We start from the raw sequence: 56,339 nt of genomic DNA on the forward strand, positions 1-56,339 counted from the left end.
GAAAACACAACCCGCTACGGGGGAGACTTACCCGAAATCTGATTTATTCAACAAAGCCCGGCTGTTCATCAGAATCAGCCAGCTTATTCGTAACTTTTTTATAATCTTTAAAGGTGAGATACCCCTGCTGGCCGCAAAAGATAAGCAGCACAAACATAAAACAAGGCGTTATCCACCGTGACAGAAATGAGAACCTCATTTTTTATCCGGCCTGTAGCAAAGCAAAAATAAGCAGCGTCATACTGCGCCAATATGGAGGAAAATAGTAATAAGCTGTTGCAAAAGCGACCACCGACTTCGCCACTAACTTTCATAAAGAAAAATATTGACCGTATAAAATCCAGATGTTAGGCATGGCCTGGTGGATATTTTTACCCTGTTTGCAAATTGACCACCCCAGGGCATTACCGTACTTTCTGGTGCTGTTGCTATTCCTAATCAGAGACGGTAAGTCGTTATGTATCAGAGCCACTTTAATTTTAAAAATCCGCCATTCAGGACAATCACCCGTTTATCCGGTGATTTTCTGGTGCCTTATCATCAGGACGTGTTCAACCTGCTGAAAGAGAAAACCCAACTGGCGGGAATTATCGGGCTGTTTTGCGACGACGCGCCGCTTCTGAGCCAGTTCATTGACGCGCTGAAAGCCAGCAACAACACCGTTCTTGCCATCAACGCGTTTCCCAAACTGAGTGCCAGTAGCCTGCTGTACAAACTCAACCCGGGAACGAAAGCGATTAAAGATCGCATGCAGGCGGTGGATGCCGTCGTGCGCCAGTGGCAGGAGGGGAAAGCGAAATCCAGAGTGCTGACGATTGCCCATGCCGAAGCCATGAAAGAGAGCTGCCGTGAAGTATTGGGCACGCTGCTCACGCGCGCCCAGGAGCTGAACTTCCGGCTCTCCGTGGTCCTCACGGGCACGGCGGATCAGGCAATCCTGCTCGGGCAACCTGAACTGCGCGAATATACGCACACGCATCATCTCCTGCGCCCCCTGACCTGCCGCGAATACCTGAGCTATGTTCAGGCCCAGTGCGAAGAGCACGGCTGTGAAAATTCACCGTTAACGCCAGCCCGCGTGCGCAAAATGCACACGCTGACCAAGGGCAACATCAGCAAACTGAACGCGCTGGCGCACCTGTCAATGCTCGCCGCCTGGACAGAACGCGCGGCGCAGGTCAGCCCACGACATTTACTTCTGGCGGCGGGAGAGATCCAGCCCGCCAAAAAACACGGTAAGCGCCTGGCAACCGTGGGGCTGTTTGCGTCCGTGCTGTTTGCCGCCTGCGGCTGGTATTTGACCTCGTCCATCAGCGCGCGTCTTCCGATCCAACTGCCGGTGCCGGTCAGCTGGAAACAGCAGGCGCCAAAAGCCGACGCGCCCGTGGTGCCGGTTATCGACAACGAAATGGTTAATCAGCCGGATGCGATGCACCAGCTTTATCTGATGTGGGGGTATGACGCCTCGGCGGAAGATGCGCTTTGTGAGAACGCCGCGAAGGTGAACCTGATGTGTAAACAGGGGAACACATCGCCGGATACGCTGGCGAAAGAGGGTTATCCGTGGGTAAGTGAACTCAAAACGGGCGGGCATCTTAACTATGCGGTGGTCGCCCGCGTTGGCGACACCTCGATTGACCTGTTGATGAATAACCGCACCTGGCAGGTGAGCCGCAGCTGGTTTAACCGCCATGCGACCGGCAACTTCACCCAGTTGCACCGTCTGACGCCGGAAGGTAAGGACGCGATCGGCGCGGCCAGCGACAGTAAAGACATGGCCTGGCTGGATCGGCAATTAAGCCTGGCGCTGAGCCAGCCCGAAACCCATGCCCGGATCTGGACCGCAGAGATGATGAAACGCACCCGCGAGTTCCAGCAAAAAATAAATCTGCCCGTGGATGGCATCCCTGGAGAAGATACGCTGATGCAGTTAATGCGCGTCACCAACAGTACGCCAAGCGTACTGATCCAGGCCAGCCAGACGAAAACGGACGCGAAAACGCAGGAGAAGAAAGCCTAATGTCAACCATCTGTCTTGCGGCCCAGCGCAGCTACACCACCGGGGAAGCGGTCTGGTTTTCGTACCGCCTTCCCAGCCTGAAAACCGTGTTCGGCAACAGCCTGTTATGGATGGTTGGGCTTTGCGCCATGCTGGTTGCCGGCCTGTATGCGCATATCTACTGGAACCTGCGCCATCCGGCCCCTGAACCGGTAAAAGCCAGCGTTGCGAAACCGGAAACGCAGCTTTCCGATATGCATTACGTGTACGTGAGTAAACCGTTCCCGCATCCACATCCCGCCCCCGCGCCGATGCATGTTGATGTTCCACCGATGCAGGATCTGCCTATTAACAGCGATGATGCCGACTGGCAGCAGGCGCCCGACGGTGCAGTGCCGCACGACACCTCGCGGGATACCTTACCGGGAACCGAGGCGCACGAGCAGGATATGCCTTCCGCCAGCGCTGACCATAATGACCGTGATAACGCGTCATTAACGGAATTATTTAAGCAGGCGTTAAAAGAACAGGAACGAGATTATTCGCAAGGCAAAATTCCCGCGCCGCCGGTTGACGAAACGCAGGATAATTCTCAGGCCAGCTTAAAAAATTATGGACATAGCCGTTCTCCCTTAAGTATTAAAGAAGAACGGCTGGAGCAGGATTAGTATTTTTCAGGAAGCGTGGTGAGGTTAAGCAGTCGCCCTTTTTCGACCACAATATATTGACCTTTTTTAAGGTCGGAGAGAATTTTGATAATGGTACTACGCGCCAGGTTAGTGTATTCCTGAATGTAATCGTAAACGTTAATATCACGTTGCTGATGAACAATCAGATCATTAATCTCGTACAAAAATTCGCGAACAACGGAATAAGCACTGCGGGCAACCAGAACATCATCACGCTTGCTCAGCATGCAAATATACCAGGACAGGACTTTGGTCAGTTCTGGCCATAAGTTTTTTTCGGTCATCAGCTGGGCGAAGTCCTCCTTCCTGACTGAGCGAACAATAGTATTCGCCCTTACAAGGCCGTACATGTGGGTGGCGTTGTAATACATAGATGAGAGGCCAAAGATGCAATGTCCGGTCACGGTAAACATGCACAGTTCGTCAGATTCACGTCGAAATTCCACTTCGCCGCTGACGATAATATGAATATACCCGGTATCAGCAGTGGAGATTTTTTGCCATTTCTTTAATGTTTTTTCTTCAAAGACTGAAGTTGCTGAAATGATTTTTTCCATTTCATGATGCGGACGTAATTTTTTTGCATAGATGCTTAACATTGTTATACCCGATTTAAGATATGATTATAAAAAAACATGGCCACGGCATGGGCGCCGAACCATAAAGCCCTTCCTGGTGGAAATTTAAAAACAAGCAAAAAAAGTAAAGCTTTTAATTTATTTGCCAGAATACTTAGCAAGCTATGTGTCTATCTTAAATCCGGATAATTTTAAGTCAATTTACTAAAAGTTAATTGATTTTGTACTTAAGATTAATCTCATAGAAAATCAGACAAAAATACTCTCTATGAGGTATATAAATGGCTCAACCTTGCCCGTATTTCTCTAAAAGTGCTTCGGCAATGGCCATCGTTTCCACATCTGCTATGCCGTTCCATAATTGCGGACGAAAATGCATCTGGAAGACCATAATGATGCGTTGCTGCTGTACTGGCGTAGCGTCCTCGGGGACTTCGTAGCCGTAGCGCGACAGCAAATCGAGCAGGACAGCCGTATCGACCTGCTGATAACGTGGTCGTCCGTTGATAAAGAAGTTTACGCGTGCCGGATCGGGCCATGCGCCTATGCCCTGTTGCGCCAGTTCATGCCACGGGAACAACGGGCCAGGATCGTCTTTACGCTGCGGGGCAATATCCGAATGCGCCACCACGTTCTGCGGCTTGATGTCGTAACGGGCGATGATGTCTCTGGCGAGTGGGATCAGCGCCGCAATTTGCGTTGGTTCAAAGGGGGCGAAGGTTTTTACGCCATGCGTTTTCCGCCAGCCGCGATTTTCCAGCTCAATGCCAACGGACGTATCATTTATACGGTTAGTGCCACGCCAGAAGCTGATGCCTGCATGCCAGGCCAGTTCGCTCTCCGGCACCAGTTGCCAGATACGGGGTTTGCCGTCCGGTGCGGGGGGATTGGCGGGGATAAGATAATGTGAACTGACGTTTTTATCGGTTAACGTCGCAAGCGACGTGTCAAAATCATCTGCGGTGTAGTGGATCACCAGCACCTTTATACGCGGGTAGGCCGCCTGCGCCTGATGGCGCGTATCCAGTTCGTACGCGCCTTTATCAACAATGCCTTTTTCCTGGGCACATCCTGCCAGCAGCAATGCCAGCAGGAGGGTTGAGAGCGAACGCTTCATCGACGGGTTTTCACCGCCGTGCCGCTTACGCTCACCATCAGCATGCTGGCATCTTTCCCGACCGTTTCGTAGTCAATATCTATGCCCACCACCGCATCCGCACCCAGTGCTTTGGCCTGCTCGCCCAGCTCTTTAAACGCAATTTCGCGGGCCTTACGCAGCTCTTTTTCGTACGCGCCGGAACGTCCGCCGACGATGTCCCGAATACCGGCAAAGAAGTCGCGGAAGATATTGGCGCCCAGAATCGCTTCGCCGGTCACCACGCCGCAATACTCGGTAATCGGTTGTCCTTCCAGGGTTGGCGTTGTTGAAAACTGCATACTTTCTCTCCTTCTTTAGCGTTCAATGCGTTAGCAACAGCATTATCGGTTCGTTACGCTATGATTGAAAGGATAGTTAATAAATAAGGAAATCAACATGCGCTACTCTGCTTTAACGCTTTTAGTGCCATGCGCGCTGGTGCTCAGCGCCTGCACAACGCCGGTCACGCCAGCCTTTAAGGATATCGGAACCCGCAGCGGCCCTTGTATCGAGGGCGGCCCGGACGCCGTGGCGCAACAATTTTATGATTACCGTATTCAGCATCGCGGGAATGACATAACTGCCCTGCGCCCGTACCTGAGCGATAATCTGGCGAAACTGCTGAGCGATGCCACCCGCGATCCGCAGCATAACGCGCTGCTGTCATCCGATCCGTTCTCCAGCCGCGCCACGCTGCCGGACAGCGCTGAGGTCGCCAGCGCGTCCACCATTCCGAATACCGACGCACGCAATATTCCCCTGCGCGTGAAGGTGACCCAGGGGACGCAAACCTGGCAGGATGAGGTGCTGATGATTCGTGAAGGCCAGTGCTGGGCAGTCGACGATGTGCGCTACCTCGGTGGCAGCGTTCATGCCCCGGCTGGCACCCTTCGCCAGTCGATTGAGAACCGCTAAGGCATCCGTTAAATAAACGTTAACCCCGTAAAATGTCCGGCATTTCATGCGGAATGCCGACATTTATACTCGCCCCCCTTCCTCTTCACTATTTTGTGCTATGTTTAAGAGGAAACACGGGTTATATTTAACTTTTAACGCAGAAATATTGCATAACTATTCTGTCAACGGTACTATCTGCGGCCTCAATTGCTATAGATTGCCTGGATGAGTAAAGACTGCCCCGATGAGTATTAAACTAAACGGCATTAACTGCTTCTACGGCGCACACCAGGCGCTGTTCGACATTACGCTGAGTTGCCCGGAGGGCGAAACGCTGGTTTTGCTCGGCCCAAGTGGCGCGGGAAAAAGCTCCCTTCTGCGTGTTCTTAATCTGCTTGAAATGCCCCGTTCGGGGACGCTGGCCATCGCCGGTAACCATTTTGACTTCGCGAAAACCCCGTCTGATAAAGCGATTCGTGAACTGCGTCAAAACGTGGGCATGGTCTTTCAGCAATATAATCTCTGGCCGCATCTGACGGTGGTGCAAAACCTGATTGAAGCGCCGTGCCGCGTGCTCGGTTTAAGCAAAGACCAGGCAATGGCGCGAGCGGAAAAGCTGCTGGAACGTCTGCGTCTGAAGCCGTACAGCGATCGTTATCCTTTACATCTCTCTGGCGGTCAGCAACAGCGTGTGGCCATCGCCCGTGCGCTGATGATGGAGCCAGCGGTGCTGCTGTTTGATGAGCCAACCGCGGCGCTGGACCCGGAAATTACTGCCCAGATCGTGAGTATCATTCGTGAGCTGGCGGAAACCAACATTACCCAGGTCATCGTGACCCACGAAGTGGAAGTGGCGCGCAAAACCGCCAGCCACGTGGTTTACATGGAAAACGGGTATATCGTTGAGCAGGGTGATGCGAGCTGCTTCACCAACCCGCAAACCGATGCCTTCAAAAACTACTTATCTCACTGATGTGTTAGGGAAATTATAATGAAAAAAGTATTGATTGCCGCGCTGCTTGCTAGCGTCAGCCTTTCCGCTACCGCAGCCCAGACCATCCGTTTCGCCACTGAAGCGTCTTACCCTCCGTTTGAATCCATTGATGCGAACAACAAGATTGTTGGCTTCGACGTGGACCTGGCAAATGCCCTGTGTAAAGAGATCGACGCGACCTGTACCTTCAGCAACCAGGCGTTCGACAGCCTGATCCCAAGCCTGAAGTTCCGCCGTATCGATGCCGTGATCGCCGGGATGGACATCACTCCGGAGCGTGAGAAGCAGGTTCTGTTCACCACCCCTTACTATGACAACTCGGCGCTGTTCATTGGTCAGAAAGGTAAATATGCCTCCGTTGACCTGCTGAAAGGCAAGAAAGTCGGCGTGCAGAACGGCACCACGCACCAGAAATTCATTATGGATAAGCATCCGGAAATCACTACTGTGCCGTATGACAGCTACCAGAATGCGAAGCTGGACCTGCAAAACGGTCGTATCGATGCGGTGTTCGGGGACACGGCTGTCGTGACTGAATGGCTGAAAGCGAACGACAAGCTGGCCGCCGTGGGTGACAAGGTGACCGATAAAGACTACTTCGGTACAGGTCTGGGTATTGCCGTGCGTCAGGGCAACACCGAGTTGCAGCAGAAATTCAACGCTGCGCTGGAAAAAGTGAAGAAAGACGGCACCTACGAAACCATCTACAAAAAATGGTTCCAGAAGTAATTCCTGATGAATGAAATTTTTCCTTTAGCAAGCGCCGCCGGGATGACCGTCGGCCTTGCCGTTTGTGCACTGATTATCGGCCTGGTACTGGCGATGTTCTTTGCGGTGTGGGAGTCCGTTAAGTGGCGCCCTGTCGCATGGCTCGGTTCAGCGCTGGTGACTGTGCTGCGTGGGCTGCCGGAAATTCTGGTGGTCCTGTTTATCTATTTCGGTTCCTCACAGCTGCTGTTAACGCTGTCGGACGGCTTCACCCTTAATCTCGGCTTTGTGCAGATCCCGGTGCAGATGCAGATCGAGAACTTCGACGTCAGCCCGTTCCTGTGCGGCGTGATTGCGCTCTCCCTGCTCTATTCGGCCTATGCGTCACAAACGCTGCGCGGCGCTCTGAAAGCGGTGCCGCAGGGTCAGTGGGAATCCGGCCAGGCGTTGGGCTTGTCGAAAGCGGCGATCTTCTTCCGGCTGGTCATGCCGCAGATGTGGCGTCATGCCCTGCCAGGGCTGGGTAATCAGTGGCTGGTACTGTTGAAAGATACCGCGCTGGTGAGCCTGATCAGCGTGAACGATTTAATGCTGCAAACCAAAAGTATCGCCACCCGTACGCAGGAGCCTTTTACCTGGTACATCGTCGCGGCGGCTATCTACCTGGTGATCACGTTGCTGAGCCAGTACGTTCTGAAGCGTATTGATCTGCGCGCAACGCGTTTTGAACGGAGACCAGGCTGATGCTGGATTATTTACCCGAACTGATGAAAGGGCTGCACACCAGCCTGACGCTGACCGTCGCGTCTATCATCGTGGCGCTGATCCTGGCGCTGATCTTCACCATCGTCCTGACGCTGAAAACGCCGGTACTGGTGTGGATTGTACGTGGCTACATTACGCTCTTTACCGGTACGCCACTGCTGGTGCAGATCTTCCTGATTTACTACGGCCCGGGGCAGTTCCCGTCGCTACAGGAATATCCGGTTATCTGGCACCTGCTCTCTGAGCCATGGCTCTGCGCCCTGATTGCCCTCTCCCTGAACAGCGCGGCTTACACCACGCAGCTGTTTTACGGTGCGATCCGCGCGATCCCGGAAGGCCAGTGGCAGTCCTGCGGGGCGCTGGGCATGAGCAAGAAAGACACGCTGGCGATCCTGCTGCCCTACGCCTTTAAGCGCGCGCTCTCTTCCTATTCCAACGAAGTCGTTCTGGTGTTCAAAAGCACCTCGCTGGCCTACACCATCACCCTGATGGAAGTGATGGGCCACGGACAGCTGCTGTATGGACGCACCTACGACGTGATGGTGTTCGGTGCGGCGGGTCTGGTCTATCTGGTGGTTAACGGCCTGCTGACGCTGATGATGCGCCTGATCGAGCGTAAAGCGTTGGCGTTCGAGCGCAGAAATTAATCAGCCTAATGCATAAATCTGTTTTTACAGTGCGGGTAACCTGATGGGTTATCCGCATTTTTTTATGCTTTAAATAATATTTAATCATATTTATTGCATATAAATTCATTGAATGGCATTGTACATCCATGCCGCAGACACGGCGCATAATGACAAGACAGACGGGAGCATTACAATGAAAAAGTTAGTTCTGGCCGCATTACTCGCAACCTTCGCCGCTGGCGCATCCGCCGAAGATAAAATCAGTTTCGGCGTTTCTGCCACCTATCCGCCGTTTGAATCGCTGGATGCCAGCAACCAGATCGTGGGTTTTGATATCGACCTGGCGAAAGCGCTGTGCAAACAGATGCAGGCCGACTGCACCTTTACTAACCACGCGTTTGACAGCCTGATCCCGTCTCTGAAATTCAAAAAATATGACGCGGTGATCTCCGGCATGGACATTACGCCAGAGCGCAGCAAGCAGGTCGCGTTCACCGATCCGTACTACGCCAACTCGGCGGTGGTGATTGCGAAGAAAGGCGCTTATACCTCTTTCGATCAGCTGAAAGGCAAACGCATCGGCATGGAAAACGGCACCACGCACCAGAAATATCTCCAGGACAAACATCCTGAAGTGAAAACCGTGGCCTATGACAGCTACCAGAACGCAATTATCGACCTGAAAAATGGCCGTATCGATGGCGTATTTGGCGACACCGCGGTCGTGAATGAGTGGCTGAAAACCAACCCGCAGCTGGGTACAGCGACGGAGAAAGTGACCGATCCGCAGTACTTCGGCACTGGCCTCGGCATTGCCGTGCGTCCGGATAACAAGGCCCTGCTGGAAAAACTGAACGGCGCGCTGAAAGCGATCAAAGCGGACGGCACATACCAGAAAATCAGCGAGCAGTGGTTCCCGCAGTAATCTCTTTTTGTCGGGTGGCCTGGCCTGCGGGGGTGGTCTGTAGGCCGGGAAAGCGCAGCGCCACCCGGCAATTTCTCACAACGGCACAAAGAACCTGAACCGCGCCCCGCTCACGGACTCCATCAGCCTGATCCCGCCGCCGTGCAGCTCCAGCATTCTTTTCACGATCAACAGCCCTAACCCGCCCCGGTGCTCCCGCGCGGCCTGCGGATTTAACGCCGACGGTCGCTGGAACAGCTCGTCCCGTAACGCGCCGTCAACACCCGTTCCACTGTCAGCCACTTCAACCTGCAACCGGTCGTTCTCCTGCCACACCGCCAGACGGATGTCTCCGCCTGCTGGCGTATGGCGTATCGCGTTATCCAGCAGATTCGTCACCACCCGTTCAATCATGGAAACATCGGCGAAAACCTGCGGCAGCGGACCCGGCACGTCAATGTGCAGGTTTAACTCCCGCGTGCGGGCGGTGAGTTCAAACTTCTGTGCCACGTCGGAAATCAGTTCGGCCATGGCAAAACGCTCGCGCTGGGGTTTGATGCCGCCGTGCTCAAGACGCGCCAGCTCGAACAGCTGCTGCGACAGATGGCGCACCTTCTGCCCCTGACGCAGTGCGGTAGCGAGGTACTGCTGGTGCTCCTGCGGCGACAGCGTTGCAGATTTCAGCGACAGGGTTTCCAGATAACCCAGCAGTGAGGTCAGCGGGGTGCGTAAGTCATGCGAAATATTGGCGATAAACTCCCGGCGCTGGCGATCGCTGTCGGCCAGCCGATCCCACTGGGAGGTGATTTTGCGCGCCAGCTCAATAAAGGTGTTGCGCAGGATCGCCACTTCATCCTGACCGGCAGGCTCGAGCGGCTGGGCCGCCAGCTGCTTAATTGCGCTGATGCTGTCCTGCTCCAGCCCGGCCACGTTCAGCGTGAGCTGTTTAACCGGGCGCGTCACCCAGTACCAGAGCAGCAGCCCCGCCAGCAGACCAAACAGCGCCACCAGCAGCATCGACCACAGCGCCGTACTCCAGAGCGCCTTGTGCCAGGCCATCTCCGCCAGCGCGTTGGACTCCTCTCCCTGCAAAATAATATACAAATACCCCTTCAGCTCACCGTCCTGCCGCAGCGGGGTGGCGCTGAACACTTTCTTATTCTGGCTTCGGGGGTCGTCGCCAAACACCGGCATCACCGTCCCGCTCAGGAAACTCTGTATCGGCGCGAGGTCAATTTTTTGCCGCTGAATGTGTCCCGGCGGGGCGGCATCGGCCAGGATATCGCCATCTGGCGAGACAACATACAGTTCGACGCTCGGATTAAAGGTCATCAGCCGGTCGAACAGCGGTTTTAAGGCACTGCGATCCACCCTGCCCTGCGCATCCAGAATCGCTTCCCGCTGCACAATCTGCTGCGCCAGCCCGCCGGAGAGCCGCTGTACCATCGCGTTGCCGTACTGCATGCTGCTGTAGAGCTGCACCGCACAGGCGACGCTCGCGCAGAGCAACAATAACACCGTAAACAGCAGCGTCAGGCGCTGGCTCAGGCTAAAGCGCCGCATCATGATTCAGCTCCGCGAATTTGTAGCCTTTGCCCCAGACGGTACGCACGATCTCCGGTTCGGCGGCATCTCTCTCAATTTTGATCCGCAGGCGGTTAATGTGGGTGTTGACGGTGTGTTCGTAGCCTTCGTGCTGATACCCCCACACCTGCTCCAGCAGCGCCAGCCGCGAAAACACTTCACCAGGATGGCGGGCAAAGAAGTAAAGCAGTTCAAATTCACGCGGAGTGAGATCGACGTGTTGACCATTGAGACGCACGGTGCGCGCCAGCGGGTCGATAGTCAGGCCGTGCGCCTCAATAATGCCATCCGTCTGCGCCTGGCCCATCGCCTGCTGACGGCGGAACAGCGCCTTAATGCGGGCAATCAACTCCTGCACCGAGAAAGGTTTTGCCAGATAATCATCCGCCCCGGTCTCCAGACCGGTAATACGGTCAGTTTCACTGCTGCGGGCGCTAATAATGATAATGGGCAGGTAGCGGGTCATCTGGCGGATACGGCGACAAATCTCCAGACCATCAACATTCGGTAGCATCAGATCGAGGATCACCGCATCCCACGGCTGTTTTTCCAGAAGCGGTAATGCCTTTCCCCCGTCCGGCTCGTGGGTAATGGCGTAGCCTTCGTCTTCTAAGTTGAGGCGCAGGAGCGCCGCGATATCGTGGTCGTCTTCCACCAGCAGGATCTGCTTCATGGGTAAGCCTTTATTTGTTTCTCATGGCTTAAGCTTACCTGATTTCGAGCGGGGGAAGAGTTCACATTTTGTTGAACATTGTGCGGGGTTTATGCCGGGTGGCGGCTACGCCTTACCCGGCCTGCGCTTTGGTTAACAACGTCAACACTTCATAATGCGCGGTATGCGGGAACATGTCGAACAGCTGAACGCGTTCAATGCGGTAGCCCGGCAGGCTGGCGATGTCTTTCGCCATGGTCTGGGCGTTACAGCTGGAGTAGACGATGTACTCCGGCGCCATCTGGCTCAGGTAGTCGCAGAGCGCCTGGCCGATGCCCCGGCGCGGCGGATTCACCAGCACCAGTTCCGGCACGTTGCCCTGCCCGGTGGCGAACTGCGTGGAATCCAGCGCCTGGAAGTGCAGATTCGTTAACCCCAGCTCCGCGGCGGACTGCTTCGCGCAGGCGATAGCCTCGGCAGAAATCTCAATGCCGGTGAGCTGCATGTCTGGCGTGGCGCAGTGCAGGCCGAAGCCGCCGACGCCGCAGAACAGATCCCACATATGATGGACACGTAACGCGCGCACCCAGTCGCGCGCGGTGGCGTACAGCGCACTGGCGACGGTCGGGTTAGTCTGGAAGAAGCTTTGCGGACGGATCCACAGCGGCACGCCGTTGAAGTTCTCCGCCAGCGCATGCTGGTCAGTGAAGAAAATCTCTTGCTCCCCTTCCATGATAGCCATATGCACCGGCTGAATATTTGCGGTAATCACCTTGAGCTGCGGAAGCTGTTCCTGCAACCCCGGCAGCGCCGCGCGCAGTTGCTCCAGCTTGGTTTCCGAACGCAGCACAAAGCGCAACATCATTCCGCCGTCGATCTGGCTTTCGGTCAGCAGAAGGTACTTCAGCTCGCCGCGCCTGCGGGCAACGTTATAGGGCGTTAACCCCGCGCGGGCGATAAACGGTTTCAGCGCGCTAAACACCGGCTCAAACGAGGCGGGATACAGCGGGCAGTCGGTGAGATCTTCCGGCGTGCCGTCGCGGTGCAGCATCCCCAGCAGCGGCTTTTCAACGCTGCCGCTGACCACCATTTTGGCTTTATTGCGAAAGCCCTGCTCCGGGCCGCTGACGGGTGCGCACCACTCGCCCACCGCATGTGCTGCCAGCAGCTGTTGCAGGTCGACCATTTTGGCGGTGAGTTGTTGAGGGACCGGCTGTTCTATCCACTGACAGGATCGGCAGCGTCCGGCGTCATAGAGTGCGCACTGCATATGAAAACCTTAAGGATCACGAGGGCTGCGATTATACACATTATTGCAGGCGGAAGAACCGCCGGCTCGAGGCTGGTACAAATAGCAGGAACAGGACCAGCATATCCGGCAGTTTTTGCATCACCAGTGAATGGAAAATCTCACGTCGTGACTCACCGGGTATGCTGAACAGTTCCGGATAGCCATAGCCCAGCGAGGCGGCCCACAGATAGCTGGCGGCGGTGATCTGCGTCAGCAGATAGACCCAGCGCGCCCAGTTACGCCCTTTCACCAGCGAGAACGCGCAGTAGATCTCAATAAACACCAGCATCAGGCTGCTGAGAAACACCAGCGTCAGATTCCAGGTCTGCGCGCTGCGGTGAATAAATTCCCCCATTCCGCGCGGCCCCAGCGTGTTCATTATCATCAGCACATCCAGGCAGCGGATCATAATAATGGCGAGCGCCGCCACCTGCACCAGCGCAGGGACGTTCGGACGAGCGTGCGAATGACGTGTTTTTTGTAAGAATCCCACTGTTTTTACTTCCCTGAAAAACAGTGCCGCGTCATACGCGGCACATCACTGGAAATAGTAATTCCTTCAGCCGCGTCTTGCACGCTGGATATCGCGCACTCGCTGTTTTTCCGCGCGCGCCATCAAATACCAGGCGATAAATCCGACAATTCCGACCACGCCAAGAATGATGGAGGCCAGGGCGTTGATCTCCGGGTTCACCCCCATCCGCACGCTGGAGAAGACCAGCATGGGCAGCGTCGTCGCGCCCGGCCCCGACACAAAGCTGGCAATAACCAGATCGTCGAGCGAGAGCGTGAACGCCAGCAGCCAGCCGGAGATCACTGCGGGCATAATCATCGGCAGCGTGATGATGAAAAAGACCTTCAGCGGCGTTGCGCCGAGATCCATCGCCGCCTCTTCAATAGAGCGATCCAGCTCGCGCAGCCGCGAGGAGATCACCACCGCCACGTACGCGGTACAGAAGGTCACGTGCGCCAGCCAGATGGTGAGCATCCCGCGATCCGCCGGCCAGCCAATGGCGTGCGCCAGCGCAACAAACAGCAGCAGCAGCGACAGGCCGGTGATCACGTCCGGCATCACCAGCGGGGCGGTGATCATAAACGCAAAACCATTTGCGCCGCGGAAACGGCCAAAGCGCACCATCACCAGCGCGGCGATCGTGCCCAGTACGCAGGCCATCGTCGCCGCCAGCGCTGCAATGGTCAGGCTCAGCCCCACCGCGCTCATCATCGCATCATCGTGGAACAACTCGCTGTACCAGCGCGTCGACCAGCCCGCCCAGACGGTCACCAGCTTAGAGCTGTTGAATGAGTAGATCACCAGCATCAGCATCGGCGCATACAGGAAGGTAAAGCCGATAACGAGGATCGCAATGCGCCACGGGGAGCGTACTACCGGTAAGTTGTTCATCCGTGGTCTCCCATCTGTTTCTGCTGGTGTTTGTGGAACCACATGATCGGCACGATCAGCAGCAGTAACATCACGATCGCCACCGCCGAGGCCACCGGCCAGTCGCGGTTATTGAAGAACTCCTGCCACAGCACGCGGCCAATCATGATGCTGTCCGGGCCGCCGAGCAGTTCCGGGATCACAAACTCCCCGACCGCCGGGATAAACACCAGCATCGACCCGGCAATGATCCCGCCCTTGGTCAGCGGCACAATGACGCTAAAAAAGGTTTTCAGCGGACGTGCGCCGAGATCCAGCGAGGCTTCCACCAGCGAGTAATCGATCCGCGTCAGCGCCGTATAGATCGGCAGCACCATAAACGGCAGATAGGCATAGACAATCCCGATATACACCGCAAGGTTGGTGTGCAGGATGGTCAGCGGCTGGTCGATCACCCCCAGCCACAGCAGGAAGTTATTCAGTATGCCGTTATTTTTCAGGATCCCCATCCACGCGTACACGCGGATCAGGAACGACGTCCACGACGGTAGAATGACCAGCAACAGTAAAATATTTCGCGTCGACGGCTTACTGTGCGCCACCGCCCACGCCAGCGGGTAGCCCATCAGCAAACAGCAGATCGTTGAAATAGCTGCAACCTGTAACGACTGCAAATAGGCTTCGAAATAGAGCGGATCGTCGGTCAGTTGCAGGAAGTTACCGAGGTTTAAGGTCAGCGTCAGCTGGCCGTCAGCCCACTCCCACAGGTCGGTATACGGTGGGATTGCCCGCGCCATCTCCGCCAGGCTGATCTTAAAGACGATCAGGAACGGCAGCAGAAACAGCAGGATCAGCCAGATATAGGGCATGGCGATGACCAGCTTGCGGCCATGCGCCATCTGCATGCGCGCCAGCCAGGGCGCGAAACCGCCCGGTTTTTTGACGCGGGCTGGAGGTTCAAGTGTGCTCATGACCGCTCCTTATACCGTCAGGACTACGCAACTGTCCGCATCCCAGCAGAGGCTTACTTCATCGCCCCAGGTTGGCTGTCCCTTGCGATACCGGTGCTCGTTCTGCAACTGGGCGCTGAGCATCTGCCCGCTTTTCAGGCGCACATGGTAAATCGACAGATCGCCAAGATAAGCAATGTGGACCACTTCGCCCACGGCAAAGTTATAGTCATCGGCGGGCGGCTCTTCGCAAAGCATGATTTTTTCCGGGCGCAGGGCAACATAAACCGGCACGTTGTCCACCACGGAGTTATCCGAGTCAACCTTAAGCGGGTGTACCAGCCCCGGCGATTCAATCACCAGGCCGTCTTCCTGGCGTTCCTTCAGCAGCCCTTCGAAGACGTTTACCGAGCCGATGAACTCCGCGCTGTAGCGGGTTGTCGGGTGTTCGTAAATCTCTTCCGGCTCGCCAATCTGCACGAACTTACCGCGATTCATGATCGCAATGCGCCCGGCCATGGTCATCGCCTCTTCCTGGTCGTGGGTCACCATGACGCAGGTCACCCCCACACGCTCAAGGATATCCACCACTTCCAGCTGCATACGGTCGCGCAGCTTTTTATCCAGCGCGCCCATCGGCTCGTCGAGCAGTAATAATTTCGGACGCTTCGCCAGACTTCTTGCCAGCGCGACACGCTGACGCTGGCCGCCGGAAAGCTGATGCGGCTTACGCTTCGCAAACTCCTGCATATGCACCAGGCTCAGCATCTCCGCCACGCGCGCGGTGATTTCGGCTTTCGGCAGTTTGTCCTGCTTCAGACCAAAGGCGATGTTCTGCTCAACGGTCATGTGCGGGAACAGGGCATAGGACTGGAACATCATGTTAATGGGCCGCTGGTACGGCGGCACGCTGGAGAGGTCAACGCCATCCAGCACGATCTGCCCGGCGGTGGGCTGTTCAAACCCGGCGAGCATGCGCAGCAGCGTGGATTTACCGCAGCCGGATGCGCCGAGCAGTGCAAAAATTTCACCTTTATAGATCGTCAGGCTGACATCGTCCACGGCATGCTGGCCATCGAAGGATTTGGTGAGGTTACGAATTTCAAGCAGCGGGGTCAGCGCTTTACGGACTTTCGCCTGCGGGCGGGGGATCGCGTCATTCACGGGGTGCTCTCCGGCATAGATCAAATCATGGTGCAGGCGCACCAGAACGGTGCGCCTGTTGCCGGGGGCGCTAACGCTTGCCCGGCCTACGACTCACGGTAACTTATTTACCGCTCTTCACCTTCGTCCACGCGCGGGTACGCACACGGTCAATTTTCGGTTCCTGTACTTTCAGGGTGAACAGCTTGGCAAACACATCGGCTGGCGGATAGATCGCCGGATTATTGCGAATCTCTTCGCTCACCAGCGGCACAGACGCTTTGTTACCGTTGGCGTAGTAGACGTGGTCGCTGATGTGGGCAATCACTTCCGGGCGCATCAGGTAGTTGAGGAACTGATAGGCTTCGTCTTTGTTTTTCGCATCAGCAGGCATCGCGAACACATCAAAGAAGGCCAGCGCCCCCTCTTTCGGAATGAAGTAGGAAACGTTCACGCCGTTTTTGGCTTCTTTCGCGCGGTTAGCCGCCTGCCAGACGTCGCCCGCCCAGCCGATTGCCACGCAGATGTCGCCGTTGGTCAGGTCATTGATGTACTGCGAGGAGTGGAAGTAGCGAATATTCGGACGCAGCTTCAGCAGCAGGTCGGTCGCCGGGCCGGTGTAGTCATCAGCCTTGCTGCTGTTCGGATCTTTGCCGAGATAGTTAAGCACGGTGGCAAAAATCTCTTCCGGCGCATCAAGGAAAGAGACGCCGCAGCTTTTCAGCTTCTCGAGGTTTTCCGGCTTCAGCACCACGTCCCAGCTGTCCAGCTTGACGTCCGGGCCGAGCGCCGCTTTGACTTTATCCACGTTATAGCCAATACCGGTGGTCGCCCACAGGTAAGGCATCGCATATTTATTCTCCGGATCGTGCTTCGCCACCAGCTTCAGCACTTCCGGGTCCAGATTTTTCCAGTTCGATAACTTGCTCTTGTCCAGCGGCTGGAAGACACCCGCCGTTAGCTGACGCTCCAGGAAGCTTGCAGACGGGACGACCAGGTCAAAGCCGGTGCTGCCTGCCATCAGTTTGCCTTCCAGCACTTCGTTGGAATCGAATACGTCGTAGACCACTTTAATACCGGTCTCTTTTTCAAAATTAGCCACCGTGTCCGGGGCAATATAGTCAGACCAGTTATAGACATGCAGCGTTTTTTGTTCCGCAGCGAGCGTGCCGGCAGAGACGGCCATCAGAGCACCCGCAACCAGACCCGATAACCATTTTTTATTCAAGGCGATCATATTGTTATTCCTTCTGAAAGCTCGTTAACAAACGAACCAAAACTGTGCAGCCTGAAGATATGCAATAATCATGCATAGTTTGTCGCTCTGCCCGAAATAAAATACCGCCCTTTTCCGGCAGGTTCCGCTCGCTTTTTTAAGCACCGCAAGAATAACTGTAGCCCGTGTCTCCGGCTATAGCCCAGACGAAAAAACGCCTTTTATCAATTTTTTATGCAGATTATGTCTACGTGATAAGCCGAAACGGCCTGAGAGGAGGTGAAAAATTCTTTAAAGAAAGGTTAAAAGCAGCAGAAAAAACGGTGTAATGCAGCCGCTCTGGCAGCGACTGCGCAAAAGTCAGACGGGCTTAGTGGAGAAAATTGGGAGATGCATCATTATTCTCGGCATCATCTTCCGCGTTATACAGCAGGTGATGTGCGTTGGCTTCCATCATTACCATGGAAATTTGCTCTTCGCTCAGGCGCATAAACCAGGCGAACTGCTTGAAGGAGAGCCCCGCGCCGGAGAATAAAGACTGGCAAACCACCAGCTTCGGCAGATTATCATCCTGTATGTCGAGAAACGCTTTCACCGTCAAAGAACTGGCGTTGATCGCAGACAAATCAGACGCCAGCGCCAGCAGCGCTGAAGGCTTCACTTCAGCCAGCGCGGAGAACAGGATCACGTCGTTAATCAGATCGATTTTGGCATCGAAAATGCCATCGAAATTTTGCATATGAGGCAGATGCAGCGCCTGACAGGAGTCGCATTCGAAGAAAGTGATACCGGCATCATCAAGCCATTGACGTAACGTATCCAGTGTAGGGACGACCTGTAAATCCATCGCTGTGCAGCCTCTTAAATAAAAACGTTGTCCAGATTACGCAAAAAGTGCGCGCGGATCCATTTAACCGCCCGTTTTCAGGCAAAAACCCGGCGTCGCATGGCGCTCAATCCATGCGATCATTTTACCTGCAATATCAACCCCAGTGTTTTTTTCCACCCCTTCCAGCCCCGGCGAGGCGTTGACCTCCATCACCAGCGGCCCGCGCTCGGCACGCAGCAGATCGACCCCCGCCACGTCCAGGCCCAGCGTCTGCGCCGCTTTCACCGCAATCTCGCGCTCGCGTTCGCTGATAAGGGCGACCCGCGCGATACCGCCGCGGTGCAGGTTAGAACGGAAGTCGCCCTCTTTCGCCTGCCGTTCGATGGCGGCCACCACTTCATCGCCCACCACGAAGCAGCGGATGTCGCGCCCTTTGGCCTCTTTAATATACTCCTGCACCAGAATATGGGCATTCAGACCGCGAAAGGCGTCAATCACGCTCTCCGCCGCCTGACGCGTCTCCGCCAGCACCACCCCGATACCCTGCGTGCCTTCCACCAGCTTAATGACCAGCGGCGCACCGCCCACCATGTCGATCAAATCGCTGGTGTCGTCCGGCGAGTGGGCAATTCCGGTGACGGGCAGATCGATCCCCTGACGCGCCAGCAGTTGCAGCGAGCGCAGCTTGTCGCGGGCACGGGAGATCGCCACCGACTCGTTGAGCGGATAGCTGCCCAGCATTTCAAACTGACGCAGTGCGGCCGTGCCGTAATAGGTGATCTGGGAGCCAATGCGGGGAATGACCGCATCAAAATGCGGGAGTTTACGGCCTTTGTAATGAATCGACGACGCCGCAGGGTCGATGTTCATATAGCAGGACATCGGATCGAGGATCTCAACCTGATGCCCGCGTTTCGCCGCCGCTTCTCGCAGGCGTTTACATGAATAGAGCGTTCCATCCCGGGACAATATGGCAATTTTCACCCTGCACCTCTCTAAAGACATGGTAAAAGCCTGCCTATCATACACGAGGCGCAGGAGGAATGGACTAACGCGTTGCCCAGCCCTGTTTGTGCAGGTACTCAAGAATGAACGGGCGGTTCTCCTTAATGATGGTGCGACGAATATGGTCGCTCCAGGTATCGCGGCGGTTGTTGCTGTCGCGCGTCAGATAGTAGTTGGCCAGCTCTTCATCGTATTGATGCAGAACGTCCTGGTCGACCGGCTGGTAGTGGTTTTCATGCACCAGCATCGCGGCAGGAATACGCGGCTTCAGATCCGGGTTATCCGCCGGCCAGCCGAGGCACAGGCCAAACAGCGGCAGCACGTGTTTCGGCAGCTTCAGCAGTTCAGTTACGCTCTCAATATTGTTACGCAGACCGCCGATATAAACGCCGCCAAGCCCCAGCGACTCCGCCGCGGTGAACGCGTTTTGCGCCATCAGCGCCGTATCCACCACGCCCAGCAGCAGTTGTTCCGCCATCCCCAGCTCCGCCTCAGGGCAGATTTGCAGGTGACGGTTAAAGTCGGCGCAAAATACCCAGAACTCCGCCGCCTGGGCAACGTGCTTTTGCCCACCCGTCAGCGTCACCAGCTGTTCACGCATCGCCGGATCGGTGATGCGGATAATGGAGCTGCACTGTAAAAAGCTGGAGCTGGAGGTGCCCCTTGCGCTGTCGATGATCGCGTCCCGCTGCGCCTGGGTAATCGGCTCATCGGTGAAATGACGAATGGAACGGTGGGAACGAAGCAGGTCAATGGTTGGCGTCATTTTGTCTCTCTTTGTGTTGCGTAAAACGTATGGCAGCCAGTATAGGCAATGATCCACATGATGTAATTGGCGAAACATAGCCTGACTGTATCAAAGTGACAGGTGAAACCTTCTTTCCATGACGGCAGGTTATCGTGCACTATAGGCGTTATTCGCCGTCAGGCTTGTTTTTTGAGGAGAGAGAAATGTTTGCAGTAATTTTTGGTCGTCCAGGATGCCCTTACTGTGTGCGCGCGAAAGAGCTGGCTGAGAAGCTGACTGAAGAGCGTGATGATTTCAACTTCCGTTACGTGGATATCCACGCGGAAGGCATCACTAAAGCCGATCTGGAAAAAACCGTGGGTAAACCGGTTGAAACCGTGCCGCAGATCTTCCTCGATCAGAAACACATCGGCGGCTGCACTGATTTCGAAGCCTACGCCAAAGAACACCTGGGCCTGTTTGCGGCTCAGTAATGCGAAGACGCCCTCACCCGGAGGGCGTTTTTATTTACGGTGCTTCCGCTGTTGCAGCAGGCTACGCGTAAATAAGAAACAGAGCGCCCCCAGCGCGCACCAGAAAACGCCGCTCAGCAGCCACGCCACTTCCTGCCAGACGCTTCTCGACGAGATTAACAGCAGGCGCATCAGGAGTAAGCAGAGGGGAGCCGCAAGCATGGCCCCGATAAGCGGCATCACCACCTCGCCTTTGCGCGAGAGAAAACTGGCCACTGCCCCCGGCAGGATGAAAAAGAGCAGGCCCAGCTGGGGATGACCGGACGCCCTGAAGGCGCCCTTCACGTTAAAAGCAAGCGACATGCAAACGACCGTAAACAGCAAAAAACAGCTGATTACGCCAGCCCAGTTTCGTTTAAAGTTCAAACTATCCTCCTGACTTATCTCTATCAAATACAAAAATCGTCCGGTGGACGCCCAGTCAGATAAAGCATTGCGGCAATCCTTGCCAAAGCACGCCCAGAAGTCGTGCGATAATAGGTGGCTGTCGGTAGCTATGTCGATTAAACTAACCGCCTGCTAGTGTTTAGGGTATTTATCAGGAAACAGGGATGTGAGAAGTGATTCCCTGACTCTGAAAACAGTAGCCCAAATAGTCCTTTCATTCAACAACTTACTGGTAAACAAGAAGTTAGCCTCCGTGAATATAAACGTCGCAGACTTGTTAAATGGGAATTACATCCTGTTATTATTTGTGGTACTGGCACTGGGCCTTTGTCTGGGTAAATTGCGCCTGGGTTCAGTTCAACTTGGTAATTCCATTGGCGTTTTAGTCGTCTCCCTGTTATTAGGCCAACAACATTTCAGTATTAACACGGACGCGCTTAACTTAGGTTTCATGCTGTTTATTTTTTGTGTCGGCGTGGAAGCCGGTCCGAACTTTTTTTCCATTTTCTTCCGGGACGGCAAAAATTACCTGATGCTGGCGCTGGTGATGGTCGGCAGCGCCCTGCTGATTGCGTTAGGGCTGGGCAAACTGTTTGGCTGGGACATCGGCTTAACGGCCGGTATGCTGGCAGGCTCGATGACCTCCACGCCGGTGCTTGTTGGCGCGGGGGATACGCTTCGTCATTCTGGCATGGCAGGCACCCAGCTTTCCGCCGCGCTGGATAACCTGAGTCTGGGCTATGCCCTGACCTATCTGATTGGTCTGGTGAGCCTGATTGTAGGCGCGCGCTATCTGCCAAAACTCCAGCATCAGGATCTCCAGACCAGCGCCCAGACCATCGCCCGCGAGCGCGGTCTGGACACGGACTCCAAACGTAAAGTGTACCTGCCGGTGATCCGCGCATACCGCGTCGGGCCGGAGCTGGTTGCCTGGACCGACGGGAAAAACCTGCGCGAGCTGGGGATTTACCGTCAGACTGGCTGCTATATCGAACGTATCCGTCGTAACGGCATTCTGGCGAACCCGGACGGTGACGCGGTGCTCCAGATGGGCGATGACATTGCCCTTGTCGGCTACCCGGATGCCCACGCGCGTCTCGATCCGAGCTTCCGCAACGGGAAAGAGGTGTTCGACCGCGACCTGCTGGACATGCGCATCGTCACCGAAGAGATTGTGGTGAAAAACCACAACGCCGTGGGCCGCCGTCTGGCACAACTGAAGCTGACCGACCACGGATGTTTCCTTAACCGCGTGATCCGCAGCCAGATTGAAATGCCTATCGACGATAACGTGGTGCTCAATAAAGGCGACGTGTTGCAGGTCAGCGGCGATGCCCGACGTGTTAAAACCGTTGCCGACCGTATCGGCTTTATCTCGATCCACAGCCAGGTGACGGACCTGTTAGCCTTCTGCGCCTTCTTTATTGTCGGCCTGATGATCGGGATGATCACCTTCCAGTTCAGCAACTTTAGCTTCGGCATCGGTAACGCAGCCGGTCTGCTGTTCGCGGGGATCATGCTGGGCTTCCTGCGAGCGAACCATCCCACGTTCGGCTATATCCCTCAGGGGGCGCTGAACATGGTGAAAGAGTTCGGTCTGATGGTCTTTATGGCGGGTGTCGGCTTAAGCGCCGGGAGTGGTATTGGCAACGGTCTGGGCGCTGTCGGCTGGCAGATGTTGGTTTCCGGACTTATCGTCAGCCTGGTACCGGTGGTGATCTGCTTCCTGTTCGGCGCCTACGTGCTGCGCATGAACCGCGCCCTGCTCTTCGGCGCGATGATGGGGGCGCGCACCTGCGCACCGGCGATGGAGATCATCAGCGATACCGCACGCAGCAATATCCCGGCGCTGGGCTATGCAGGCACGTACGCGATCGCCAACGTGCTGCTGACGCTGGCGGGTACGTTGATCATCATCATCTGGCCAGGACTCGGATAAATCTCAAGTTTGCGTGTGACGCAAAAAATTTTCGTTACGCGCAGAACTTTTTTCGCAGGGTGCAGTCATAACTAGTGCCACTGCTTTTCTTTGATGTCCCCAATTTGTGGAGCCCATCAACCCCGCCGTTTTGGTTCAAGGTTGATGGGTTTTTTGTTGTCTGAAATCTTCAAAATCTCCATTACACAACGATCCATAACCTATACGCTACGTCTCTCCTTCACACCGTTATGAGTCACTGATATGAGCCACATCACCATTTATCACAACCCCGCCTGCGGCACGTCGCGCAATACGCTGGAGATGATCCGCAACAGCGGTACGGAACCAGAGATTGTTCTCTATCTGGAAAAACCGCCGTCACGCGATCAACTGACCACGCTGATTGCAGACATGGGGATTTGCGTGTGCGATCTGCTGCGTAAAAACGTCGAACCTTATGAGCAACTGGGTCTTGCACAGGGACCTTTCACCGACGACCAGCTTATCGATTTCATGCTGCAATACCCTATTCTTATTAACCGTCCGATTGTGGTAACGCCGCTGGGCACCCGTCTGTGCCGCCCTTCTGAGGTCGTGCTCGACATCCTTCCAGACGCGCAAAAAGGGGCATTTACGAAGGAAGATGGTGAAGTCGTCGTTGACGCCAGCGGGAAAAAAATTTCCCGGCAGTAGGCGTAGTTGGGCGAGCGCTATCAGACGGTATCCTCGCCCGCAATCCTCCCCACCATCGTCCGGATCTCCTCACGGGTTAACGGCGCCCGATCGGTCACAAAATGCAGCGTCATCCCTTCGATAAACGCATCCAGCGCGCGGGCGGTAGCCGGATCAAACCACTGCTCCAGCGTAGTCTGGCTCATCTTCATCCAGTCCTGCATGACCGTTTTCAGCGCGGCGCTGCGGTGCATAAAGGCGTACAACTGATACATCAGCGCCATATTGTGTGGCGTGGTCACGGCGGAGCTGTGGATCAGCGTGGTAATGGCCTCGCACGCCCTCTCCCGCCCGGTCACCCCCGCGAAGAAATCCCGGTACTGCTGAGACATCTGCTGCGTAAACCACGTGAACGCCTCCTCCAGAAGCGACTCCATCCCGTCGAAATAGTAGGTCATCGACCCCAGCGGCACGCCTGCGCAGGTGGCAATCTTGCGGTGCGTGACGGCATGAATACCGTGTTCAGCAATGGTGTCCAGCGTCGCCTGGAGTATCTTCTCGCGGCGGTTAGGGTCGTTCGGTGGTCTGCTCATAAAATCCTCATCCGGTTTGTGTACAAATGTACACAAAGTTGCTAGTGTTGTCGCTATTGTTGTACTTCTGGTGCTTATCCCAATGACGCTAACTTCTCCTCGCAAAGCCCTGCATCTGCGCATGTGGGCGCTGTTTATGTTCTTCTTCATCCCCGGACTGCTGATGGCTTCCTGGGCGACGCGTACCCCGGCAATCCGCGATACGCTGTCCGTCTCGACGGCGGAGATGGGGATCGTGCTGTTTGGTCTGTCGATTGGCTCGATGAGCGGCATCCTCTGCTCGGCCTGGCTGGTGAAGCGCTTTGGCACGCGCGCGGTGATCCGCACCACCATGTGCTGTGCAGTAGCAGGTATGCTCGGTCTGAGCGTGGCGCTGTGGTTTGCCTCGCCGCTGATGTTTGCCCTTGGGCTGATGGTGTTTGGCGGCAGCTTTGGTGCGGCTGAAGTGGCCATTAACGTGGAAGGGGCCGCCGTCGAACAGGCGATGAACAAAACGGTGCTGCCGATGATGCATGGCTTTTACAGCCTCGGCACGCTGGCGGGCGCGGGCGTGGGGATGGCGCTGACGGCGCTGGGCATCGCGGCCAATGTGCACATTTTACTGGCGGCGCTGGTCTGCATTATCCCGATCCTCACTGGCATCAGGGCCATTCCCGCCGGTACGGGACAAAACGCCTCGGACGAACAGAAATCTGCGGCAAAAGGATTGCCCTTCTACCGTGATTTCCAGCTGATGCTGATTGGCGTGGTGGTGCTGGCAATGGCATTTGCTGAAGGCTCCGCCAACGACTGGCTACCGTTGCTGATGGTGGACGGGCACGGATTTAGCCCCACCTCCGGCTCGCTGATTTACGCCGGGTTTACGCTCGGCATGACCGTCGGACGCTTTACCGGCGGCTGGTTTATCGACCGCTACAGCCGCGTGGCGGTCGTCCGTGCCAGCGCCCTGCTGGGCGGGCTGGGCATCGCGATGATTATCTTTGTGGATGTGGACTGGATTGCCGGTGTGTCGGTGATCCTGTGGGGACTGGGCGCCTCCCTTGGCTTCCCGCTGACCATTTCCGCGGCCAGCGATACCGGCCCGGATGCGCCGACGCGCGTAAGCGTCGTAGCGACCACGGGCTACCTTGCTTTCCTGGTGGGGCCACCGCTGCTTGGGTTCCTCGGTGAGCACTACGGGTTACGCAGCGCGATGCTGGTAGTATTAGGGTTAGTGATTATTGCCGCCCTGGTGGCGCGTGCGGTGGCAAAACCGGAAGCAGAACCAACGACAATGGAGAAGGGATATGAGCGTTAAACTGATTGCAGTCGACATGGATGGCTCCTTCCTGAGCGATGCAAAAACCTATAACCGCGCGCGTTTTCTGGCGCAGTACGCGCGCATGAAAGCGCAAGGCATCCGTTTTGTGGTCGCCAGCGGAAACCAGTACTACCAGCTGATCTCATTTTTCCCGGAGATCGCCCATGAAATCGCCTTCGTCGCCGAAAACGGCGGCTGGGTGGTGGATGCGGGCGAAGATGTATTTAACGGCGAGCTGTCGAAAGAGCACTTCCTGACCGTCGCCACCCTGTTAAACGACGTGCCCGGCATTGAGATCATTGCCTGTGGAAAAAACAGCGCCTACACGCTGAAAACGTATGACGACCTCTTTAAAGAGATCGCCGCGAAATACTATCACCGCCTTGAAAGCGTCAGCAGCTTTGACAACCTCCACGATATTTTCTTCAAGTTCGGGCTTAACGTCTCTGATGACGAAATACCGCGTATTCAGGCGCTGCTGCATGAGAAGCTTGGCGACATCATGGTGCCGGTGACCACGGGACACGGCAGTATCGACCTGATTATCCCCGGCGTGCACAAGGCTAACGGTCTGCGGATCCTGCAAACGCGCTGGGGCATTGACGACAGCGAGGTGGTGGCCTTTGGCGACAGCGGTAACGACGTGGAGATGTTGCGACAGGCTGGGTTTGGCTTCGCGATGGCCAATGCCAGACCGCATATTAAAGCGGTGGCCCGCTATGAAGCGCCAAATAATAATGACGAAGGGGTGCTGGACGTGATTGATAAGGTGCTGGACGGGAAGGCGCCGTTTAATTGATTCCGTGCGCTCTGGTGTCCTCTCCCCTTACCTAGCCCCTCTCCCCAAAGGGGAGAGGGATAAAGATTACGGTTGCAGGGCGTTTCCGACGCGTTTGTCCTTCAGGAACACCACCATCAGCCCTACCCACAGCACACCGTTTGCGAGATTGAACAGGCTGAACAGCCCGTTGCCGCCGAAAGCATAGGCGTGCTTGCTCACCTCAATACCGACGGTGAAAATCAGCATTTGCAGCATCCCCATCGCGGCGGACACCGTGCCTTTACTCATTTCACTGGCAAACAGCGTCAGGCGTACCAGACCGGCATTCGCCACGCCAATACCAAACGCGTAAACGCTCAGCCCCGCCGTCATCCACAGGTACGCATGAGACGAGGCTACGGTCGCCACCGCCGCGATAATCAGCCCTGCCGCAATGGGCCAGCCGCCCATAATAATTAGCGAACGCACGGTACGACGCGACGTCAGACGCGCCAGCACCAGGTTACCGATAATCAACGCGCCAAAAATCGGCACCTGTAACAGGCCATACTCATAGCTGCTAAGCTGCTCGCCGCTGATGATAATAACCGGCGACTGGGCAATCCAAGCCAGCAGTGGCAGGCTGACAAAGCCCGTCGCCAGCGCGCCCGCGACAAAACGGCCGTTTTTCAGCACCGCCTTATAATCACGCCCCAGCTCTTTAAGCGAGAGCTTTTCGCCCAGGCGGGTGGCGGTTTCCGGCATCGCCCGGTGCAGGCCGAAGAAAGAGATCGCCGCGAGCGCGGCGAAGAGGACGAACATCCCTTCCCACGGCGCAACGTGGACCCATGCGGCGCCCACCAGCGGCCCCAGAAGCGGCGCAATCAGCGCCACGTTTGCCATCAGCGCGGTTATTTTGATACACACCGCCTCCTCAAACGACTCCTGAATAGCGGCATAGCCCACGGCGCCGATAAAGCACAGGCTCACGCCCTGAAGGAAGCGCAGCAGCGTGAATTGCTCAATATTTTGCGCCAGCAGGGTGGCGAGACAGGTGACGATAAACCACACCACGCCCGTCAGCATCACCGGACGGCGGCCAATACGATCCGACAGCGGCCCTAACAGCCACTGTAAAAACATACCGCCCGCAAGATAGGCGGTCATGGAGGTTGGCACCCATTCAATACCTGCGTTGTACTGCTCAACCACAGCCAGCATGCCTGGCTGGATCATGTCGTTGCCGATGTAGGTAGAGAATTCGTAAAGCACCAGACACAGAGGAAAAAGTAACGCCTGACGACCCAGACGATTACCGGAAGAAGAACGGTTTATCATGCAATCTCTTTAGTATGAAAAAATCGCGATGAGTGTAATGAATTGCCGCTGTCTGAGATAGCACAATCACGTGAAAACACAGAAATAAGGCACTTATCGTTGTCGTTTAAGGTTTCCTTAAGTTGTCCTCCCTATGATAGTGCTATTTCACGTTATTGACCGAAACTATGACACACGCCGTCAGCCCTTCAGAATTATCTAAGTTACCGACAAACAAGACAAAACGCCTTTACCGTTTGCCCGTCCGCTTTTATGGTTATCAGCTTTTCGTGCTGATCGTCCTTGCGGTGCTTTTTACCTGGCTTTCGCGCGATGAATCACTTGACCGATGGATCACCGGCTTCTGGTATGACGCGGCGACGCACCATTTTCCGCTCCAGCAAAACCCGCTGCTGGATCTGCTGAACCATCGACTGGCGAAATACATCGCCATTGCGCTGGCTGCCGCATCGCTGATTTACGGCGCTTACAGACGCAATGCCCGGCTGGTAACGGCCGCGCTTCTGATGGGGCTGGGGGCGCTGGTGGTGGGGGTGCTGAAAAGCATGAGCCACCACAGCTGTCCGTGGGATCTGGTGGAGTATGGCGGCAAAGCCGTTGCGTATCCCCTGTTCAGTGCGATCCCAACCGACAGCGGACCGGGACGCTGCTTTCCCGGCGGCCACGCCTCAAGCGGGTTTATGGTCATGGGGCTGTTTTTTGCCTTCTGGCGTGAACGTCCGCGCCTGGCCTGGACCTTCGTCGTGCTGGGTGCGGTGATGGGCCTTTTGATGGGCTTCGGGCAAGTCATGCGCGGGGCACATTTTTTCTCTCACAACCTGTGGGCCGGGTGGTGGGTCTGGTTTTCCCAGGTGCTGGTTTACGGGCTGGTTTCCACCTGGTTTGCTAAAGAGTAACGAGATTATGTTAGAAAATCTGAACTACGAACTGTTTTACCTGCTCAACGCCACGCCGTCGTCACCGGAATGGATGATTGATCTCGCCACCTTTATTGCGAAAGATGTGATCAGCATTGTCCCGGCGCTGACCGTGATCCTCTGGCTATGGGGGCCGCGCAGGCAGGTCACCGCCCAGCGCCATCTGGTGATCAAAATGGCGATGGCAATCGGCGTCAGCGTGCTGGCAAGCTACGTGCTGGGCCACGCCTTTCCGCACGATCGTCCGTTTGTCGATCGCGTCGGCTATAACTTCCTGCACCATGCGCCGGATGACTCGTTCCCGAGCGATCACGGTACGGTGATCTTCACCTTTGCGCTGGCCTTCCTGTTCTGGCATCGCCTGTGGTCCGGCGTGGTGCTGATGGGGGTGGCGGTCGCCATCGCCTGGTCCCGCGTCTACCTGGGCGTGCACTGGCCGCTGGATATGGTCGGCGGTTTCCTGGTAGGGCTGATGGGCTGCGTCAGCGCAGCCATCCTGTGGAGCCTGTTTGGTCCGGCGCTTTATCGTGGATTATCACAGGCCTATCGCATTCTGTTTGCCCTCCCGATCCGCAAAGGCTGGATACGTGACTAACCCCGGTCCGTCAGGTTACACTTGAGCCCCCGCCCTGCGGGGGCTCACTTTTTTAGCCCGAGGATCTATGGAAACACGTCGCGATGACCGCATTGCTCAGCTGCTTCAGGCGCTGAAGCGCAGCGATAAGCTGCATCTTAAGGAAGCCGCTACCCTGCTTGGCGTGTCTGAAATGACCATTCGTCGCGATCTGAACAGCGACAGCGCCCCCGTTGTCCTGCTTGGCGGGTATATCGTCCTCGAACCGCGCAGCGCCAGCCATTATCTTTTAAGCGATCAAAAAACGCGTCTGGTGGAAGAGAAGCGCAAAGCCGCGCGGCTCGCCGCCTCGCTGGTGCAGCCGCATCAAACGCTGTTTTTTGACTGCGGTACGACCACCCCGTGGATCATCGAGGCCATCGACAGCACCGTTCCCTTTACCGCCGTCTGCTATTCGCTAAACACTTTTCTGGCCTTGCAGGAGAAACCCGCGTGCCGGGTGATTTTGTGTGGCGGCGAGTTTCATGCCAGCAACGCCATCTTCAAGCCACTGAATATTCAGGACACGTTGAGCAATTTATGCCCGGATATTGCCTTTTACTCGGCGGCAGGCGTGAACGTGAAGCAGGGGGCAACCTGTTTCAATCTTGAAGAGTTACCGGTGAAACAGTGGGCGCTCAACGCCGCGCAGCAGCACGTGCTGGTGGTGGATCACAGTAAATTTGGCAAGGTCCGTCCGGCAAGGATGGGAGAACTGTCGCGCTTTGACGCCATCGTCAGCGATTGCCGCCCGGATGATGAGCTGGTGGCATATGCGAAAGCGCAGCAGGTGAAGTTGATGTATTGAGATTATGCCGGGTGGCGGCTTCGCCTTACCCGGCCTAAAACGGCTCGAACGTTGGCCGGGTAAGCGCAGCGCCACCCGGCAAAAACCTAGCTAAACCAGCTGCCAAACCAGCCGTGGAATTTCATTAACACAAAGTCCCATATCCGGCTGAAGAAGCCGCCCTCTTCCACCGCTTCCATCACCACCAGCGGACGCTGCTCAATGGATTTGCCGTTAAGCTGGAAATCTATCGTCCCGACGACCTGGCCTTTTTTCAGCGGTGCGGTGAGCTGTGGCTCGGTCAGGGTATAGCTGGCTTTCAGGTTTTTCAGCTGCCCGCGAGGAATGGTGACGGAACCCGCTTCACCAGCCCCCAGGTTCACTTCGCTTTTATCACCAAACCAGACGCGCTGGCTGACGAAGGTGGCGTCCGGCTTAATCGGCGTGACGGTTTCAAAGAAGCGGAAACCCCAGGTCAGCAATTTTTCGGATTCGTTAAAGCGAATGCGATCGGTTTTCGTCCCCAGCACCACCGAGATCAGGCGCATGTCGCCCTGCGTCGCGGAAGCCACCAGGTTGTATCCGGCCCCGGCGGTGGTCCCCGTTTTCATACCGTCCACGTTAACGTTACTGCTCCAGAGCAGACGGTTACGGTTAGGCTGGCGGATATTGTTGAAGGTAAACTCTTTCTCTTTATGGATGGCGTACTCATCCGGCACGTCATGGATCAGCGCTTTGCCCAGCAGCGCCATATCGCGCGCGGTACTGAACTGACCCGGCGCATCCAGGCCGTGAACGGTTTTGAAGGTGGTGTTGGTCAGGCCCAGTTTTTGGGCGTAGCCATTCATCAGCCCAATAAATGAGTCCTGACTGCCCGCGACGTAATCGGCCAGCGCAATACAGGCATCATTTCCCGACTGAATAATGACCCCTTTATTCAGATCGGAAACGGAGACCTGGTCGCCAGGTTTGAGGAACATCACGGACGAGCCGCGCAGCGCCGGGTTACCGGTCGCCCAGGCATCTTTGCCGACGGTGACCATATCATCCAGCTTGATTTTGCCCGCTTTCAACGCCTGGCCGACCACATAGCTGGTCATAATTTTCGTCAGGCTCGCCGGGTCAAGTTTTTCGTCGGCGTTACCTTCCGCCAGCACTTTCCCGCTGGCGTAATCCATCAGGATCCAGGCGCGCGCATCGACAGGCGGCGCTTCGGGCGCTGTCTGTTCCGCCGCATGGAGCGTTGGGGCAAAAAGGAAAAGCAGCGCCGAGCCTGCCGCCAGGCTGCGCAGAGAAGAAGTTTTTTGCGTCATAAATGCCACCCGAGTGTCCATTCTAAAAATCACGTCACAATCACCGTGTCGCAAGAAGCGATGAGTAATAGCGCACTACAGCGTTCAAAGAAACCTGTTCCAGGTAAAGTTTTTAAAGTTTATGCAATAACATTCAGATACGCTTTGATTGCGGCGTTTTTTTTAGCATCTGTTGCGTAATTGTTAGGTTTATCTCACCATGACGAAAAGCTGACTCGGATTCACATCTCATTGGGAGTAAATATGATTACGCTGTGGGGCAGGAACAATTCGACCAACGTGAAGAAAGTGCTCTGGACGCTGGAGGAGCTGGATTTACCGTTCAATCAAATTATGGCTGGCATGGCGTTCGGGGTGAATAAAGACGCTGACTATCTGGCGATGAACCCCAACGGGCTGGTGCCGTTGCTGCGCGATGACGAGACAGACGCCACGCTGTGGGAGTCCAACACCATCGTGCGTTACCTTGCCGCACAGTACGGCCAGGGTCGGCTGTGGGTTGAAAATCCGGCCCAGCGCGCCCAGGGCGAAAAATGGATGGACTGGGCAAACCAGACGCTTTCCCCCACGCACCGCGTCATCCTGATGGGGCTGATCCGCACGCCGGAAGCCGATCGTGATTATCCCGCCATTCATGCCGCCCAGGACGCCTGCGAATCCCTGTTCGCGATGATGGACGACGAACTGGCGAAGCACACCTGGTTCTCCGGTGAGACGTTCGGCGTGGGTGATATCGCCGTCGCCCCCTTCGTCTGGAACCTCACCAACATGGGTCTCAGCTGGACTCCGCGCCCTCACCTGGAGCGCTGGATCCAGCAGCTCAGCGAGCGCCCGGCGTATCGCAACGTGGTGATGATCCCGGTGACCTGATTACGACCCGGACGGGCTGACTTTCAACAGTTGCCCGTCCGTCTCGTCGGTCAGCACGTACAGATAGCCATCCGGCCCGACGCGCACATCGCGAATACGCTGATCTTTATCCCCCAGAATGCGTCCGTCCTCGGTCACGGTATTGCCGTTTACGCTCAGTACGATGACGTCTTTCTCCTTCAGCGCACCGATAAACAGCTTGTTTTTCCACTGCGGGAAGACGTCGCTGTTGTAGAACGCCATGCCGCTGACGGCGGGCGACACTTTCCAGACAAACAGCGGTTTTTCGGTGCCTTCAACGTGCTCGCCTTTTGCTTCCGGGATTTTCAGGCCGCTGTAATTGATCCCGTGCGTCGCCACCGGCCAGCCGTAGTTTTTTCCCTTTTCAGGAATGTTGATCTCATCCCCGCCGCGCGGCCCGTGTTCGTTGAGCCACAGCGTGTCACTCCACGGGTTCATCGCCATCCCCTGGGGGTTGCGGATACCATAAGACCAGATTTCAGGGCGCGCACCGGCGGTGTTCACAAACGGGTTATCCGGCGGCACTTTCCCGTCTTCCGTCAGGCGTACCACCTTGCCCTGAAGCTTATCCAGATCCTGCGCCGTCGGGCGCTGGTTGTTTTCACCTAAGCCAATAAAGAGATGGCCTTTACCGTCAAACACCAGCCGTCCGCCAAAGTGGTTGCCGGTAGAGAGTTTCGGCATCTGTCGGAACACCACCTGGAAGCCCTCAATGCGCGACAGGTCATCGCTCAAGCGCCCGTAGCCCACCGCGGTACCTGCTTTGCCATCCTTGCCTGCCTCGGCGAAACTGAGCCAGACCCGCCGTGACTGTGCGAAATCCGGGGCCAGCGCGACGTCCAGCAGTCCGCCCTGGCCGCTCGCCCATACTTTCGGCACGCCAACAATCGGATCGGATAGCCCTTTCCCTGCCTGCCAGTGCTTAAGCTGCCCGTCTTTTAGGGTGATCAGCAGCCCCTTATTGTCTGGCAGAAACGCCAGCGACCAGGGGTGATCCAGTTTTGTCTGTAGCACGTCAACCTTAACCGACTCGGGCGCCGCAAGCAGCGAAAGCGGGAATAACAGCACAGGAAGGAAAATCAGCGAGGATCGAGGCATAACGCACTCCTTTATCGACATATGGCTTAAAGATTAGCCACTGTTCCCGGGTGCGTTACCACTTTTACAAAAGCTTAATCAGAAGGGGGAGTTGCCTCCCCCGGGGGTCAGTGGTGGGCAAGCGTTTCCGGCTTGTTCAGACACATGATGCAAAGCGCGAGCGTGGTCAGGCAGTTTTCAAGCTTCTCCGCGTTAACGGCAATAAAATTCGGGCAGTCGTGACGTCCGTTCATCAAACAGACCCCGGCGATGGAGAGCACCTCGGCGGCACGGCGCAGCGCCACTACCTCGCTTTCAGCGTAGTGCGCTTTCAGAATGGGTGCTTTTTCACGCATGAAATTGCAAAGTTCAAAGAAGTTATCACGCAGATTTTCGCTTTCGCTGACTGACATATACCCTTTCGCCTTGCGCAGTTGCAGATATGCGGCCAGGTCGATTCGGGCGTTGATCAGCTTGTTAAGCAGATCGCGTTTCAGTCTGTCAACGGACATGCTATTTCCTCCTCTGTCAGCCATGTTACCTTATTAAGAATAAGGTCATTTTTTGTACAATGTAATGCCTGAGATCAAGAAACGATAACTGATTAACATTCTTTACAATGTTACAACGATTGCCCGGATCACCTGAGCCACTAAGAGTGTATAAATCCCCCGCGATACGCTGTAAAATCCCGCCCTGATAACTCCATAATTGATGAATTTTTAACCTATGAGCAATGTTACGCACCCGCCGAAAATCGGCTTTGTCTCCCTGGGCTGCCCGAAGAACCTGGTGGATTCCGAACGCATCCTGACTGAACTTCGCACTGAAGGCTATGACGTGGTGCCAAGCTACGACAACGCCGACATGGTGATCGTCAACACCTGCGGGTTCATCGACAGCGCGGTCCAGGAGTCACTGGAAGCCATCGGTGAAGCCCTCACGGAAAACGGCAAAGTGATTGTGACCGGCTGTCTGGGCGCGAAAGTGGACCAGATCCGCGAAGTGCACCCGAAAGTGCTGGAGATCACCGGCCCGCACAGCTACGAGCAGGTGCTGGAACATGTTCATCACTACGTACCAAAACCAAAGCACAACCCGTTCCTGAGCCTGGTGCCGGAACAGGGCGTGAAGCTGACGCCGCGCCACTACGCGTACCTGAAAATTTCCGAAGGCTGCAACCATCGCTGCACCTTCTGCATCATCCCGTCGATGCGTGGCGATCTGGTGAGCCGTCCAATTGGCGAGGTGCTGGCAGAAGCCAAACGCCTGGCCGATGCGGGCGTGAAGGAGCTGCTGGTCATCTCCCAGGACACCTCCGCCTACGGCGTGGACGTCAAACACCGCTCCGGTTTCTATAACGGCGAGCCGGTGAAAACCAGCATGGTCGGCCTGTGCGAGCAACTGGCTAAGCTCGGGATCTGGACGCGTCTGCATTACGTTTACCCTTACCCGCACGTTGACGATGTGATCCCGCTGATGGCAGAAGGCAAAATCCTGCCGTATCTGGATATCCCGCTGCAACACGCCAGCCCGCGCATTCTGAAGCTGATGAAACGTCCTGGCTCCGTTGACCGCCAGGTGGCGCGCATCAAACAGTGGCGTGAGATCTGCCCGGATCTGACCCTGCGCTCAACCTTTATTGTCGGCTTCCCGGGTGAAACCGAAGAAGATTTCCAGATGCTGCTCGACTTCCTGAAAGAAGCGCGTCTGGACCGCGTGGGCTGCTTCAAGTACAGCCCGGTTGAAGGCGCAACCGCCAACGAGCTGGCGGATCAGGTACCGGAAGAGGTAAAAGAGGAGCGCTGGAACCGCTTTATGCAGCTGCAACAGCAGATCTCCGCCGAACGCTTGCAGGAGAAAGTGGGCCGCGAAATTCTGGTCATTATCGACGAAGTGGACGAAGAAGGGGCGATTGGCCGCAGCATGGCGGATGCGCCTGAGATCGACGGCGCGGTGTACCTGAACGGGGAAACCAACGTCAAGCCGGGCGATATTATTCGCGTGAAGGTTGAAAACGCCGACGAGTATGATTTGTGGGGTAGCCGGGTTTAATTAACTTTCATCCCCCTCACCCCGGCCCTCTCCCCAGAGGGGAGAGGGTGTTAAAGTTCCCTCTCCCCTCTGGGGAGAGGGTTAGGGTGAGGGGCAAGGTCCAACAAAACACTACCCCTTTATCCGCGGATCCAGCGCGTCGCGCAACCCATCCCCCAGCAGATTAAACGCCAGCACGGTCAGGAAAATCGCCAGGCTCGGGAAAATCGCCACGTGCGGGGCAATCACCATATCCGCCCGCGCCTCGTTCAGCATCGCGCCCCACTCCGGCGTCGGTGGCTGTGCCCCTAACCCCAGAAACGACAGGCTCGCCGCCGAGATAATCGACACGCCTATGCGCATGGTGAAATAGACCACGATAGACGACACCGTTCCCGGCAGAATATGGCTGAACAGGATGGTGGCATCGCTGGCCCCCATGCTGCGCGCCGACTCGATAAAGGTTTGCTGTTTGAGCACCAGCGTGTTGCCGCGCACCAGGCGGGCGAAAGCGGGAATCGAGAATACCGCCACGGCGATGATGACGTTCGCCATGCCGCTGCCCATCACCGCTACCACGGCAATCGCCAGCAGAATACCGGGAAAGGCAAACAGCACGTCGCAGATGCGCATGATGATGCGGTCCCACCAGCCTTCGTAGTACCCGGCCACCAGCCCCAGTACGGTGCCAATTGCTGCGCCCATCAGCACCGCGAAGACCCCGGCCGCCAGCGAGATCTGCGCTCCCACCAGCACGCGGCTGAAAATATCGCGCCCGAGCGAGTCCACGCCAAACCAGTGCATCATCGACGGACCATCGTTCAGCCGGTCGTAATCAAAGTAGTTTTCCGCATCAAACGGGGCTATCCAGGGGGCGACAATCGCCACCAGGATCAGCAGCAATACAAACAACCCGGCAACCATAGCGACGGGCTGACGACGGAATCGCCGCCAGAATTCCCCCCACGGGGTGCGAATATGGTCCGGCCTGATCCCCGGCATCGCGTTCAAAACGGCCTGACGCCGCCAGTTCAACAATCGCATCTTACTTATACCTGATGGCCGGGTTAATGGCGGCGTACAGCACGTCCACCACTAAGTTGATAAGAATAAACTCCAGCGAGAAAAGCAGGACTTCTGCCTGAATTACCGGATAGTCGCGCATGTCTACCGAATCGACGAGCAAGCGCCCCAGCCCCGGCCAGTTAAAGACCTTCTCCACCACGATAGAGCCGCCCAGCAGAAAACCAAACTGAAGCCCCATCATCGTCACCACCGGGATCATCGCGTTACGAAAACCGTGCTTCAGAATGACCCATTTCTCGCTCACCCCTTTTGCCCGCGCGGTGCGAATATAATCTTCGCTCAGCACGTCGACAAACGAGGCGCGGGTAAAGCGGGCCATTACCGCCGCAACCGCCGCGCCAAGCGTCATGGAGGGCAAAATGTAGTGCTTCCAGGTGTCGGCACCGACGGTCGGCAGCCAGCCCAGCTCGACGGAGAAAATCTGCATCAGCAGCATGCCCAGCGCAAACGCCGGGAAAGAGATGCCGGTCACCGCCAGCGCCATGCCGAGTTTGTCCGGCCAGCGGTTGCGCCAGACGGCGGCGACAATGCCCGCGCCCAGGCCAAACACAACCGCCCAGCTCATACTGGCAATCGTTAACCAGAAGGTGGGCATAAAGCGGCTGGCAATCTCTTCCGATACCGGACGACGCGACACCATTGAAATGCCAAAATCGCCCTGAAGGACGTTGCCAATGTAACGCAGAAATTGCCTGTACAGCGGCTGGTCAAGACCGAGCTGCTTACGTACCAGTTCAATAACCGTCGCATCTGCTTCCGGTCCCGCAATCAAACGCGCCGGATCGCCGGGCAGCATGTGGACAAACAAAAACACCAGCACGGCCACAATCAGCAGCGTCGGGATAAGCCCCAGCAGACGTTTACAAACATAATTCAGCATGAGTTTTATTTTAAATCCGCGTCATCAAAGCTAAAGCCCGTATCCGGCATGATGTAAAAACCGGTCAGCGCTTTGTTGTGGGCTGAGACCAGTTTTTCCACCACCAGCGGCACCCACGGCGACTCTTTCCAGATAATGTCCTGCGCCTCTTTGTACAGGCGCGCTTTCTCTTCCGGTTTGGTGGTTTTCAGGGCATCGGCCAGATCCTTATCCACCTGCGGATTACTGTAAAACGCGGTGTTGAACAGGGTTGGCGGCCAGTTCTGGGAAGCAAACAGCGGCGACAGCGACCAGTCTGCTTCACCGGTTGAAGCCGTCCAGCCGGTGTAGAACATCCGCACGCCGCTCTCTTTCTGCCCTTTGCCTTCCACTTCCGCCGCTCGCTGTCCGGCATCCATCGCCGTGACCCTGGCTTTAATGCCCACCTGCGCCAGCTGCTGCTGGGTAAATTGCAGCACCTTTTGCGCGGTACTGTGGTTATGCGACGACCACAGCGTGGTGCTAAAACCGTTCGGATAGCCCGCTTCTTTCAGCAGTTCCCGCGCTTTCGCCGGATCGTACGGCCATGGCTGATAGCTCTGCGCGTACTCAATTGTTGGCGGCATCACACCCGTCGCGGGCGTGGCGTACCCGGCAAAGGCCACCTTCACCAGCGCCTGGCGGTTAATGGCGTAGTTGATGGCTTCACGCACCTTCGGGTTATCAAACGGTTTCTGCGTGACGTTCATGCTGATGTAGCGCTGCATAATCGACGGACTGGCCACCAGCTCCAGCTTGCTGTTTTTCGCCAGCAGCGCCGCCTGTTCGTACGGGATCGGGAAGGCAAACTGCGCTTCGCCGGTTTGCAGCATCGCGGCGCGGGTATTGTTGTCCACGACCGGACGCCAGGTGAGGGTATCCAGCTTCGGCAGTCCCTGCTGCCAGTATCCGGCGAATTTTTTCACCTTCACAAAATCGGTCTGGTTCCAGGTAAGCAGTTCGTACGGTCCGGTCCCTACCGGGTGGAAGCCAATCTCTTTGCCATATTTTTTCAGGGCAGCGGGCGAAATCATTGCCGTCGCCGGATGCGCCAGGATATTGATAAACGCCGAGAACGGCTCTTTGAGGGTGATCTTCACCGTCGCCGGGTCAACCACCTCGGTACGGGCGATATTTTTATACAGGTTATAGCGCTTCAGACCGTTTTCCGGGTTGCTGGCACGGTCCAGGTTGACCTTAACCGCCTCGGCGTTGAAGTCGGTACCATCCTGAAACTTCACGCCGGTACGGAGCTTAACGGTATAGATCAGCCCGTCGTCCGACACGGTATACCCTTCCGCCAGCACGTTTTTCAGCTTCATCTCGCGGTCCAGGCCGAACAGCCCCTGGTAGAAGGATTTTGCCACCGCCTGAGAAAGGGTGTCGTTAGCATCATACGGATCCAGCGTCGTGAAGTTTGACCCCACCGCCACCACCACGTCTTTCGACGCGAACGCGGGAGCGGCAGCCAGCGCAGCCATCACGCTCGCGGCCAGCAGCCATTTACGAGCAACAAAAGGAACCATTGTGTTCTCCTGCCTGTTGTAAGTTATAACCGCGAGAATGCATTGTCCTGACGCGGCGGTGCGACAAAATGACCGGGTCCCACCTCACGCAGCGCCACGCGCTCCAGGGTTTCGCCCCGTTTACGAATATTGCTCGGCATTTCGTCCTGCAACAGCACGCGCTGGGCGTGGCGATGCTCAGGATCGGCAACCGGTACGGCGGCCATCAGCTTGCGGGTGTACGGATGCTGCGGGTTTTCAAACACCGCCCGACGGGGGCCGATTTCAACAATCTGTCCCATGTACATCACCGCCACGCGATGGCTGATCCGCTCCACCACCGCCATATCGTGGGAGATAAACAGAAACGCGATGCCTAAATCCCGCTGTAAATCGAGCAGGAGATTGATGATTTGCGCGCGGATGGAGACATCCAGCGCGGAAACGGACTCATCCGCAATCACCACTTTTGGATTCAGGGCCAATGCCCGCGCAATACAGATGCGCTGTCGCTGACCGCCAGAAAATTCGTGCGGATAACGCCAGGCATGCTCCGGCTTCAGGCCCACGCGCTCCAGCAGCCACGCGACACGGCGCTGTGCGGCTTCACCGTCGAGCAGGTTATGCACCCGCAGCGGCTCCATAATCGAGTACCCCACCGTATGGCGCGGATCGAGCGACGCATAAGGATCCTGGAATATAAACTGAATATCCCGGCGCACCGCCTGCAATTTACTGTTAGGGAGGGTGTCGATGCGCTCACCGTTGAAGGTGATGCTCCCCTCCTGCGACTCCACCAGCCTGAGCAGCGCCCGCCCGGTGGTGGATTTACCGCAGCCGGACTCCCCCACCAGTGCCAGCGTTTCGCCCGGCCAGAGATCAAAACTGACGTTTTCAACCGCATGCACTTCGCGCTTCACGCGATTGAGGACCCCGCTACGCAGCGGGAAACGGGTCACCAGGTCACGCACTTCGAGGATTGGCCTGCCGGGAACCACCGTATTCTGCTCGGTTTCGTCTTCCTGCTGGCCCAGTTCGGTCTGGGAGAACAGCGGAAAGCGGCGCGGAAAATCACTGCCATTCATGGCGCCGAGACGCGGAACCGCCGCCAGCAGCGCTTTGGTATAAGGATGTACGGGCGCATGAAAGACCTGCTCCACCGTACCGGTTTCGACGGCATTGCCCTGATGCATAACCAGCACCCGGTCGGCAATATCCGCCACCACCCCCATATCGTGGGTGATGAAAATCACCCCCATCTCCATCTCCTGCTGCAACACCTTAATCAGTTGCAGGATCTGGGCCTGAATGGTGACATCCAGCGCCGTAGTGGGTTCGTCCGCAATGAGCACCGCCGGACGGCACGACAGCGCCATCGCAATCATCACCCGCTGGCGCATGCCGCCGGAAAGCTGATGCGGGTAGCGGGACAAAATTGCGTGCGCCTCCGGGATACGTACCAGCTCCAGCATCCGTTTCGCTTCCTTGAGCGCCTCATCACCGCTCAGTCCCTGATGGAGGCGGATAGATTCGGCAATCTGCTCACCCACCGGGAAAACCGGGTTCAGGGAGGTCATCGGCTCCTGAAAAATCATCGCAATATCTGCCCCGCGCACCCCCTGCATCTGGGACGCGCTCAGCTCATTGAGATCGATAACCTGACGGTTGCGACGGCGCAACAGCATCCGCTCGCTGGTGACCTGCCCGCCCGTCTGCTCAAGCAGACGCATCAGCGCCAGCGCGGTAACGGATTTACCGGATCCGGACTCGCCTACAATCGCCAGCGTTTCGCCACGATTGAGCGAAAACGACAGGTGCTGGACTGCCGGGATAAACTGCCGCTCTTCCTGAAAGGCAATATTCAGTTGGTGGACAGCCAGCACTTCGCAGTTGTCCAGCTCTTCACGGTGCGGCACGCTATGCCCCCTTATTCACGATAAATTCCTGTGCTGGGCGCATCGCCGGCATACCCCCACGCCCGGTACATCCCTTCACTGTTGAACGGCAGCGCCACGTTGCCTTCCCGATCCACCGCAATTAAGCCTCCCACGCCGCCCAGCGCGGGGAGTTTCTCCATCACTACCCGCTCGCAGGCCTCGCTCAGGCTTAATCCGCCATAATCCATCAGCGCGGTAATGTCGTAGGCCGCCAGCGCGCGGATAAACACTTCGCCGGTGCCGGTGCACGACACCGCCGCCGTGGCGTTATTGGCATAACACCCGGCCCCCGGAAGCGGACTGTCGCCGACGCGTCCGGGAAGCTTGTTAGTCATACCGCCTGTCGACGTCGCGGCGGCGAGGTTACCGGCTTTATCCAGCGCCACCGCGCCTACCGTGCCCATTTTGCTGCGTTCATCGAGCGGCGCGGCATGGTCCAGCTGCGTCATCCCCGCTGTACGGGCCTCCAGCAGTTGCCGGTAACGCTCCTCGGTGGAAAAAAGATCGGGCGAGACCGTGTCCATCCCGTGCTCGACGGCAAATTTCTCCGCCCCTGCGCCGGTCATCAGCACATGCGGGCTGTGATCCATCACCAGACGCGCGGCCAGCACCGGATTACGCAGACGGCTGACGCCCGCCACCGCCCCCGCTTTCAGGGTGACGCCGTCCATCACGCAGGCATCCAGTTCGTGCGTTTCATCGCGCGTAAAGACCGAGCCAATGCCAGCATTAAACAGCGGGCACTCCTCCAGCAGACGCACCGCTTCGGTCACCACGTCCAGCGCGCTGTCGCCCGCTTCCAGCATCCGCTGGCCTGTTTCCACAATGGCGTTCAGCGCGTCAATATAACGCTTCTCCTGCTCGGGACTGAGCTGTGCACGGGTGATTGCCCCGGCACCGCCATGAATTGCGATAACCGCTTTACTCATTTCGCATCACCCATCAGCCTGGCTGGCTGCTTTTTCTATAAATATCATTATCGTCGACGAATCTTCAGATGATTTTTGAATATAGAAAGACGCAACTGTGATGTAAAGCGTACACCCATCGGGTCATACAGTTAGCCGCACTTTTCTGCCATAATGAGCGCTTTCGTTGTTACTCCGCAGGAGCCCACCATGGATTTTACCGCCGGACTGATGCCGCTTGAGACGGCACTTTCGCAGATGCTTGACCGCATTACTCCACTGCACGATGTTGAGACGCTGCCGCTTGTGCGCTGTTTTGGCCGTATTGCCGCACGCGATATCGTCTCGCCGCTGAACGTGCCGGGGTTCGATAATGCGGCGATGGACGGCTATGCCGTACGTCTGGCGGATGTGCAAACGGGTCAGCCGCTGCCGGTGGCAGGTAAAGCGTTTGCCGGGCAGCCGTTCAACGGTGAGTGGCCTGCGGGCACCTGCGTGCGCATTATGACCGGCGCGCCGGTACCCAAGGGCTGTGAAGCCGTGGTGATGCAGGAAGAGACCGAACAGACCGACGACGGTGTGCGTTTTACCGCCAGCGTCAAAGCGGGTCAGAATATCCGCTGCACCGGGGAAGACATTACCCTCGGCGCAACGGTCTTTGCCGCCGGGCAAAAACTGACGGTGGCCGAACTGCCGGTGCTGGCATCGCTTGGCATCGCGGAGATTGACGTCGTTCGCAAAGTGCGCGTGGCGGTGTTCTCCACGGGGGACGAGCTACAGCTTCCGGGTCAGCCGCTGAACGAGGGGCAGATTTACGACACCAACCGTCTGGCGGTGCACCTGATGCTGGAGCAGCTGGGCTGCGAAGTGATTAATCTCGGCATCATTCCTGACGATCCGCAAAAACTGCGCGCCGCGTTTATCGACGCTGACGCCTCTGCCGACGTGGTGATCAGCTCCGGCGGTGTATCGGTTGGCGAAGCGGATTACACCAAAACCCTGCTTGAAGAGCTGGGCGAAATCGCCTTCTGGAAGCTGGCGATTAAACCGGGCAAACCGTTCGCGTTTGGCAAGCTTCCGCACAGCTGGTTCTGTGGCCTGCCGGGTAACCCGGTCTCTGCCGCGCTGACCTTCTACCAGCTGGTGATCCCGCTGCTGGCGAAGCTGTCAGGCAACAATGCCAGCCCGCTGCCTGAACGTGTGCGCGTGCGGGCGGCAACGCGCCTGAAAAAATCACCGGGCCGTCTCGACTTCCAGCGCGGCATTCTGGCGCGCAACGCCGACGGTGAACTGGAGGTGAGCACCACCGGGCATCAGGGTTCGCATATTTTTAGCTCCTTCAGCCAGGGCAACTGCTTTATCGTGCTGGAGCGCGATCGCGGTCACGTCGAGGCGGGCGAATGGGTTGAAGTGGAACGCTTTAACCACCTGTTTGGAGGCTGACATGACGGTGGAACTGAGCGACCCGGAGATGATGCGTTACAACCGCCAGATCGTGCTGCGCGGGTTTGATTTCGACGGTCAGGAAGCGCTTAAGGCGGCCAGCGTGCTGGTTGTTGGCCTGGGCGGTCTGGGCTGTGCGGCGGCGCAATACCTGGCTGCGGCGGGCGTCGGCAGCATGACGCTGCTGGATTTCGATACCGTGTCGGTGTCCAACCTGCAACGCCAGACGCTGCACAGCGACGCGACGGTGGGTCAGCCAAAAGTGGAATCAGCACGCACGGCGCTGACGCGCATTAATCCCCACGTTCAGTTCACCCTGATTGACGCGATGCTGGATGACGACGCGCTGTTTGCGCAGATAGCACGGCATGACCTGGTGCTGGACTGCACCGATAACGTCGCCATTCGCAACCAGCTTAATGCGGGCTGCTTTGCCCATAAAACGCCGCTGATTTCCGGCGCGGCCATCCGCATGGAGGGGCAAATCAGCGTTTTCACTTACGCTGAAGGAGAGCCGTGCTACCGCTGCCTGAGTCGTCTGTTTGGCGAGAATGCCCTCACCTGTGTCGAGGCGGGCGTGATGGCACCGTTAGTGGGCGTTATCGGTTCCTTGCAGGCGATGGAAGCCATCAAAGTGCTGGCGCATTACGGCACGGCAGCGGCGGGCAAAATCGTGATGTACGACGCAATGACCTGCCAGTTCCGCGAGATGAAGCTGATGCGTAACCCGGGGTGTGAGGTTTGTGGAGGTTAAAGCAAACGGCAACCTTCAGGTTGCCGTTTTAGTGTTTGCTCCCTCTCCCCGTGGGAGAGGGCTGGGGTGAGGGCATCAGGCCGCACCCGTCAGATCGACGTGCGTCCAAACGCCCCCTGCCAGTCCTGCTCAAACTTCACAATCGCCGCATCCACGGCTGGCGACGTAATAAACTGCTGCGCCACGTCCAGCGGCAGCGTGATGGACTCGCACCCTGCCAGCAGGCAGTCCAGCGCCTGGCGCGGGGTTTTAAAGCTCGCCGCCAGCACCTTTGACTGCGGGGCATGCAGGGTCAGCAGCTGTTGCAATTCGACTACCGTCTGGATCCCGTCCCCGCCCTGCGCATCCACGCGGTTCACGTAAGGTGCGACATACTCCGCCCCCGCCAGCGCGGAGAGCATCCCCTGCGCTGCGCCGTAGACCGCCGTGCCCAACGTCGGGATCCCTTCTGCTTTCAGCATTTTGATCGCCGCCAGCCCTTCTGCGGTCACGGGTACTTTCACCACCAGGTCATTGATGATCGCGCGCAGTTTACGTGCGTCTTCCACCATCCCTTCGGCGGTCGTCGCCATCACCTGCGCAAACAGACGCCCCTTGCCGCCCAGCGCGTCGTGCAGCGCGGGCAGTAGCTCTTCCAGAGGCGTTTTTCCCGCCGCCACAATGCTTGGGTTAGTGGTTACGCCCGCCAGCGGGAAGATACGCGCCAGCTTTTTGACTGCCGCAACGTCAGATGTGTCGAGATAAAGTTCCATGATGTCACCCTCAAAATTAGCCTGTATTTACCCTATCACAGCAAAACCTGCTCATGAATTGACCCACATCAAGATAACTTTCATTCGAAAGTCATTTAATCTTCATATGTAATTCGAGGGCAAAAAAATGATCTTCAATGTACAGCGTTACTCCACCCACGACGGCCCCGGTATTCGAACCGTGGTATTCCTGAAAGGCTGCTCGCTGGGCTGTCGCTGGTGTCAGAACCCGGAAAGCCGCTCCCGCACGCGGGACGTACTGTTTGACGCACGTCTGTGCCTGGACGGCTGCGACCTGTGCCAGCAGGCGGCACCGGGCTGTGTTGAACGCGCGCTGAACGGGCTGGTCATTCACCGTGAAAAATTCGATGAAGCCACGCTCAACGCCCTCACCGACTGCTGCCCGACGCAGGCGCTTACCGTCTGCGGTGAAGAGAAGCAGGTGGAAGAGATTATGGCGACCGTCCTGCGTGACAAGCCCTTCTACGATCGCAGCGGCGGCGGGATCACCCTCTCCGGCGGCGAGCCGTTTATGAACCCGACGCTGGCACACGCCCTGTTTAAAGCCAGCCATGAACAGGGCATTCATACCGCCGTTGAAACCTGCCTTCATGTGCCGTGGCATTACATTGAGCCGTCATTACCCTACGTCGATCTGTTCCTCGCGGACCTGAAGCATGTCGACGCGGAGGTGTTTAAACAGTGGACGGACGGTTCAGCCAAACGGATCCTGGACAACCTGAAACGCCTCGCCGCTGCCGGGAAAAAAATCACCATCCGCGTGCCGCTGATCCAGGGCTTCAACGCCGATGAAGCGTCTGTTACCGCCATTACCAATTTCGCCGCCGATGAACTCGGCGTCGAGGATATTCATTTTCTGCCGTATCACACGCTGGGCATGAACAAATACACCCTGCTCGGCCAACCCTACTCTGCCCCTGACAAACCGCTGGATAACCCTGCCCTGCTGGACTTCGCGCAGCAGTATGCCTGCCAGAAAGGGTTAACCGCGACCTTACGAGGATAAACTTATGACCACTCTGAATCTCAACACCCTCAGCGAACGTATTAAAGCGCATAAAATGGCGCTGGTGCATATCGTTAAGCCGCCGGTCTGTACCGAGCGCGCACAGCATTACACAGAAATGTACCAGCAACACATGGACAAGCCGATCCCGGTACGTCGCGCTCTGGCGCTGGCGCATCACCTGGCAAAACGCACCATCTGGATCAAACACGACGAGCTGATTATCGGTAACCAGGCAAGCGAAGTGCGCGCCGCGCCGATCTTCCCGGAATACACCGTCTCCTGGATTGAGAAAGAGATTGACGATCTGGCGGACCGTCCGGGTGCGGGCTTCGCGGTAAGCGAAGAGAACAAGCGCGTGCTGCATGAAATCTGCCCGTGGTGGCGCGGCCAGACGGTACAGGATCGCTGCTACGGTATGTTCACCGACGAGCAGAAAGGCCTGCTGGAAACCGGCATCATCAAAGCGGAAGGCAACATGACCTCCGGTGACGCGCACCTGGCGGTGAATTTCCCGCTGGTGCTGGAAAAAGGCTTAGACGGCCTGCGCGCGAAAGTGGCCGAGCGCCGCTCGCGTATCAACCTGACGGTACTGGAAGATCTGCACGGCGATCAGTTCCTGAAAGCCATTGATATTGTGCTGGAAGCCGTCAGCCTGCACATCAAGCGCTTCGCCGATCTGGCGCGTGAGATGGCCGCCAGCGAAACCCGCGACAGCCGCCGCGACGAGCTGCTGGCCATGGCGGAAAACTGCGACATCATCGCCCACGAGCCGCCAAAAACCTTCTGGCAGGCGCTCCAGCTGTGCTACTTCATTCAGCTGATCCTGCAAATTGAGTCTAACGGCCACTCCGTCTCCTTCGCCCGTATGGACCAGTACCTTTACCCGTACTACCGCCGCGACGTGGAGCTGGACCAGAGCCTGGACCGCGAACACGCCATCGAACTGCTGCACAGCTGCTGGCTGAAACTGCTGGAAGTGAACAAAATCCGCTCCGGCTCGCACTCCAAGGCTTCTGCGGGCAGCCCGCTGTATCAGAACGTCACCATCGGCGGCCAGAAGCTGGTCAGCGGTGAGCCGATGGACGCGGTCAACCCGCTCTCCTACGCGATCCTCGAATCCTGCGGTCGCCTGCGCTCCACCCAGCCGAACCTGAGCGTGCGCTACCACGCGGGCATGAGCAACGACTTCCTCGACGCCTGCGTGCAGGTGATCCGCTGCGGCTTCGGGATGCCCGCGTTTAACAACGATGAAATCGTCATCCCGGAATTTATCAAGCTCGGCGTGGAACGAGAGGACGCCTACGACTACGCCGCCATCGGCTGCATCGAAACCGCCGTCGGCGGCAAGTGGGGCTACCGCTGCACCGGCATGAGCTTTATCAACTTCGCCCGCGTGATGCTGGCGGCGCTGGAAGGCGGTCGCGACGCCACCAGCGGCAAGGTATTCCTGCCGCAGGAGAAAGCGCTTTCTGCGGGTAACTTCGACAATTTCGATGAGGTGATGGCGGCGTGGGACAGCCAGATCCGCTACTACACCCGCAAATCCATTGAGATCGAGTACGTGGTGGACACCATGCTGGAAGAGAACGTCCACGATATTCTCTGCTCGGCGCTGGTGGATGACTGCATCGAACGCGCGAAAAGCATCAAACAGGGCGGCGCGAAGTATGACTGGGTCTCCGGCCTACAGGTGGGGATCGCTAACCTCGGCAACAGCCTGGCGGCGGTGAAGAAGCTGGTGTTTGACCAGGGCGCTATCGGTCAGCAACAGCTGGCGGCGGCGCTGGCGGATGACTTCGACGGGCTGACCCATGAGCAGCTGCGTCAGCGTCTGATCAACGGCGCGCCGAAGTACGGTAACGACGACGACAGCGTGGACATGCTGCTGACGCGCGCCTACCAGACCTACATTGAGGAGCTGAAGCAGTACCATAACCCGCGCTATGGTCGCGGCCCGATTGGGGGGAACTATTACGCGGGCACGTCGTCCATCTCCGCGAACGTGCCGTTTGGCGCAGCGACAATGGCGACGCCAGACGGCCGTAAAGCCCACACTCCGCTGGCGGAAGGGGCAAGCCCGGCGTCCGGTACAGATCACCTCGGCCCGACGGCGGTGATCGGCTCCGTGGGTAAACTGCCGACCGAGGCGATTCTTGGCGGCGTACTGCTGAACCAGAAGCTGAATCCGTCGACGCTGGAAAACGACAGCGACCGCCAGAAGCTGATGGTGCTGCTGCGTACCTTCTTCGAGGTGCACAAAGGCTGGCATATTCAGTACAACATCGTCTCGCGCGAAACGCTGCTGGAGGCGAAGAAACACCCGGTTCAGTATCGTGACCTGGTGGTGCGCGTCGCGGGCTACTCGGCGTTCTTCACCGCCCTGTCGCCGGATGCGCAGGACGATATTATCGCCCGTACTGAGCATACGCTGTAAAAAAACGCCCGGTGGCGGCTTCGCCTTACCGGGCTTTTCTACTTTCATTCGAAATTAAATTTGTGCTCCCCGTCACCTTGTTATTAGAATGTTTCAAAACGCAGTGACCCAGGAGCACAGTATGACCGTAAAAGTTATCGTCACCGATATGGACGGAACTTTCCTTGATGATGCCAAGCAGTACGATCGTGACCGCTTCCAGGCACAGTTTGAGCAGCTTAACGCCCGCGGCATTGAATTTGTTGTCGCCAGTGGCAACCAGTATTACCAGCTCATCTCCTTCTTCCCCGAACTGAAAGACCAGATCTCCTTCGTGGCGGAAAACGGCGCGCTGGTCTTCGACCACGGCGAACAGATTTTCCACGGCGAGCTGACGCGCCATGAGTCGCAGATCGTCATTGGCGAACTGCTGAAAGACAAAGGGCTGAACTTCGTGGCCTGCGGGCTGGAGAGCGCATACGTTAGCGATAGGGCACCAGAAGCCTTCGTGGCGCTGATGTCAAAGCATTATCACCGCTTAAAGCGCATCAGCGATTACCGCGAAATTGACGACGTGCTGTTCAAGTTCTCCCTGAACCTGCCGGACAGCGATATCCCGAACCTGGTAGATAAGCTGCACGTCTCGCTGGACGGCATTATGAAGCCGGTCACCAGCGGATTCGGTTTTGTCGATTTGATTATCCCCGGCCTGCACAAAGCCAACGGCATTAGCCGCCTGCTGAAAGGCTGGAAAATCTCCCCGCAGGAGTGCGTCGGCATTGGCGACAGCGGCAACGATGCCGAGATGCTGAAGCTGGTGAAATACTCTTTTGCGATGGGCAACGCGGCAGAGAGCATCAAAGAAATCAGCCGCTACAGCACCGACGACAACAATCATCAGGGCGCGCTAAACGTGATTCAGGCCGTGCTCGACGCGCACTCCCCGTTCGACGCCTGATCCCCTTCCTGCCGGAGCCTCGCTCCGGCCCCCTCACTCTTTTCTCATCCTGTGGCACCCGTCAAGGTTTTAAACTTGCATTAACTTATTTTTAACTTAAAGTATCACTTGTAGACACTTTTGCTTTCGAATGAAAGATGCGAGGCAGTTATGACCTTTACCAGCGAAACCTTGCCAGCGGACCACAAAGCGGCAATTCGGCAGATGAAACGCGAGCTACGGGCCCAGATCGGTGACGTCCAGGCGGTGTTCGACCGGCTCAGTGACAAAATCGCCACCCGCGTGGCGGAAATTAACGCCCTCAAAAATAAAGGCGAAACCGTCTGGCCGGTGATCCCGTTTGCGGATGTGAAAAACGGCACGATTACCGACACACAGCGCGAGGCCATTAAGCGCCGCGGCTGCGCGGTGATCAAAGGCCACTTCCCGCGTGAGCAGGCGCTGGCATGGGATCAGTCGATGCTCGACTACCTCGATCTGAACAAATTTGACGAGGTGTACAAAGGACCGGGCGATAACTTCTTCGGCACCTTAACCGCCTCTCGTCCGGAGATTTACCCGATCTACTGGTCACAGGCGCAAATGCAGGCGCGCCAGAGTGAAGAGATGGCGCAGGTGCAGTCGTTCCTGAACCGTTTATGGACATTCGAGAGCAACGGTAAACAGTGGTTCGACCCGGACGTGAGCGTGATTTACCCGGACCGCATCCGCCGCCGTCCACCGGGAACCACCTCAAAAGGGCTGGGCGCGCATACTGATTCCGGCGCGCTCGAGCGCTGGCTGCTGCCCGCTTATCAGCAGGTCTTTGCCCGCGTGTTTGACGGCAACGTCGACAAATACGATCCGTGGAACGCCGCGCACCGTACCGAAGTGGAAGAGTACACCGTGGATAACACCACCAAATGCTCGGTGTTCCGCACCTTCCAGGGCTGGACGGCCCTGTCGGACATGATCCCCGGCCAGGGGCTGCTGCACGTGGTGCCGATCCCGGAAGCAATGGCTTACATTCTGCTGCGTCCGCTGCTGGATGACGTGCCGGAAGATGAGCTGTGCGGCGTGGCGCCGGGGCGCGTGCTGCCCATTTCGGAGAAGTGGCACCCGCTGCTGATCGAAGCGTTAACCAGCATTCCGGCGCTGGAAGCCGGTGATTCCGTGTGGTGGCACTGCGACGTGATCCACTCCGTCGCGCCGGTGGAAAATCAGCAGGGCTGGGGCAACGTGATGTATATTCCTGCCGCGCCGATGTGCGAGAAAAACCTCGCCTACGCGAAAAAGGTCAAGGAAGCGCTGGAAACCGGCGCGTCACCGGGAGACTTCCCGCGCGAGGATTATGAAAAGAGCTGGCAGGAGCGTTTTACCGTGAACGATCTCAACATCCACGGCAAACGCGCGCTGGGCATGGTCTAACTGTCGTACAGCCCTTCCCGATCTACGGCGGTGCGTCGTTTCCCCTGACGTATCCGCCGTACCGACTCCCGTACGGTCAGCGTACCGTTAAGCAGCAAGGTTCCCACCGGCGCATCCGGGCGCATCAGCCGCTGCTGGAGCATATGCACCGCTTCCGTTCCCAGTTCATCGCGGGGGACATGCACCGCCGTCAGCGGTACGTCCTGGATGGCGGCCAGATTAAAGCCGTCGATGCTCATCACCGACACGTCCTGCGGCACGCGCAGACCGTGGTTTTGCAGGGCGCTGATGGTGCCCGCCGCCATAAAGTCGCCCCCCACCAGGAACGCCGTCGGCAGGTCTTTTCCCTGCTGCTGGTGAAGCCACTCGCTCACCTGCTGCTCCGTCTCTCTGGCGCTGAAGCTCGGCACCACCAGCAGGTCGCGCCTGTCGCTGAACCTGAGGTTATGGCCGTGCCACGCGTCACGGATCCCGGACAGGCGCAGCTCCATGGTGTAGCGGCGCAGGCACAGCACGTTCATCACCTCACGGTGTCCCATCTCGAACAGGTACTCTGCCGCCCGCTCGCCAATGGCGCGGTGATCAGGCGCGACGGCGGGCAGGCGCATGTGGCGGTCCCGGCAGTTAATCAGCATGCAGGGTTTCCCCACGTCTACCGCCAGATCGTGGATATGCGGATCGTCGATACCGAGCAGAATCGCCGCCTGGGTATCCGGCTCGTTCATACGAGCCAGAAACAGCTGGGCATCGCTGTCGTTCTCCTCCAGCGCACAGTAGCGCAGACGCACCTCGTGCGAGGCCAGCCCTTTGCTCACGCTCTGGATGACGCGGTAGTAAAAGATGTCGGACCGCTCGTCAAACGCCCGCTGCGGGGCGAACACCACCAGGCTGTTAAGCAGCAGACGCCCCGCCGCCATGCCGTCCATTACCCCCAACTCCCGCGCGCATGCCAGCACCTTTGCCCGTGCCTTTTCGCTGGTGTTTGCCTTCCCCGCCAGCACGCGGGAAACGGTGCTGATGGAGAGCTGAGTACGGGCGGCGATTTCGGTGATTTTAAGCCTTTTGTCCATTTTGTGATCTGGCTCCGGATGTGAAATGAAAAAATTTTCACATCATATTTATCAGGTAATAACTTGTCTGAGGGCCATAATGCCGAAAAACAGACCTCGGTTATGAGAAAGTTTGCACAAAATCCACTATTCCCTGCTCAATTTCTCTCTTAAGGTGAACCTGTCACACAACTTCCATACTAGTTGTATAGCAGCCTGGCACTCTAAAACTGATAACTTTTAAATACCTGACGCTGTGTGACGCCTGAACCTTTGTCCCCTTACCGTCCGTCTTGTGGAGAAGAAAATGAGTCAGGACATCAATAACACCGTTGCGACAAGCAAAACCCGTCGCGTCATCCGGAACCTGCGCTGGTACGTGCTGGTGCTGTTTCTTCTTGGCGTGACCGTCAACTACATCACACGTAACTCGTTAGGTATTCTCGCCCCGGAACTGAAAGAGAGTCTGGGGATCACCACCGAGCAGTACTCCTGGATCGTCGGCGCGTTCCAGATCGCCTATACCATTTTCCAGCCCCTGTGCGGCTGGCTGATTGACGTCATCGGCCTGAAAATCGGCTTTATGGTCTGCGCCGGGATCTGGGCGCTGATGTGTATCTTCCACGCGGGCGCCGGAAGCTGGCTGCACCTCGCGATCCTGCGCTTCTTTATGGGGGCGTCAGAGGCCGCCGCCACGCCCGCGAACGCCAAAACTATCGGTGAATGGTTCCCGAAATCAGAGCGCCCCGTTGCCGCAGGCTGGGCGGGGGTGGGCTTCTCTATCGGTGCGATGCTGGCCCCGCCTATCATCTACTTCGCGCACGCGTCGTTCGGCTGGCAGGGTGCGTTTATGTTTACCGGCGTGCTGGCGCTGCTGTGGGTGATCCTGTGGTGGGCGTTTTATCACAACCCGGAACAGCACCCGAACCTGAGCCGCGATGAGCTGGCGTTCATCAAGCAGGATAACGAACCTGCACCGGTCAAACTGCCTTTTCTGACCGCGCTGAAAACCGTCTCGAAGAACAAACGTTTCTACGGTATCGCCATTCCGGCCTTTATGGCGGAACCGGCCTGGGCCGTGCTGAGCTTCTGGGTGCCGCTGTACCTCGCCAAAGAGCACGGCATGGATCTGAAACAGATTGCGATGTTTGCCTGGCTGCCGTTCCTGGCCGCCGATCTCGGCAGCGTGGCAAGCGGCTACCTGACCCGGCTCTACACCCGCTGGTTCGGCTGCACCCGCGTTAACTCGGTCGTCGCAAGCTCCGTCACCGGCGCGTTCCTGATGATTTCTCTCGCCGTCGTCGCCGTGACCCGCGACCCGTATATCACCATCGTGTTGATCTCCATCGGCGGCTTCGGGCACCAGATTATCTCCTGCATGCTCAGCGCGCTGGTCGTGGAGTCATTCGACAAGGGCCAGATGGCAACCGTCAACGGCATGCGCGGCTCGGCAGCGTGGATCGCCAGCTTCCTGTTCTCGCTGTTAATCGGGGTGACCGCCGACAAAATCGGCTTTAACCCGCTCTTTATCGCCATGGGCTTCTTTGACCTGCTTGGCGCTGTTTTCCTGGTGGCATTTATTGCTGAACGTCGCGCCAAGCGCGCCTGATAGTGGATGTATTGCATATGAAAACCCTGAAAAACTGGACCGTCGATACGCAGTCGGCAAACCATCTTGAACTGCTGGTGGATAATCAGCACCGCCTGTGCCTGTATGTGCTGGAAGAGAACCTGTTCCGCGTGCTGATCAAACGCAAAGGCGAGCTGGCGCTGGACCGCACCTGGAGCATCGCCCCGGAACAAGACGTGCCGTGGGAAGGTCGCCGTCGTGACGACTTAAGCGGTTTCTCCTGCCCGGCCTGGACGCTGACGCAACAGGGCGACACATTAACCGTAGCGACTGAACAGCTGCGCGTGACCGTCCACCAGCCGCTGTGGCTGGAGTGGCACTACCGCAATGAGGCGGGCGAGTGGCAGCCACTGGTCAATGACCGCCCGACCAGCGCCTACCTGCTCAATGCCCACGGCGATGGCGTGGCGCACTATCTCAGCCGCCGCAAGGACGAGCGTTTTTACGGTCTGGGTGAGAAAGCGGGTGATTTACAGCGCAACGGCAAACGCTATGAGATGCGTAACCTGGACGCGATGGGCTATAACGCGGCCAGTACCGATCCGCTGTACAAGCACATTCCGTTCACCCTCACCCGTCGCGACGACGTGAGCTACGGCCTGTTCTACGATAACCTGAGCAGCTGCTGGCTGGATCTGGGTAACGAGATCGACAACTATCACACCGCCTACCGCCGCTGGCAGGCGGAAGCGGGCGATATTGATTACTACATCTTTACCGGCAAGCGCGTGCTGGACGTCACCAAAGCCTTCGTGCGCCTGACGGGGAAAACGCTGTTCGGACCGAAATGGAGCCTGGGCTACAGCGGCTCGACCATGCACTACACCGACGCGCCGGACGCGCAAAACCAGCTGATGAACTTCATCCGCCTGTGCGATGAGCATGCCATTCCGTGCGACTCGTTCCAGCTCTCCTCCGGCTATACCTCCATCAACGGCAAGCGCTACGTCTTTAACTGGAACTACGACAAGGTGCCGCAGCCAAAGGTGATGAGCCAGGCCTTCCACGACGCGGGGCTGAAGCTTGCGGCAAACATCAAGCCGTGTCTGTTGCAGGATCATCCCCGCTACAGCGAAGTGGCGGAACGCGGCCTGTTCATTCGTGATTCAGAAACCGATGCACCGGAACGTTCCAGCTTCTGGGATGACGAAGGGTCGCACCTCGACTTCACCAACCCGCAGACGGTGCAGTGGTGGCAGAACGGCGTCACCACCCAGCTGCTGGAGATGGGCATTGATTCCACGTGGAACGACAACAACGAGTATGAAGTGTGGGACGGGGAAGCGCGCTGCTTTGGCTTCGGCCAGGAGATTGCCATCAAGCACATTCGCCCGGTGATGCCGCTGCTGATGATGCGCGCCTCGCTGGAAGCACAGCAGCGCTTTGCGCCGGAGAAACGTCCGTATCTCATCTCCCGCTCCGGCTGCGCCGGAATGCAGCGCTACGTTCAGACCTGGAGCGGCGATAACCGCACTAACTGGGACACCCTGCGCTATAACATCCGCATGGGGCTGGGCATGAGCCTTTCCGGGCTGTTCAACGTCGGCCACGACGTGGGCGGTTTCTCCGGTGACAAGCCGGACGCCGAGCTGTTCGTGCGCTGGGTGCAGAACGGCGTGATGCACCCGCGCTTTACCATTCACTCGTGGAACGATGACCACACCGTGAACGAGCCGTGGATGTATCCCGGCGTCACGCCCGCCATTCGCAGCGCGATTGAGCTGCGCTACCGCCTGCTGCCGTATCTCTACACCCTGCTCTGGCAGGCGCACGCCGACGACGAGCCGATGCTGCGCCCGACCTTCCTCGACCACGAGCACGACGCGCAGACCTTCGAAGAGTGCGACGACTTCCTGCTGGGCCGCGACCTGCTGGTCGCCAGCGTCGTCGAAGCCGGGCAGCGCGAACGCCGCGTCTGGCTCCCGGACAACGACACCGGCTGGTACGATTTTTACACTCACGCGTGGTATGCGGGCGGCCAGTCGATCGTTCTCGACGCGCCGCTGGAAAAACTGCCGCTGCTGGTGCGTGCCGGGGCCGGTTTACCGCTCAGCGAACGCATCCGTCACGTGAGCGCCGATAAAGACGATACCCGCGAGCTGAAACTGTTCCCGGTGAAAGGCGTCGGCACCACCTCCGGGCTGCTGTTCGAAGACGACGGCGAAAGCTGGGGCTACCAGAACGGCAACGCGCTGTGGGTGGAATGGGAGATGGTGTGCGACGGCGCGACCATTAACCTGAAGGTCAACGCGCGCGGTGACTATCGTCCTGCATGGAAGGCGCTGAAGGTGTCGTTGCCTGTTGGGGAAAAACGTACGCTGCGGGTGAACGGAGTTGAAGGGGGCGAGTGGGTGCTGTAACAGATCCCCTCACCCTAGCCCTCTCCCCAAAGGGGAGAGGGAACTTGAACACCCTCTCCCCTTTGGGGAGAGGGCCGGGGTGAGGGGGTTGTTTTAACTCTCGATACCTTTACTGCGCAGGTAATCTTCGTAGTTACCGGTGAAGTCCACCACGCGCTCTGGCGTAATTTCGATCACGCGGGTCGCCAGTGAGCTAACGAACTCACGGTCGTGAGAGACGAAGATCAGGGTGCCCTGATACATCTCCAGCGCCATGTTCAGCGATTCAATCGATTCCATATCCAGGTGGTTGGTCGGTTCGTCCATCACCAGGATGTTTGGTTTTTCCATCATCAGCTTGCCGAACAGCATGCGGCCCTTCTCACCACCGGAGAGCACTTTGGCAGGCTTTTTGATGTCGTCCTGGCTGAACAGCAGACGTCCCAGAATGCTGCGTACCGCCTGCTCGTCATCGCCTTCCTGCTTCCACTGGCTCATCCAGTCGAAGACGGTCAGGTCGTTTTCGAACTCATATTCATGGTCCTGCGCGTAATAACCAATCTGCGCGTTTTCAGACCATTTCACGGTACCGTTGTCCGGTTGCAGTTCACCCACCAGGGTTTTCAGCATTGTGGATTTACCCACGCCGTTGGCGCCTAGGATGGCAATCTTCTCGCCCACTTCCAGCAGCAGGTTGAAGTTTTTGAACAGCGGACCTTCATCGAAGCCTTTGGTAAGGGCTTCCACTTCCAGCGCGTTACGGAACAGCTTTTTGTCCTGCTCGAAGCGAATGAACGGGTTCTGACGGCTGGAGGCTTTGACTTCTTCCAGCTTGATTTTGTCGATCTGACGGGCACGTGAGGTGGCCTGACGCGATTTTGAAGCGTTGGCGCTGAAGCGGCTCACGAAGGATTGCAGGTCTGCAATCTGCGCTTTCTTCTTGGCGTTGTCGGCAAGCAGACGTTCACGCGCCTGGGTGGCCGCCGTCATGTACTCGTCGTAGTTGCCCGGG

At 57.2% G+C, this 56,339-nt stretch carries 55 protein-coding genes and 1 pseudogene (1 of these 56 running past the window's edge); 27 read left to right on the top strand and 29 right to left on the bottom strand.

Features of this window, described 5'->3' with window-relative positions; translation table 11 throughout:
- Positions 1-58 precede the first annotated feature (58 nt).
- Positions 59-157, bottom strand: a pseudogene (locus ACOTX7_RS04630) (type II secretion system protein GspC); the annotation flags it as partial.
- Between the two features lie 300 nt (positions 158-457).
- On the opposite strand from ACOTX7_RS04630, the gene ACOTX7_RS04635 reads away from it, so the two are divergent.
- Entirely contained in the window at positions 458-2,020 is a 1,563-nt protein-coding gene (locus tag ACOTX7_RS04635) for a peptidoglycan-binding domain-containing protein (RefSeq protein WP_221813545.1), read from the top strand.
- Complete coding sequence (locus ACOTX7_RS04640) at positions 2,020-2,667, top strand: hypothetical protein (RefSeq protein WP_006809436.1); 648 nt, start codon at positions 2,020-2,022, stop codon at positions 2,665-2,667. The genes ACOTX7_RS04635 and ACOTX7_RS04640 overlap by 1 nt, the downstream gene beginning before the upstream one ends.
- Here the strand turns inward: ACOTX7_RS04640 and ACOTX7_RS04645 are convergent.
- The 3 genes from ACOTX7_RS04645 to ACOTX7_RS04655 form a co-directional block, all read right to left on the bottom strand.
- The gene (locus ACOTX7_RS04645) at positions 2,664-3,287 is read right to left on the bottom strand and encodes a helix-turn-helix domain-containing protein (RefSeq protein WP_000949155.1); all 624 of its coding nucleotides are present in this window, start codon (positions 3,285-3,287) and stop codon (positions 2,664-2,666) included. The two genes, ACOTX7_RS04640 and ACOTX7_RS04645, sit on opposite strands and share 4 nt — an antisense overlap.
- Positions 3,288-3,552: 265 nt before the next feature.
- Complete coding sequence (locus ACOTX7_RS04650) at positions 3,553-4,383, bottom strand: N-acetylmuramoyl-L-alanine amidase (protein WP_221813546.1); 831 nt, start codon at positions 4,381-4,383, stop codon at positions 3,553-3,555.
- Positions 4,380-4,703 carry a heavy metal-binding domain-containing protein gene (locus ACOTX7_RS04655; RefSeq protein WP_006174327.1) on the bottom strand — a complete coding sequence of 108 codons (324 nt, stop codon included), beginning with the start codon at positions 4,701-4,703 and terminating at the stop codon, positions 4,380-4,382. Before ACOTX7_RS04655 ends, ACOTX7_RS04650 begins: the two co-directional genes overlap by 4 nt.
- 97 nt (positions 4,704-4,800) lie before the next feature.
- Here ACOTX7_RS04655 and ACOTX7_RS04660 point away from each other — a divergent pair, with 97 nt between their 5' ends.
- From ACOTX7_RS04660 to artJ, 6 genes are all read left to right on the top strand, one after another.
- The gene (locus tag ACOTX7_RS04660; protein ID WP_421626053.1) at positions 4,801-5,319 is read left to right on the top strand and encodes a lipoprotein; all 519 of its coding nucleotides are present in this window, start codon (positions 4,801-4,803) and stop codon (positions 5,317-5,319) included.
- 226 nt (positions 5,320-5,545) lie between these two features.
- Positions 5,546-6,274, top strand: a complete 729-nt coding sequence (gene artP / locus ACOTX7_RS04665; RefSeq protein WP_047637462.1) for an arginine ABC transporter ATP-binding protein ArtP — start codon at positions 5,546-5,548, stop codon at positions 6,272-6,274.
- A gap of 18 nt (positions 6,275-6,292) precedes the next feature.
- The gene (gene artI / locus ACOTX7_RS04670; protein ID WP_421626054.1) at positions 6,293-7,024 is read left to right on the top strand and encodes an arginine ABC transporter substrate-binding protein ArtI; all 732 of its coding nucleotides are present in this window, start codon (positions 6,293-6,295) and stop codon (positions 7,022-7,024) included.
- Positions 7,025-7,030: 6 nt separating this feature from the next.
- Positions 7,031-7,747: an arginine ABC transporter permease ArtQ gene (artQ, locus tag ACOTX7_RS04675; protein ID WP_047354335.1), complete on the top strand. Its 717-nt coding sequence runs from the start codon at positions 7,031-7,033 to the stop codon at positions 7,745-7,747.
- Positions 7,747-8,415: an arginine ABC transporter permease ArtM gene (gene artM / locus ACOTX7_RS04680; RefSeq protein ID WP_003858369.1), complete on the top strand. Its 669-nt coding sequence runs from the start codon at positions 7,747-7,749 to the stop codon at positions 8,413-8,415. Before artQ ends, artM begins: the two co-directional genes overlap by 1 nt.
- 175 nt (positions 8,416-8,590) lie before the next feature.
- Positions 8,591-9,322, top strand: coding sequence for an arginine ABC transporter substrate-binding protein ArtJ (gene artJ / locus ACOTX7_RS04685; RefSeq protein ID WP_221257148.1), 732 nt, complete (start codon positions 8,591-8,593; stop codon positions 9,320-9,322).
- Between the two features lie 75 nt (positions 9,323-9,397).
- Here artJ and ACOTX7_RS04690 read toward each other — a convergent pair whose 3' ends face one another.
- Both ACOTX7_RS04690 and ACOTX7_RS04695 read right to left on the bottom strand, forming a co-directional pair.
- Positions 9,398-10,867, bottom strand: coding sequence for a sensor histidine kinase (locus ACOTX7_RS04690; protein ID WP_047354334.1), 1,470 nt, complete (start codon positions 10,865-10,867; stop codon positions 9,398-9,400).
- Positions 10,851-11,558, bottom strand: coding sequence for a response regulator transcription factor (locus ACOTX7_RS04695; protein WP_221257147.1), 708 nt, complete (start codon positions 11,556-11,558; stop codon positions 10,851-10,853). The genes ACOTX7_RS04690 and ACOTX7_RS04695 overlap by 17 nt, the downstream gene beginning before the upstream one ends.
- Here ACOTX7_RS04695 and ACOTX7_RS04700 point away from each other — a divergent pair.
- Complete coding sequence (locus tag ACOTX7_RS04700) at positions 11,557-11,694, top strand: hypothetical protein (RefSeq protein WP_006809444.1); 138 nt, start codon at positions 11,557-11,559, stop codon at positions 11,692-11,694. The genes ACOTX7_RS04695 and ACOTX7_RS04700 overlap by 2 nt on opposite strands.
- On the opposite strand, the gene rlmC is transcribed toward ACOTX7_RS04700, so the two are convergent.
- The 9 genes from rlmC to nfsA all read right to left on the bottom strand — a co-directional run bounded on the left by rlmC (position 11,671) and on the right by nfsA (position 20,121).
- Positions 11,671-12,807 (bottom strand): 23S rRNA (uracil(747)-C(5))-methyltransferase RlmC, encoded by a 1,137-nt coding sequence (gene rlmC / locus ACOTX7_RS04705; protein WP_221813547.1) that lies wholly within the window; start codon positions 12,805-12,807, stop codon positions 11,671-11,673. The two genes, ACOTX7_RS04700 and rlmC, sit on opposite strands and share 24 nt — an antisense overlap.
- A gap of 40 nt (positions 12,808-12,847) precedes the next feature.
- Positions 12,848-13,345: a YbjO family protein gene (locus tag ACOTX7_RS04710; protein ID WP_221257223.1), complete on the bottom strand. Its 498-nt coding sequence runs from the start codon at positions 13,343-13,345 to the stop codon at positions 12,848-12,850.
- Positions 13,346-13,387: 42 nt separating this feature from the next.
- A complete protein-coding gene (gene potI, locus ACOTX7_RS04715; protein WP_006809447.1) occupies positions 13,388-14,233 on the bottom strand; it encodes a putrescine ABC transporter permease PotI in 846 nt (281 codons plus the stop codon).
- On the bottom strand, positions 14,230-15,183 hold the full coding sequence (gene potH, locus ACOTX7_RS04720) for a putrescine ABC transporter permease PotH (RefSeq protein ID WP_205921172.1): 954 nt from the start codon (positions 15,181-15,183) through the stop codon (positions 14,230-14,232). The genes potI and potH overlap by 4 nt, the downstream gene beginning before the upstream one ends.
- 9 nt (positions 15,184-15,192) lie before the next feature.
- Positions 15,193-16,326 carry a putrescine ABC transporter ATP-binding subunit PotG gene (potG, locus tag ACOTX7_RS04725; protein WP_221257222.1) on the bottom strand — a complete coding sequence of 378 codons (1,134 nt, stop codon included), beginning with the start codon at positions 16,324-16,326 and terminating at the stop codon, positions 15,193-15,195.
- A gap of 103 nt (positions 16,327-16,429) precedes the next feature.
- Entirely contained in the window at positions 16,430-17,542 is a 1,113-nt protein-coding gene (potF, locus tag ACOTX7_RS04730; protein ID WP_221813548.1) for a spermidine/putrescine ABC transporter substrate-binding protein PotF, read from the bottom strand.
- A 349-nt stretch (positions 17,543-17,891) separates the two neighbouring features.
- Positions 17,892-18,368: a YbjN domain-containing protein gene (locus ACOTX7_RS04735; RefSeq protein ID WP_221257144.1), complete on the bottom strand. Its 477-nt coding sequence runs from the start codon at positions 18,366-18,368 to the stop codon at positions 17,892-17,894.
- A gap of 63 nt (positions 18,369-18,431) precedes the next feature.
- Positions 18,432-19,334: a 30S ribosomal protein S6--L-glutamate ligase gene (gene rimK, locus ACOTX7_RS04740; RefSeq protein ID WP_221257143.1), complete on the bottom strand. Its 903-nt coding sequence runs from the start codon at positions 19,332-19,334 to the stop codon at positions 18,432-18,434.
- 64 nt (positions 19,335-19,398) lie between these two features.
- Positions 19,399-20,121: an oxygen-insensitive NADPH nitroreductase gene (nfsA, locus tag ACOTX7_RS04745; RefSeq protein ID WP_214591393.1), complete on the bottom strand. Its 723-nt coding sequence runs from the start codon at positions 20,119-20,121 to the stop codon at positions 19,399-19,401.
- 185 nt (positions 20,122-20,306) lie between these two features.
- Between nfsA and ACOTX7_RS04750 the strand changes: the two genes are divergently transcribed.
- Positions 20,307-20,576, top strand: a complete 270-nt coding sequence (locus ACOTX7_RS04750; protein WP_006809455.1) for a GrxA family glutaredoxin — start codon at positions 20,307-20,309, stop codon at positions 20,574-20,576.
- 30 nt (positions 20,577-20,606) lie between these two features.
- Here ACOTX7_RS04750 and ACOTX7_RS04755 read toward each other — a convergent pair whose 3' ends face one another.
- Entirely contained in the window at positions 20,607-20,981 is a 375-nt protein-coding gene (locus ACOTX7_RS04755) for an inner membrane protein YbjM (RefSeq protein WP_221257142.1), read from the bottom strand.
- A 274-nt stretch (positions 20,982-21,255) separates the two neighbouring features.
- On the opposite strand from ACOTX7_RS04755, the gene ACOTX7_RS04760 reads away from it, so the two are divergent.
- Both ACOTX7_RS04760 and arsC read left to right on the top strand, forming a co-directional pair.
- On the top strand, positions 21,256-22,941 hold the full coding sequence (locus ACOTX7_RS04760; protein ID WP_001024855.1) for an aspartate:alanine antiporter: 1,686 nt from the start codon (positions 21,256-21,258) through the stop codon (positions 22,939-22,941).
- 243 nt (positions 22,942-23,184) lie between these two features.
- The gene (gene arsC / locus ACOTX7_RS04765) at positions 23,185-23,616 is read left to right on the top strand and encodes a glutaredoxin-dependent arsenate reductase (protein WP_221257141.1); all 432 of its coding nucleotides are present in this window, start codon (positions 23,185-23,187) and stop codon (positions 23,614-23,616) included.
- Between the two features lie 20 nt (positions 23,617-23,636).
- Here the strand turns inward: arsC and ACOTX7_RS04770 are convergent, their stop codons facing one another.
- Positions 23,637-24,188 carry a TetR/AcrR family transcriptional regulator gene (locus ACOTX7_RS04770; protein WP_221257140.1) on the bottom strand — a complete coding sequence of 184 codons (552 nt, stop codon included), beginning with the start codon at positions 24,186-24,188 and terminating at the stop codon, positions 23,637-23,639.
- A gap of 82 nt (positions 24,189-24,270) precedes the next feature.
- On the opposite strand from ACOTX7_RS04770, the gene ACOTX7_RS04775 reads away from it, so the two are divergent.
- Positions 24,271-25,485 (top strand): MFS transporter, encoded by a 1,215-nt coding sequence (locus ACOTX7_RS04775; protein ID WP_205924172.1) that lies wholly within the window; start codon positions 24,271-24,273, stop codon positions 25,483-25,485.
- The gene (locus ACOTX7_RS04780) at positions 25,475-26,287 is read left to right on the top strand and encodes a Cof-type HAD-IIB family hydrolase (RefSeq protein WP_421626055.1); all 813 of its coding nucleotides are present in this window, start codon (positions 25,475-25,477) and stop codon (positions 26,285-26,287) included. The genes ACOTX7_RS04775 and ACOTX7_RS04780 overlap by 11 nt, the downstream gene beginning before the upstream one ends.
- Before the next feature lie 66 nt (positions 26,288-26,353).
- Here ACOTX7_RS04780 and ACOTX7_RS04785 read toward each other — a convergent pair whose 3' ends face one another.
- The gene (locus ACOTX7_RS04785; protein WP_006809465.1) at positions 26,354-27,586 is read right to left on the bottom strand and encodes an MFS transporter; all 1,233 of its coding nucleotides are present in this window, start codon (positions 27,584-27,586) and stop codon (positions 26,354-26,356) included.
- A 167-nt stretch (positions 27,587-27,753) separates the two neighbouring features.
- Between ACOTX7_RS04785 and ACOTX7_RS04790 the strand changes: the two genes are divergently transcribed.
- The 3 genes from ACOTX7_RS04790 (at position 27,754) to deoR (ending at position 29,924) form a co-directional block, all read left to right on the top strand.
- Positions 27,754-28,482: a phosphatase PAP2 family protein gene (locus ACOTX7_RS04790; protein ID WP_047354322.1), complete on the top strand. Its 729-nt coding sequence runs from the start codon at positions 27,754-27,756 to the stop codon at positions 28,480-28,482.
- A 7-nt stretch (positions 28,483-28,489) separates the two neighbouring features.
- The gene (gene ybjG / locus ACOTX7_RS04795) at positions 28,490-29,098 is read left to right on the top strand and encodes an undecaprenyl-diphosphate phosphatase (protein ID WP_421626056.1); all 609 of its coding nucleotides are present in this window, start codon (positions 28,490-28,492) and stop codon (positions 29,096-29,098) included.
- Between the two features lie 67 nt (positions 29,099-29,165).
- Positions 29,166-29,924 (top strand): DNA-binding transcriptional repressor DeoR, encoded by a 759-nt coding sequence (deoR, locus tag ACOTX7_RS04800; protein ID WP_006809468.1) that lies wholly within the window; start codon positions 29,166-29,168, stop codon positions 29,922-29,924.
- Positions 29,925-30,010: 86 nt separating this feature from the next.
- On the opposite strand, the gene dacC is transcribed toward deoR, so the two are convergent.
- Positions 30,011-31,216 (bottom strand): serine-type D-Ala-D-Ala carboxypeptidase, encoded by a 1,206-nt coding sequence (gene dacC, locus ACOTX7_RS04805; protein WP_032673748.1) that lies wholly within the window; start codon positions 31,214-31,216, stop codon positions 30,011-30,013.
- 243 nt (positions 31,217-31,459) lie between these two features.
- Here dacC and ACOTX7_RS04810 point away from each other — a divergent pair, with 243 nt between their 5' ends.
- A complete protein-coding gene (locus ACOTX7_RS04810) occupies positions 31,460-32,086 on the top strand; it encodes a glutathione S-transferase family protein (RefSeq protein ID WP_006809470.1) in 627 nt (208 codons plus the stop codon).
- Here the strand turns inward: ACOTX7_RS04810 and ACOTX7_RS04815 are convergent, their stop codons facing one another.
- Together ACOTX7_RS04815 and bssR are read right to left on the bottom strand one after the other, a co-directional pair.
- A complete protein-coding gene (locus ACOTX7_RS04815) occupies positions 32,087-33,205 on the bottom strand; it encodes a PQQ-dependent sugar dehydrogenase (RefSeq protein ID WP_032673564.1) in 1,119 nt (372 codons plus the stop codon).
- Positions 33,206-33,312: 107 nt separating this feature from the next.
- Positions 33,313-33,696: a biofilm formation regulator BssR gene (bssR, locus tag ACOTX7_RS04820; RefSeq protein WP_032673565.1), complete on the bottom strand. Its 384-nt coding sequence runs from the start codon at positions 33,694-33,696 to the stop codon at positions 33,313-33,315.
- Positions 33,697-33,913: 217 nt separating this feature from the next.
- On the opposite strand from bssR, the gene rimO reads away from it, so the two are divergent.
- Complete coding sequence (gene rimO / locus ACOTX7_RS04825) at positions 33,914-35,239, top strand: 30S ribosomal protein S12 methylthiotransferase RimO (protein WP_221257138.1); 1,326 nt, start codon at positions 33,914-33,916, stop codon at positions 35,237-35,239.
- A gap of 111 nt (positions 35,240-35,350) precedes the next feature.
- Here rimO and gsiD read toward each other — a convergent pair whose 3' ends face one another.
- Genes gsiD through iaaA form a run of 5 tightly spaced genes read right to left on the bottom strand, consistent with a single transcriptional unit; the run spans position 35,351 to position 41,573 of the window.
- On the bottom strand, positions 35,351-36,262 hold the full coding sequence (gene gsiD, locus ACOTX7_RS04830; RefSeq protein WP_006809474.1) for a glutathione ABC transporter permease GsiD: 912 nt from the start codon (positions 36,260-36,262) through the stop codon (positions 35,351-35,353).
- A 1-nt stretch (position 36,263) separates the two neighbouring features.
- Positions 36,264-37,184, bottom strand: coding sequence for a glutathione ABC transporter permease GsiC (gsiC, locus tag ACOTX7_RS04835; protein ID WP_006809475.1), 921 nt, complete (start codon positions 37,182-37,184; stop codon positions 36,264-36,266).
- 5 nt (positions 37,185-37,189) lie between these two features.
- A complete protein-coding gene (gene gsiB, locus ACOTX7_RS04840) occupies positions 37,190-38,728 on the bottom strand; it encodes a glutathione ABC transporter substrate-binding protein GsiB (protein WP_221257137.1) in 1,539 nt (512 codons plus the stop codon).
- Between the two features lie 23 nt (positions 38,729-38,751).
- A complete protein-coding gene (gene gsiA, locus ACOTX7_RS04845) occupies positions 38,752-40,623 on the bottom strand; it encodes a glutathione ABC transporter ATP-binding protein GsiA (protein WP_221257136.1) in 1,872 nt (623 codons plus the stop codon).
- An 11-nt stretch (positions 40,624-40,634) separates the two neighbouring features.
- Positions 40,635-41,573, bottom strand: a complete 939-nt coding sequence (iaaA, locus tag ACOTX7_RS04850) for a beta-aspartyl-peptidase (protein WP_205924177.1) — start codon at positions 41,571-41,573, stop codon at positions 40,635-40,637.
- A gap of 189 nt (positions 41,574-41,762) precedes the next feature.
- Between iaaA and moeA the strand changes: the two genes are divergently transcribed.
- Entirely contained in the window at positions 41,763-42,995 is a 1,233-nt protein-coding gene (gene moeA, locus ACOTX7_RS04855) for a molybdopterin molybdotransferase MoeA (protein ID WP_214591382.1), read from the top strand.
- A gap of 1 nt (position 42,996) precedes the next feature.
- Complete coding sequence (gene moeB, locus ACOTX7_RS04860; RefSeq protein WP_221813549.1) at positions 42,997-43,749, top strand: molybdopterin-synthase adenylyltransferase MoeB; 753 nt, start codon at positions 42,997-42,999, stop codon at positions 43,747-43,749.
- An 89-nt stretch (positions 43,750-43,838) separates the two neighbouring features.
- Here moeB and fsa read toward each other — a convergent pair whose 3' ends face one another.
- A complete protein-coding gene (fsa, locus tag ACOTX7_RS04865; RefSeq protein ID WP_023303353.1) occupies positions 43,839-44,501 on the bottom strand; it encodes a fructose-6-phosphate aldolase in 663 nt (220 codons plus the stop codon).
- Between the two features lie 127 nt (positions 44,502-44,628).
- On the opposite strand from fsa, the gene ACOTX7_RS04870 reads away from it, so the two are divergent.
- The 4 genes from ACOTX7_RS04870 (at position 44,629) to ACOTX7_RS04885 (ending at position 50,309) form a co-directional block, all read left to right on the top strand.
- A complete protein-coding gene (locus ACOTX7_RS04870; protein ID WP_221257134.1) occupies positions 44,629-45,528 on the top strand; it encodes a glycyl-radical enzyme activating protein in 900 nt (299 codons plus the stop codon).
- Positions 45,529-45,532: 4 nt separating this feature from the next.
- On the top strand, positions 45,533-47,965 hold the full coding sequence (locus ACOTX7_RS04875; RefSeq protein ID WP_221257133.1) for a formate C-acetyltransferase/glycerol dehydratase family glycyl radical enzyme: 2,433 nt from the start codon (positions 45,533-45,535) through the stop codon (positions 47,963-47,965).
- Positions 47,966-48,086: 121 nt separating this feature from the next.
- On the top strand, positions 48,087-48,902 hold the full coding sequence (locus tag ACOTX7_RS04880; RefSeq protein WP_221257132.1) for a Cof-type HAD-IIB family hydrolase: 816 nt from the start codon (positions 48,087-48,089) through the stop codon (positions 48,900-48,902).
- Between the two features lie 150 nt (positions 48,903-49,052).
- Positions 49,053-50,309 (top strand): DUF1479 domain-containing protein, encoded by a 1,257-nt coding sequence (locus ACOTX7_RS04885; RefSeq protein WP_221257131.1) that lies wholly within the window; start codon positions 49,053-49,055, stop codon positions 50,307-50,309.
- Here the strand turns inward: ACOTX7_RS04885 and ACOTX7_RS04890 are convergent.
- Positions 50,306-51,379, bottom strand: a complete 1,074-nt coding sequence (locus ACOTX7_RS04890) for a LacI family DNA-binding transcriptional regulator (RefSeq protein WP_221813550.1) — start codon at positions 51,377-51,379, stop codon at positions 50,306-50,308. The two genes, ACOTX7_RS04885 and ACOTX7_RS04890, sit on opposite strands and share 4 nt — an antisense overlap.
- 286 nt (positions 51,380-51,665) lie before the next feature.
- On the opposite strand from ACOTX7_RS04890, the gene ACOTX7_RS04895 reads away from it, so the two are divergent.
- Complete coding sequence (locus ACOTX7_RS04895; RefSeq protein ID WP_017384901.1) at positions 51,666-52,967, top strand: MFS transporter; 1,302 nt, start codon at positions 51,666-51,668, stop codon at positions 52,965-52,967.
- 17 nt (positions 52,968-52,984) lie between these two features.
- On the top strand, positions 52,985-55,348 hold the full coding sequence (locus tag ACOTX7_RS04900; protein WP_221813551.1) for a TIM-barrel domain-containing protein: 2,364 nt from the start codon (positions 52,985-52,987) through the stop codon (positions 55,346-55,348).
- Positions 55,349-55,441: 93 nt separating this feature from the next.
- On the opposite strand, the gene ACOTX7_RS04905 is transcribed toward ACOTX7_RS04900, so the two are convergent.
- On the bottom strand, positions 55,442-56,339 hold the 3' portion of the coding sequence (locus ACOTX7_RS04905; protein ID WP_032667121.1) for an ABC-F family ATPase. 698 nt of this gene lie beyond the right edge of the window; the window shows 898 of its 1,596 coding nt (coding positions 699-1,596); its start codon lies beyond the right edge, outside the window; it ends in the stop codon at positions 55,442-55,444.

It is taken from the genome of Enterobacter cloacae complex sp. IR5418 (assembly GCF_049238105.1).
GTDB classification, from domain to species: Bacteria; Pseudomonadota; Gammaproteobacteria; order Enterobacterales; family Enterobacteriaceae; genus Enterobacter; species Enterobacter hormaechei.

Bases quoted from the DNA above. Each gene is read 5' to 3' on its own strand.
- ACOTX7_RS04635 (WP_221813545.1), top strand. From the start codon at position 458: ATGTATCAGAGCCACTTTAATTTTAAAAATCCGCCATTCAGGACAATC.
- ACOTX7_RS04640 (WP_006809436.1), top strand. From the start codon at position 2,020: ATGTCAACCATCTGTCTTGCGGCCCAGCGCAGCTACACCACCGGGGAA.
- ACOTX7_RS04645 (WP_000949155.1), bottom strand. From the start codon at position 3,287: ATGTTAAGCATCTATGCAAAAAAATTACGTCCGCATCATGAAATGGAA.
- ACOTX7_RS04650 (WP_221813546.1), bottom strand. From the start codon at position 4,383: ATGAAGCGTTCGCTCTCAACCCTCCTGCTGGCATTGCTGCTGGCAGGA.
- ACOTX7_RS04655 (WP_006174327.1), bottom strand. From the start codon at position 4,703: ATGCAGTTTTCAACAACGCCAACCCTGGAAGGACAACCGATTACCGAG.
- ACOTX7_RS04660 (WP_421626053.1), top strand. From the start codon at position 4,801: ATGCGCTACTCTGCTTTAACGCTTTTAGTGCCATGCGCGCTGGTGCTC.
- artP (WP_047637462.1), top strand. From the start codon at position 5,546: ATGAGTATTAAACTAAACGGCATTAACTGCTTCTACGGCGCACACCAG.
- artI (WP_421626054.1), top strand. From the start codon at position 6,293: ATGAAAAAAGTATTGATTGCCGCGCTGCTTGCTAGCGTCAGCCTTTCC.
- artQ (WP_047354335.1), top strand. From the start codon at position 7,031: ATGAATGAAATTTTTCCTTTAGCAAGCGCCGCCGGGATGACCGTCGGC.
- artM (WP_003858369.1), top strand. From the start codon at position 7,747: ATGCTGGATTATTTACCCGAACTGATGAAAGGGCTGCACACCAGCCTG.
- artJ (WP_221257148.1), top strand. From the start codon at position 8,591: ATGAAAAAGTTAGTTCTGGCCGCATTACTCGCAACCTTCGCCGCTGGC.
- ACOTX7_RS04690 (WP_047354334.1), bottom strand. From the start codon at position 10,867: ATGATGCGGCGCTTTAGCCTGAGCCAGCGCCTGACGCTGCTGTTTACG.
- ACOTX7_RS04700 (WP_006809444.1), top strand. From the start codon at position 11,557: ATGGGTAAGCCTTTATTTGTTTCTCATGGCTTAAGCTTACCTGATTTC.
- ACOTX7_RS04695 (WP_221257147.1), bottom strand. From the start codon at position 11,558: ATGAAGCAGATCCTGCTGGTGGAAGACGACCACGATATCGCGGCGCTC.
- rlmC (WP_221813547.1), bottom strand. From the start codon at position 12,807: ATGCAGTGCGCACTCTATGACGCCGGACGCTGCCGATCCTGTCAGTGG.
- potI (WP_006809447.1), bottom strand. From the start codon at position 14,233: ATGAACAACTTACCGGTAGTACGCTCCCCGTGGCGCATTGCGATCCTC.
- potH (WP_205921172.1), bottom strand. From the start codon at position 15,183: ATGAGCACACTTGAACCTCCAGCCCGCGTCAAAAAACCGGGCGGTTTC.
- potF (WP_221813548.1), bottom strand. From the start codon at position 17,542: ATGATCGCCTTGAATAAAAAATGGTTATCGGGTCTGGTTGCGGGTGCT.
- ACOTX7_RS04735 (WP_221257144.1), bottom strand. From the start codon at position 18,368: ATGGATTTACAGGTCGTCCCTACACTGGATACGTTACGTCAATGGCTT.
- nfsA (WP_214591393.1), bottom strand. From the start codon at position 20,121: ATGACGCCAACCATTGACCTGCTTCGTTCCCACCGTTCCATTCGTCAT.
- ACOTX7_RS04750 (WP_006809455.1), top strand. From the start codon at position 20,307: ATGTTTGCAGTAATTTTTGGTCGTCCAGGATGCCCTTACTGTGTGCGC.
- arsC (WP_221257141.1), top strand. From the start codon at position 23,185: ATGAGCCACATCACCATTTATCACAACCCCGCCTGCGGCACGTCGCGC.
- ACOTX7_RS04770 (WP_221257140.1), bottom strand. From the start codon at position 24,188: ATGAGCAGACCACCGAACGACCCTAACCGCCGCGAGAAGATACTCCAG.
- ACOTX7_RS04775 (WP_205924172.1), top strand. From the start codon at position 24,271: ATGACGCTAACTTCTCCTCGCAAAGCCCTGCATCTGCGCATGTGGGCG.
- ACOTX7_RS04780 (WP_421626055.1), top strand. From the start codon at position 25,475: ATGAGCGTTAAACTGATTGCAGTCGACATGGATGGCTCCTTCCTGAGC.
- ACOTX7_RS04785 (WP_006809465.1), bottom strand. From the start codon at position 27,586: ATGATAAACCGTTCTTCTTCCGGTAATCGTCTGGGTCGTCAGGCGTTA.
- ACOTX7_RS04790 (WP_047354322.1), top strand. From the start codon at position 27,754: ATGACACACGCCGTCAGCCCTTCAGAATTATCTAAGTTACCGACAAAC.
- ybjG (WP_421626056.1), top strand. From the start codon at position 28,490: ATGTTAGAAAATCTGAACTACGAACTGTTTTACCTGCTCAACGCCACG.
- deoR (WP_006809468.1), top strand. From the start codon at position 29,166: ATGGAAACACGTCGCGATGACCGCATTGCTCAGCTGCTTCAGGCGCTG.
- dacC (WP_032673748.1), bottom strand. From the start codon at position 31,216: ATGACGCAAAAAACTTCTTCTCTGCGCAGCCTGGCGGCAGGCTCGGCG.
- ACOTX7_RS04810 (WP_006809470.1), top strand. From the start codon at position 31,460: ATGATTACGCTGTGGGGCAGGAACAATTCGACCAACGTGAAGAAAGTG.
- ACOTX7_RS04815 (WP_032673564.1), bottom strand. From the start codon at position 33,205: ATGCCTCGATCCTCGCTGATTTTCCTTCCTGTGCTGTTATTCCCGCTT.
- bssR (WP_032673565.1), bottom strand. From the start codon at position 33,696: ATGTCCGTTGACAGACTGAAACGCGATCTGCTTAACAAGCTGATCAAC.
- rimO (WP_221257138.1), top strand. From the start codon at position 33,914: ATGAGCAATGTTACGCACCCGCCGAAAATCGGCTTTGTCTCCCTGGGC.
- gsiD (WP_006809474.1), bottom strand. From the start codon at position 36,262: ATGCGATTGTTGAACTGGCGGCGTCAGGCCGTTTTGAACGCGATGCCG.
- gsiC (WP_006809475.1), bottom strand. From the start codon at position 37,184: ATGCTGAATTATGTTTGTAAACGTCTGCTGGGGCTTATCCCGACGCTG.
- gsiB (WP_221257137.1), bottom strand. From the start codon at position 38,728: ATGGTTCCTTTTGTTGCTCGTAAATGGCTGCTGGCCGCGAGCGTGATG.
- iaaA (WP_205924177.1), bottom strand. From the start codon at position 41,573: ATGAGTAAAGCGGTTATCGCAATTCATGGCGGTGCCGGGGCAATCACC.
- moeA (WP_214591382.1), top strand. From the start codon at position 41,763: ATGGATTTTACCGCCGGACTGATGCCGCTTGAGACGGCACTTTCGCAG.
- moeB (WP_221813549.1), top strand. From the start codon at position 42,997: ATGACGGTGGAACTGAGCGACCCGGAGATGATGCGTTACAACCGCCAG.
- fsa (WP_023303353.1), bottom strand. From the start codon at position 44,501: ATGGAACTTTATCTCGACACATCTGACGTTGCGGCAGTCAAAAAGCTG.
- ACOTX7_RS04870 (WP_221257134.1), top strand. From the start codon at position 44,629: ATGATCTTCAATGTACAGCGTTACTCCACCCACGACGGCCCCGGTATT.
- ACOTX7_RS04875 (WP_221257133.1), top strand. From the start codon at position 45,533: ATGACCACTCTGAATCTCAACACCCTCAGCGAACGTATTAAAGCGCAT.
- ACOTX7_RS04880 (WP_221257132.1), top strand. From the start codon at position 48,087: ATGACCGTAAAAGTTATCGTCACCGATATGGACGGAACTTTCCTTGAT.
- ACOTX7_RS04885 (WP_221257131.1), top strand. From the start codon at position 49,053: ATGACCTTTACCAGCGAAACCTTGCCAGCGGACCACAAAGCGGCAATT.
- ACOTX7_RS04890 (WP_221813550.1), bottom strand. From the start codon at position 51,379: ATGGACAAAAGGCTTAAAATCACCGAAATCGCCGCCCGTACTCAGCTC.
- ACOTX7_RS04895 (WP_017384901.1), top strand. From the start codon at position 51,666: ATGAGTCAGGACATCAATAACACCGTTGCGACAAGCAAAACCCGTCGC.
- ACOTX7_RS04900 (WP_221813551.1), top strand. From the start codon at position 52,985: ATGAAAACCCTGAAAAACTGGACCGTCGATACGCAGTCGGCAAACCAT.